Raw genomic sequence first — 57,671 nt, forward strand, 5'->3', positions numbered from 1 at the left:
GCTTATCAAATCATTTGATGAAGATGGCAATTTAATTGGTCAAATTATCATGAATCCAAGTGATGAATTTGCGATTATGAATGCTAAAGTCAATCAGATCAATGATTCATTGCAAGTTGTGGTGGGTACCTATGGTCATAAAAATACGATAGGCTCATCCAAAGGCCCAAGTTCACAAGGGATGTATTTCAATTCGTTTATGGACGGAGAGTTGATTAACTCGAAATTTTACAGTTTTACCAAATTCAATAACTTTTTCAATTTCCTTTCTCAAAAACAAAAAGAGAGACAAGAAAAGAAGATTAAAGATAAAGAGCAAAAAGGGGAGGATTTACGTTTAGATTACCGCTTATTAATGCATGAAATCATTAAAAACGGGAAAAACTACATTGTGGTTGCGGAAGCTTTTTATCCAGATTATAAATATAACAGCTTTAATCCCTATGGTGGAATGTATGGGGGTTTTAGCCCTTTAAATAGTGGGTTTTATTCACCATGGAGTTCCATTTACAATCCATATCGATGGGGTTATGGAAATTATGGACTTTATTCTCCTTTTTCTAATTATTATAGTCCTTGGGGATACAGAGGCTATAACTATTATGGCAATCAACAACAATTTGATGGTTGGATATATACCCATGCCATTGTGGCTGAATTTGATCACAGTGGCAATTTGATGTGGGATCATTGCATTGATTTGAATGATATCAAAGAGGGAAAATTGACCCAAAAGATCAAAACCTCTGTGAATAATGATCAAATTATTTTATCCTATGCTAAAAATAATCAGATCATTTCAAAAACTATCAGAGAAAAAGGCCTTGTAGAAAGTGAACAAGTGCAAGATATAGAGACCGAAAATGAAGGGGATAAAATCAGAAGATCAGCTAAAAATGATCTAAATTTTTGGTACGATAATTTCTTCTTAGCTCATGGTTATCAGAGCATTAGCAATGAACAAGAAGGAAAAAGGTCCGTTTATTATTTAAATAAAATTCAGTTAAAACCGTAGTTTGGAAAAGCATCAATCAATCGCAATCGAGAGTCCTCAATATTGGAAAAATAATTATCAATTAATTGATACAGGAGGATTTGAAAAACTAGAGAAGTTTGGAGATTTTGTCGTAAGAAGACCTGAACCTCAAGCAGTTTGGTCAAAGTCCTTGTCTGAGGATGAATGGGTCAAACGATTGGATGCGTATTTTAGAAAAGAAAAAGGCAGTTCTGAAAAAGGTATTTGGGAAGTAAAATCAAATGTTCCAGAAAAATGGTTTATGCCATATACATCGGAGCAGTTAAACTTATTGTTCAAAATTTCCTTATCATCTTTCAAGCATGTTGGAATATTTCCTGAACAAGCTGCTAATTGGGAATTTTTGGCTCAAAAAATCCCATTATTTAAAAAACCTAAGCCAAAATTTTTGAATTTATTTGCCTATACAGGAGGAGCAAGTTTAGCTTGTAAACAAATGGGAGCGGAGGTTACGCATGTCGACTCGATTAAACCCGTTCTTTCATGGGCCAGGGAAAACATGGAGGTTTCTAAGTTAGATGGCATACGTTGGATGGCAGAAGATGCCTTAAAATTTGTCAAAAGAGAAGCCCGTAGAGGAAATTTCTACCAAGGTATTTTATTAGATCCTCCGGCTTATGGCAGAGGTCCAGAAGGCGAAAAATGGATTTTAGAAGAACAAATTGATGATTTATTAAAATCCGTCAAAGAAATATTAGATCCAGAAGAACATTTAATCCTATCCAATTTATATTCCATGGGATTCTCAACTCTAGTGATAGAAAATCTGATGAATAGTATTTTTGATGTACCCAACGATGCGGAATCCGGCGAATTATATTTAGAAGATTTAAAAGGGCGAAAGTTGCCATTGGGTGTATTTCATCGGTATTTTAGAACCATATGAATTAAGAAGTAGTATTTCCCGGATAAAACCTCTTACATCTTAAGTTATACACTTACCTCATTAATAGATTTTCCCTTTCGCTGACAACAAAGTATTCTTCATCAAAGAAACAATCGTCATGGGCCCAACTCCCTTAGGCACAGGAGTAATGTAAGAACATTTATCGATAACATCGTTGAAGTCTACATCACCTTTTAAGGCAAAACCAGATTTTTTAGATGGGTCTTCTACTCGGGTTAAACCAACATCAATAATAACAGCTCCTTCTTTAATATGGGAAGCTTTGATGAATTCAGGTTTACCTAAGGCAGCAATGATAATATCCGCTTGTTGACAAATTTCTTCCAGATTTTTTGTCTTCGAATGTGTTAAAGTTACCGTGCAATTTCCTACAGGATGATTTCGTTGCATCAAAATAGACATGGGTAAACCTACAATTTGACTTCTACCTACTACCACACAATGTTTTCCTGAGGTTTCAATTTGATAATAAGCTAATAAATCCAAGACACCTTGAGGAGTTGCCGAAATAAACGCAGGTAAACCTTTAGCCATTCGGCCTATATTGATTGGATGAAATCCATCGACATCCTTGGAAGGAAGAATGGTTTCCATCACTTTATCTGGGTTAATGTGCGCAGGTAATGGCAATTGGACAATTAGACCATCCATTTCTGGATTTTGATTGACCTCTTGAACAGCCTGTAAAAGTTCTTCTTCAGTTATCGAAGGTGGAAAACGCAAAAGGGTAGAAGCAAAACCTAATTCTTCACAAGATTTTACTTTATTGGCCACATAAGTTTCAGAAGCGCCATTATTACCAACTAATATGGCCACCAAATGAGGTGCTCTTTTCCCTGCTTCCAATAATTCTTTTACTTCTCCTGCAATAGCTGATTTCATTGATTCAGCCACCATTTTTCCGTCGATAATTTGACCCATTTGTTTTAATCTTTATTTTTTTCGTGTTTTTTTTGTCGCTGGAGCTTGTTCACCAAGTTCCAAACATTGTTCCAACGTTAATGCTGCTGGATCTTTATCCTTCGGTATTTTAACATTCCTTTTTCCAATCTGAATATACGGACCATACATTCCATTAACCACTTTAACTTGCTCATTTTCAGCAAATTCCTTGATGAATTTATTAGCTTCTAAATTTCGCTTGGCTAATATTATTTCAACTGCACGTTCTTGTGTGATAGAGGTTAAACTATCGGTTTTACCCAATGAATAATATTTCCCATAATGTTTAACATAAGGCCCAAATCTTCCTTTTCCTGTTGAAATCAATTCATCTTCAAAATATCCCAGGCCTTCTGCTTCTGCTGCCACATGTGCTGCCTTTAAAACTGCAATTGCAGCATCCATTTCAATCGTAAAAGGATCTTCTGATTCAGGTAAACTCGTAAATTTACCATTATGCTTGATGTAAGGGCCTAATTTACCAGCACCGATTACCAAGGCAGAATCTTCATAAATACCTATTTCTCTTGGCAATTTTGGCCTTTCTAATAATAATATAGCTTGCTCAAAAGTTAAACTACTAATCGATTGATCTTTGGATAAATTAGCAAAAACCGGTTTTTCTTCTTCTCCAGACTCACCCAACTGGACAAATGGACCAAATTTCCCAAGACGGACAGAAATTTTCTTCCCAGTCTTCGGATCTATACCCAATTCTCTTCCTCCGCCGACACTACTTCTATTGATGGATTTACTATCTACGATGGTTTGATGAAAATTACCGTAAAAACTCTTCATCATTTGAGTCCATGATAATTTACCTTTCGCAATATTATCAAACTCATCTTCCATATCGGCTGTGAATTTATAATCAACAACTTCTTCAAAATTGTCAACCAAGAAATCTGTCACTAAAGTACCAATATGTGTAGGAAATAATTTTGCCTTTTCGGTACCAACTATTTCCGTATTTTTTTCACCAACTATTTCATTGTTTTTCAGCAACCAAGTTTGAAATTCACGATCTTTTCCTGCACGATCCTCTTTAACCACATAAGCACGTTTAATGATCGTCGAGATAGTAGGCGCATAGGTAGAAGGACGACCAATTCCTTTCTCTTCCAATGCTTTTACTAAACTAGCTTCAGTATACCTAGGAGCTGCTCTTGAAAAACGCTCTTGCGCTTTTAATTCTTGTAAATCCAATGCTTGACCGATCGCCAATGGTGGCAACATATCTTTATTCTCCTCATCATCCTCATCATCTTTACTTTCTAAATATGCCTTTAAAAAACCCTCAAAAGTGACTACTTCACCTTGCGCGATCAATAATTCAGATGTACTAGAAATACCAATTTGTGCAACGGTTCTTTCTATCTGAGCATCCGCCATTTGAGAAGCAATCGCTCTTTTCCAAATCAATTCATACAAACGTCTTTCACGCGCATCTCCTGATAGGGTACTAACCTCAAAATCAGTCGGACGAATGGCTTCGTGAGCTTCTTGAGCATTTTCACTTTTGGTTTTGAATTGTCGAGAATGATGAAACTTAGCCCCATAAGCGCTTTCTATAGCACTTTTTGCCTTATCTCTTGCTTCTTGTGATAAGCTCGTAGAATCCGTTCTCATATAGGATATACGACCTGATTCATATAATTTTTGAGCAATTGACATAGTCGTTGCGACAGCAAAACCTAGTTTACGAGAAGCCTCTTGTTGTAAAGTTGATGTGGTAAAGGGTGGGGCTGGTGTTTTTTTAGCAGGCTTTGTTTCCAAATTTTTGATAAAAAAATCAGCAGAAACACATTTTTTCAAAAATTCCAAAGCATCATTTTCTGTCGTAAAATTTTTGGGCAATTCAGCCTTTAAAACCTTTTTACCAGGTAAATCAAATAATGCAACAATTTTATAAGTTCCAACACTATCAAATTTTTCAATTTCTTTTTCCCTTTCTACAATAAGACGAACTGCTACAGATTGTACACGACCAGCAGATAGACCTTTTTGAACTTTGGACCAAAGAACAGGTGAAAGCTCAAAACCGATCAAACGATCCATGATTCTTCGTGCCTGCTGCGCATTCACCAAATCCATATCGATGGTTCGTGGATTAGTAATCGCATTTTGTATGGCTGATTTCGTGATCTCTCTGAAAACAATACGTTTGGTATTGTCTTTTAATCCCAAAGCCTCTTTTAAGTGCCAAGAAATCGATTCTCCCTCACGGTCGTCGTCCGTCGCTAACCATACTTCTTCAGATGACTTTGCTAATGATTTTAGCTCCGAAATTACCTTTGTTTTATCTGGAGAAATGACATAAGTAGGAGTGAAGTCATTGTCAATGTCGATAACTTTATCACCTTTAGTCGGTAAATCCCTAACGTGTCCAAATGAAGACTTCACTACAAAATCCTTTCCCAAATAACCTTCAATTGTTTTTGCTTTTGCAGGTGACTCAACGATGACTAAATTTTTTGCCATTCTTATGTATAAATTTTAAATTTCAAAAACTGACCCCAAATATACTTGCTTAAAAACAATTTGTACAAAAAAGCTTTAAAAGCTTTAAAAAAAATCAATTAACAGATATTATTCTGGGACATTTCCAACTCTAATTCGTGAATTAATATTCAATCGCAAGCCGATGTAACTAAATTGAGCATTGTTAAAACTAGCAATAGCTTCTAAACGCAAGACCTTAAATATACCATCCAAGCCATATCCTATTTCGCGGTACAATAACTTTTGATTTTGAACCCAAACCACATTGGCGATTAATACTTCTTTGATAAAGGATTGTTTGATACCCAAAGCTGGTTTCAACCATAAATTGGTGAATTGCAAAAACGATAAGGCCTCTAAATAATTTCCAGCCGTACTATTGGCATAATGATTCACATTTAAGCGTTGGTTGGAGCCCAAAGTGAAATTTTGATAATATCCAACCAAACGATGGGATGCTAGCATATCACTGGCTTGAATCAAATTCACATTTCCATTAAAATGTTTGTAATCGATAAAATATTTCGGATTTTTCCCCCAAAATGTACCTGTATTCACTACTAATCCTAATTTTACCCAAGGAGAAACCGACACATTTTGTATATATGATAATTCAACATGATTAAAATCCGTCGTTGACCCAAATATTTCAGGCCATCCTGCTCGATATTTCAATAAAATCAAGGGAGAACTTCCCCAATTGTTAATTCTTTCATTGTCCTCATAGGCATGATCTAAAAAAGGACGAAAACCCAATGTAAATTGCGTAGTAAATGCCCGATGATTGTCAAATCCTTCTGTGGAATACTCTGCATTGGTTGGATTGTTAGAGGTAAATTTTCTACCTAAATAATTAATCCAATAATAATCAGAAATATTATCCATCTGACTGCGATCCGCCAATTCTGCATTTCCCTTGAAAAACCAACTAGACGAAATCCGATTAATCCAGTACAATGACCAATAATCCTTGCGATAAATTTTCATTTGATTATTTTTCAATAACAAAGTCGATAAGGAATTCATTTCAGGAGAAATGGTATTATCTGAATTGTATTGAGCCACAAAATCACCTTTGGTTAATTGTATGTCAAATTTTTCTGTTTTATATCTCAATTTGATATATCCTGTATTTCGATTGAGTAAATAGGAGCGACGCCCTAAAACCTCCGTTTCAATAAAATGGTATCGAGCCCATCTTTTTCTAAACACTAAGGCAGTATTGGAGACGAATCCCTCGACCGTATTAAAGTTCGTATCGAATATAGGAGCCTTGTAATAAATTTCATACGGATAAAAATCCTTTTTCATTTGTCCAAAATAAAAGGATCTACTGAATAAAATATCTTGCCAAGCCAATGGAGCCTTTCTAACAGGTTCATAATAGGCTATTGGTAGATTTTGAGAAGAATAGCCTGGAGATAAATCAAAGAATTCTAAATTTTGTTGAATGCTATTTTCCATCCGAAAATCATTTGTTTTCCGAACAGAATCAATTGTTGTGAATCCGGTTTGGGGGCGATCTTTCCATTTCAAAATCATGGAATTATGTAGATTTCCTAATAATTGAGATACATATACTTCATCAAAGGCCCTTTCAGCAATATTTAATTTTTCTTTCGTTTCAATGCCCAATAAATTGGATTCTTGATTTTTCCATTCTTCGGGTTGACCAATCACTTTTTCATGAAGAACAAATTCACCATTATTACCAAGTAATCCACCTGAAACCTGAATTTTGCCTTCCAAAGGTAACCATTGATTCATTGAAAATTGGTGTTTAAATTCCAATTGATAATTTAAAGCATCCGCAAAAACCGACAAATTAGCATAAATCAACGATCCATCAGAACTTACAATAATTTGTCCACTGAATAATCGATCTAATTTCTTTTGGGGCAAAACCTCATAAGAATAACCTTTTTGTCCTTGAATGAGGGTATCTTTTTGAAAATGATAATCGTAATAAAGTTGTGCTTGATAATTGAGTGGTGAAATGCAGTTAGGACCGACAATATCTTGGTAAAAATCGGGCCAAAAGAACAAGGTTGGATTCGCTGACTTTTTATTCAATAATTCGATTTTCTGAATTTCATGAATACTTTGATTTAGCTCTTTGGCATAAACTTCTGAAATAGTATTATGTCCATACCATTGATTTTCCCGAACACCTTCAATTCTTTCCAATCGTTTTTCCCCAACTCCTAAAATATCCGTTAAACGTGATTTTTCAGAAACAATCACTTTAAATTTAAAATTTTTGAGTAAAGTAGAGTGTTCAGATGATTTTAATAGAGATTTGGAAATAATCGAATCTAATTTCGACTTTTGTGCCGATGAAATTTGAACGAAAGTCAAATTGAATAACAAGAAAAATAGTAAACGAAGTCGGTACAAATTATTTCAAGATCAACTATTAGTAAAATAATCCATAAAAAAAGTTAAATATTTCTATTTGACACATGTAATTTATGAAATATGAATACAAAGGAAAGGATATTTACAAAAAGTGACAAAAAGTAATTACGAATCTATTAATTTTGCATACATTTTTACCAATAACACAATTTAATATGGCCTTTGACATAGAAATGATTAAAGCTGTTTATGACCGGATGCCCGCTCGCATTGCTGCGGCAAGAGCATTAACTGGCAAACCGCTTACATTGACAGAAAAAATTCTTTACAGTCATTTGTGGGAAGGAACTCCTTCTTCCACTTTTACCCGTGGTGCTTCTTATGTAGACTTTGCTCCTGATCGCGTTGCCATGCAGGATGCAACAGCTCAAATGGCCTTGTTGCAATTTATGCAAGCGGGTCGTCCTCAGGTTGCTGTTCCATCAACTGTACATTGTGACCATTTAATTGAAGCGAAAGTTTCTTCAACGACAGATTTACAAGTAGCTGTTGATAAAAATAAAGAAGTTTATGATTTCTTATCTTCGGTATCCGACAAGTACGGAATTGGATTTTGGAAACCAGGTGCTGGAATTATCCACCAAGTAGTTTTAGAAAACTACGCATTTCCAGGTGGAATGATGATTGGTACTGATTCACATACGGTAAATGCTGGTGGTTTAGGAATGATTGCTATTGGTGTAGGTGGAGCAGATGCATGTGATGTAATGGCAGGACTTGCTTGGGAATTGAAATTTCCAAAATTGATTGGTATTAAATTAAAAGGTAAATTAAACGGTTGGACATCTCCTAAAGATGTTATTTTAACGGTAGCTGGAATTTTAACGGTGAAAGGTGGAACTGGCTGTGTGGTGGAATATTTTGGTGAAGGAGCCACATCGATGTCTTGTACAGGTAAAGGTACGATTTGCAACATGGGTGCAGAAATTGGTGCTACTACCTCAACATTCGGTTACGATGATTCAATGTCAAGATATTTACAATCTACAGGACGTGCGGATGTAGCTGCCATGGCAGATCAAGTTCGTGAGCACTTAACAGCCGATCCTGAGGTTTATGCAAATCCAGAAGCTTATTTTGATCAAGTAATCGAAATCGATTTAGATACATTAGAACCACATTTGAATGGTCCATTCACTCCAGATTTGGCTACGCCAATTTCTAAAATGAAGGAATTAGCCGAAAAGAATGGTTGGCCAACGAAAGTAGAAGTTGGATTAATTGGTTCTTGCACCAACTCTTCTTATGAAGATATTGCACGTGCAGCCTCTTTGGCTAAACAAGTGGCAGCAAAAGGTTTAAAAACGAAAGCACAATTCACCATTACACCAGGTTCTGAATTGGTAAGATATACCATCGAAAGAGATGGATTTATTGATACATTCAATACTATCGGTGCAACCGTATTCTCTAATGCATGTGGACCATGTATCGGACAATGGGCAAGACCAGGTGCAGAAAAAGCAGAGAAAAACACCATTGTACACTCATTCAATAGAAACTTTGCAAAACGCGCAGATGGTAACCCAAATACATTTGCGTTTGTAGCCTCACCAGAAATGGTAACCGCTCTAGCCATTGCCGGGGATTTAACATTCAACCCTTTAACGGACACTCTTACCAACGAAAAAGGTGAGCAAGTTAAATTGGATGCTCCAACAGGAGATGAATTACCACAAAAAGGTTTTGCTGCAGAAGATGCAGGATACCAAGCACCAGCGGAAGATGGTTCAGGCGTTCAAGTAAAAGTATCAACAACTTCAGATCGTTTGCAATTATTAGACCCATTTGCAGCTTGGGAAGGCACTGACTTATCTGGATTAAAATTATTAATCAAGGCTAAAGGAAAATGTACAACTGATCATATTTCCATGGCAGGACCTTGGTTAAAATACAGAGGTCACTTGGATAACATCTCCAATAACATGTTAATCGGTGCTGTCAATTTCTTCAATGACAAAACGGATAATGTAAAGAATCAATTAACTGGAGAATATGGTGCTGTTCCAGCAACTCAAAGAGCCTACAAGGCAGCTGGAATTGGAACCATCGTAGTAGGAGATACCAATTATGGTGAAGGTTCATCACGTGAACACGCAGCTATGGAGCCACGCCATTTAGGTGTTCGTGCAGTATTAGTAAAATCTTTTGCACGTATTCACGAAACCAATTTGAAAAAACAAGGTATGTTGGCCTTAACATTTACCAACGATGCTGATTATGATAAAATTCAAGAAAATGATTCGATTAGTATTCTTGGATTAGGATCATTTGCACCTGAAAAACCATTAACCATTGAATTGTTACATGCTGATGGTTCAAAAGATAGCTTTCTTGTTAACCATACCTACAACGCTCAACAAATCGAATGGTTTAAGGCAGGTGGTGCATTAAATATCATTAGAGCATCAGTAAAATAAGTTCAAAATTGTTTTAAGGTGCAAAATTGATTAGTTTTGCACCTTAATTTTTAAAAATTAATCATTTCTAAAATTTATCATGGCAGCCATCAATGCAGTAAAAATTTTTTCAGGTTCAGCTTCGAATTATTTAGCGAAAGAAATTGCTAAGTATTACGGAAAAGATTTAGGTGCTGCTACCACATTAAGATTCTCCGATGGAGAAATGTCACCAAGCTTTGATGAGTCGGTTCGTGGATGTGATGTATTTATTATTCAATCAACATTTCCGACTTCAGACAATTTAATGGAATTGTTATTGATGATTGATGCGGCAAGACGTGCATCTGCTCATTATGTAACAGCTGTCATGCCTTATTTTGGATATTCTCGTCAAGATAGAAAAGATCGTCCAAGAGTTGGTATTGGAGCCAAATTAATCGCAAATTTGTTAACCGCTGCTGGTGCAGATCGTTTAATGACGATTGATTTACACGCAGGTCAAATCCAGGGTTTTATGGATTTCCCAGTAGACCACTTGGAAGGAAATGCGATTTTTGTACCTTATTTAAAATCATTGAATTTAGAAAAAATCATTTTTGCATCTCCAGATGTAGGAGGAGTAGTTCGTACAAGAAATATGGCGAAATTCTTCAATGCAGAAATGGTTATTTGCGATAAACACCGTAAACGCGCCAATGAAATTGCCTCTATGCAATTAATTGGAAATGTAGAAGGTGCTGACGTCATCTTAGTAGATGATTTAATTGATACAGGTGGTACTTTATGCAAAGCCGCTCAATTAATCATGGAAAAAGGAGCGAAGTCAGTAAGGGCAGTAGTTACACACCCCGTTTTATCAGGTAATGCGTATGAAAACATTTCTAATTCTGTTTTAACTGAATTATTAGTAACTGATACCATTCCTCAAAAACAAGCGTGTGACAAAATTAAAGTTCTTTCTGTGGCTGAATTATTTGCCAAAGCAATTGGAAGAATTAGAGATCACGAATCTATCAGTTCATTATTTATTAAATATTAATTTCAACCGTTTTTAGGGGATAACCTTTGTTGAGTGAAAGACTAGAAACATTAACAAAAACAAAATGAAAAAATTAGAGATTGTAGGGTATAAAAGAGCGAATCTCGGAACTAAAGGCGCAAAAGACTTGCGTACTGAAGCTTTAGCTCCTTGCGTATTATATGGTGGAAAAGAGCAAGTACACTTTGCTGTACCAATGATTCTTTTCCGTGAATTATTATACTCAGCAGACGTTTATGAAGTTGAATTGAACATTGAAGGTGACAAATACCGTGCTATCTTACAAGATGCGCAATTTCACCCAGTAAATGAAATGATTCTTCATGTGGATTTCTTGGAAATCCAAGCAAACAAACCAATCAAAATTGCCGTACCTATTAAAATAATTGGAAATTCTCCAGGTGTAATTAAAGGGGGTAAAATGGTTCAAAAATTACGTAAAGTAACTTTGAAAGGTTTAGCTGAAAATATTCCTGATTATGTAACTGCTGATATTTCTGGATTAGATCTAGGTCAAACAGTTAAAGTAAATAAATTATCTGTTGAAGGATGTGAGATTTTAAATCCAATGTCAAATCCAGTAGCAACAATCGATATTCCAAGAGCATTAAGAGGTAAATTAGCTTAATTAATCTTCAAGGATTATCTTTTCTGATAGACAACAAAAAAACCACCAATTGGTGGTTTTTTTGTTGCTCAATAATATTAGGGAAATTTAACGAATTAAATTCCCCTAAGAATCAATTATTTTTTAGCAATTACTTTAACAATTGGAGCTTTCACCATTTTCGCAGAAGTATGTGTACCAGAATTTACTGCGATATAAGGAGCAATAACCAAAGAAACAATCGACATCAATTTGATCAAGATGTTCATAGATGGACCTGAAGTATCTTTAAATGGATCTCCAACTGTATCACCAGTTACAGCAGCCTTGTGAGGCTCTGAACCTTTTTTATACGTTTCACCATCAATGATTACGCCTTTTTCAAAAGACTTCTTCGCATTATCCCAAGCTCCACCAGCATTCGATTGGAAAATTCCCATCAAAACACCTGAAACTGTTACACCTGCCAATAAACCTCCTAAAACCTCTGGCCCCATAATAAAACCAACAATTACTGGAACAGATAAAGCAATTGCACCTGGTAAAATCATTTGTTTAATGGATGCTTCTGTAGAAATAGCAACACATTTCTCATATTCTGGTTTTGCTTTGTATTCCATAATACCTGGAATTTCACGGAATTGACGACGAACTTCGTTTACCATTTCCATGGCAGCTTTACCAACCGCTGAAATACACAATGCTGAAAAAATGAAAGGAATCATACCTCCAACAAATAAACCTGCTAAAACGTCTGCTTTATAAATGTCAATTTGTGTAATACCAGAAATACCAACAAACGCTGCAAATAAAGCTAATGAAGTCAAGGCTGCAGATGCAATCGCAAATCCTTTTCCAGTCGCAGCAGTTGTATTTCCTACAGCATCTAAATTATCTGTACGTTCACGAACCTCACTTGGTAATTGAGACATCTCTGCAATACCACCTGCATTATCCGCGATAGGACCAAAGGCATCAATGGCTAATTGCATGGCCGTAGTAGCCATCATACCTGCTGCAGCGATTGACACACCATAAATACCAGCAAAAAAGTAAGAGAAATAAATACCAGCAGCTAATACCAAAATTGGTAATACTGTTGATTCCATTCCTACCGCTAAACCTCCAATAATATTGGTGGCATGACCTGTACCTGATTTTTGAACGATTGAATCTACAGGACGTTTGCCCATTGCAGTATAATATTCAGTGATGATGGACATCAATGTTCCAACGATTAAACCAACTATAATGGAATAAAATACATCCATCGATGAAAATTCAAATCCACGTAAAACCAACGTTTCAGGTAAAATATTCTTCACTAAAAAGTAAGAAGTAACAAACGTAATTAAAATAGATGCATAATTACCTAAGTTCAAAGCGTTTTGAACAGAAGCTGTTTCACTATTAATACGAACAAAGAATGTGGAAACCAATGAAGCTAATAAACCAACACCAGCGATTAACATCGGTAATAATACCGGAGAAAATCCACCATAATTATCAGTTACTGAGATTTCTTGACCCAGTACCATGGTAGCCAAAATCGTAGCCACATAAGATCCAAACAAATCGGCACCCATACCAGCTACATCACCTACGTTATCTCCGACGTTATCAGCGATAGTTGCCGGGTTACGAACATCGTCCTCTGGAATACCAGCTTCTACTTTACCAACTAAATCAGCACCTACGTCAGCCGCTTTGGTATAAATACCTCCACCAACACGTGCAAATAAAGCAATCGATTCTGCACCTAAAGAGAAACCAGCTAATACTTCAATTGCCGTCTTCATTTCATCAGAAGTTAATGCTTTTCCTGCCGCAAAAATTTGATAGAATGTAATAAACAAACCACCTAAACCTAAAATAGCTAAACCTGCAACTCCCATTCCCATTACTGAACCTCCAGTAAATGAAACATTTAATGCCTTCGCTAAGGAAGTTCTAGCCGCTTCCGCAGTACGAACATTCGCTTTTGTTGCGACAATCATTCCAATATAACCAGCAGTTGCTGAAAATAATGCACCAATTAAAAATGCAACAGCAATAAGAGGAGATGAGTGAAAATTAGGACCTTCTTGACTACCTAACCAAGCTAATAATATAGCTGTTGGTATAGCAAAATAGGCTAAAATTTTCCATTCTGCCTTTAAAAATGCAATAGCTCCATCAGCAATATATCCTGATAACTCTTTCATTGTGTCATTTCCAGCATCTTGCTTCGACACCCAGCTAAACTTCCATGCTGTGTACAACAAACCCACTATACCAAAAGCAGGAACTAAGTAAACAATTGAATCCATAAATGTAATTTTTTAAAAGGGTATTTAAGTATGATAATATATCAAAAAAATTTAGCACGAAAATAAGATATTTTTGCCGAAAAACAATTAAAAAGGAACCCTAATAAGTAGTTTAAACTTTTCAGGAACCCAATTTCCCATGGGATAGACTAGATCAAGTCCTAATATGCCACCAATACCATCTAATCCATAAGATATTTCATGGTAATATTTATTTCCAACCACATTTTTGGAATAAAGCGCATTATACGTAAATGACTCCCTTAAGCCATACATATACAAAGCATCCAACTGTGTTAATGCAAATTTTCTAGGTTCCCAAGTAAAATGACCCCGTACTGAAGTCCCTGAAGTACTGTATAAGTAATAAGGAAGGGCTTTAAAACCAAAATCAAAACGGGAGGTAAAGATGATTTCATTACCCTTAAAATGTGTATAGTCTAGAAAACTATTGGGTTTTTCAATAAATTGAGTAGCGGAAAGCTGATACCTGAAATCACCTAATCTATTCAAATTCAAACGATTCGTAACAGACAATTCAACTGATTTAAAGGGATTATCCAGTAGGGCCTGAGCATAACTCAGACGGAAAATTAAACCTCTAGAATTATTCAAATAGACATTTTTATTGTATCGACGAAACGTAGCATTGGGTTGCCATTGAATCATTCCTTTCAAATAAACTTGTTGATCATTCGAAAAAGTGGTGTTCTGATTTTCTAAATTTATGGCAACATTCGGAGTGAATTTGTCGTAATTCTTAAATACACCTTGTTCCACAGAATTACTTACAGCGCTACGATTTCTAAATTCCCCTTCAAAAAACAATAAAAAATTAGAGCTGATCCGATTTCGATATTCGACATTGACGAATTCCTTTTGGTAATATTTGGCAAAATTTTGATTCAAAAAGAACGAATAAAAACTATTTAGGCGATCCGAAATAGGGAAAGTACTATTGATTTGCTTCAAACTATTTCCCAATTTTGCTGAAATAAATTGCCGACCATTTTGAAAAGTCCTTTCCATCCCAAATTCTCCATTCAAAACCTCTCTTTGAGCTGCCCATTTAAGATCGCCGAAGAATTTTAAAGAATTTTGTTCTTTAAATTGATTCAAATATTCAAATCCGTACTTCCATGTATTGCCATTCACTGCATTGAAATCATAGGATATGCCCGTAATACTAATTCGTTTACCAATGTCTTTCTTACGAAAATCATATACCTTTCCGGTAATTATTTGAGACCATTTAAAGATCGGTAATCGATTTAATGAATCCTCTGTTCTTTTTTTTGCTCCAGCGATATATAAACTGTCGGCCTTCTTATAAGCCAATTTTTCTTCATTTGTAAGAGGGACCTGACGTTCCTGAGTCCAAAAATCTTCCGATTTCAAATTAGCCAACGAATCTACTTCAAAATCATATTCAGATTCAAATACAGTTCCTTCTTTTTCTTCAATTTCTTTCTCTTCCGCTTTTTCAATAGTTTTTAAAGCTTTTTTCAATTTCTTTCTGGTTATATCACCAGAAATAGCTGTTTTTGCATCTTTGAAGGATTTTATTTTTTCCTTGTCAATTTCCTTTGCCAACGATTTTTCTAATCTTTCTTCAATAATTTGAGGCTTAACTACAAAAGCAGGATCTACTTTAATGTTGTATTCTTTAATTTGAGTTACATAACTAAAATTAGCCTCAATACCCATTACATTAAAATTGGTCCGAACATCATAATTAATCGGCATCCAAACCCCATAAAATTGAGCATTCTGCTGCTGAAAGTTGATCTGGGCATTGGAAGACTTAAAATTCAAATTAAACGAATAAATAGACCATGTATCTTCCACGACATTAATGGTTCCGTCAAATAAATCATCCGATAAAGCTTTTGGCATTACTCGAATTTTACTGATCGTCAAATCATTCAATTTAAAACTACCTAAATAAGAAAATTGATAGAAACTAAATGCATTGGGAGCTACAGGAGAAATGATTCCACTCCAAACTCTCGGTTTATAAAAATTTGTTTGGGCCACGCGCAGATTCAAGGCCCCATCTCTCAATTGAGCAGGTAAATTATTTCGATTGGAAATAACCTTCTCTTGAATTTTATTCGGTTTTTGAAAATTAATTTGATTGACCCCTTCCAGCATGTAAGTGGTACCCACTTTTATGCCAGCATCTTTTTCCATTTGCTTCCCGACAGCCCATTTGATAATTTTTGACATAGAATTAATTTTTCCAACGCCCTTTACATAGGCTCGTGCTGAATAACTTGAAACTTCTTTCAAATGAAAAGGTGCCATAGAAATCATTCTACGCATGATACCAATGGCTGGATCTTCTTTAAGTCCACCAACTTTGACATCCTGTAAAGTAACGGCTTGTTCCACCAAGACAATATTCAACTCCTTATCTTCATCACCTTTATTGAAATGAATGGACACCGTTTTGGGAGCGAATCCCAAAAATCGAAAAACAACTTGATGGTCTCCAGGGCCTAAAACAAATTGATATTGCCCGTTTTCATTAGCAATCGTACCTTTATTTAGATTTTGAATCCAAATTGTGGCAAAAGGTAAAATTTCACCTTTGGAATCTTTTACCAGTCCTTTAATACTTTGAGAATAAACACTAAGTGAAATCAAATTGATCAGTAGGCCGGCGATTAGATATTTTCTCATATTTAAAATTAAGAATTTTTAAAGTTAGCAAAGAAAGTAAATTCCAGTCTTTGACAAAAGGTCAAAAATAAGTATTGAAGGCTTTTTAACTTTATTTAAGGAATATTAATAAATTTGTGTTCAATGAATATATCACATCGTCAACTTTTTTTAAATCACATAGCTCAAACTTCAGATGCACCCCTTGCGCTTGAAATAGTCAAAGCGGAACATATCTATCTATACGACCATGCAGGAAAATCGTATATCGATCTCATTTCTGGAATAGCGGTTTCAAATGTGGGTCACAGGCATCCAAAAGTTGTTCAAGCCATCAAAGATCAAGTAGATTCTTATATGCACCTGATGGTCTACGGTGAATATATTCAAGGTCCTCAAGTTCAATTGGCTAAAGCTTTAATTAAATCAACCAAAAGTGAAATCCTAAATCAAGTCTATTTTACCAATTCCGGTACTGAAGCGGTGGAAGGAGCAATGAAATTGGCCAAACGATATACGGGAAAAACCGAAATCATTTCTTGCTTGAATGCCTATCATGGTGCCACTCAAGGTGCTTTATCATTGGCCGGCGATGAGAATTTTAAAAATAGCTTTCGACCTTTAATTCCCGGTATTAAACATATTCGACATGGAAATAACCAAGATTTAAGTGAAATAACGACTCAAACAGCAGCTGTTGTCATTGAAATTGTCGCCGGAGAAGCAGGAGTGAGGTTGGCAGAAAAATCCTATTTTCAAGCTTTAAGAGACAAATGTACCGAAACAGGTACTTTGTTAATCATTGATGAAATCCAAACAGGCTTCGGGCGAACAGGTACCTTTTGGGCGTATCAAGCAACCGATATTGAACCTGATATTTTATTGACTGCCAAAGGAATGGGCGGAGGAATGCCTTTGGGGGCCTTTATATCCTCAGAAAAAATAATGCACACACTTACTCACCAACCTGTTTTAGGTCATATAACTACCTTTGGCGGGCATCCGGTTAGTTGTGCAGCCTCCTTGGCTACACTAGAAATTCTAATGGAGAATAAATATATCGAAGATGCGAATCAGAAAGGAAATCTCTTTAAGGACTATTTAAAACATCCAATGATTAGAGAAATTCGGGGTATTGGATTGATGATAGCGGTAGAATTCGATGATTTCAAAACTGTTAAATCCATCATCGATGAATGTATTCAGATGGGTTTAATTACAGATTGGTTTTTATTTTGCGATAATTCTTTAAGAATTGCACCACCTTTGGTCATAACAGAAGAGGAAATAAAAATAGCTTGCAACATTTTGTTACAAGCTATTGATAAAATTGAAAAATCAACTATTTAAGCGTGTTTCAATAAAGTTTCCGCCAAAACTGATTTCGGAATATTTCCACCTACCAATCTTTCTTTCATTTCTCCATTTTTGAAAACCATCAAAGTTGGGATTGAACGAATACCTAAAGATGCAGGAACTGCTGAATTTAAATCTACATTCATTTTTGCAACTATCGCTTGACCTTCAACTTCTCCCGCCAATTCTTCAACGATTGGTCCAATCATTTTACAAGGTCCACACCATTCAGCCCAAAAATCAACTAAAACTGGTGTATCAGAGCCGATAAGCTCTTGAAAATTGGCATCTGTTGCCTCTACGTATTTTCCCATGATTATTAATATTTTAAAAAAACAAAATTAAGATATAAATTACAATTTATAATAAATTAAAACTCAAATATTTAAGAGATCAACTTTACCTGAACAGCCTCCATTTCTCCAAGTTCTGAAATCAATTTTTTGCCAATATTTACTTGCGTCTTTCTTGACAAAAATTCCAATTGAATTTTCTCCTCCTCATCAAAAACCTCTATTGTTAATTTCTTATTCCCTTTGTGGTTATCCAATGTTTTTGATAATTGTCCTAAAAGTTCTTGATCTAAACGTCTTAAACTAAAAGAAAGTTTCAACTCTTTGGTTCTTTCTGTTAAAATTTCAGATAACAATTCAATGGACTGGATTTTAAATGCCATTTGATCGGAATAGGAATTCTTTAATTTGTAGACTCCCTGAATAAATAATAACCTATCTACCGCAATAAATCGCTCAAATTCAATGTAATCCTTTGCAAACAAAGCAAACTCATGATTACCCGTATAATCTTCCAATACAAAAATCATAAATTGATTTCCGTTTCCGGCGGTTCGTACAGTTACCTTGGTAACGATTCCGGCTATGGACTGTACACTATTCGGTCTTGAATCCAATTGTGCGATAGAGGAATTACAAAAGTTTTTAATTTCCAATTCATATTCATCCAATGGATGCCCGGAAATATAGACTCCTACTACCTCTTTTTCATTCTTCAATTGCTCCATAACAGACCATTGCTCGATTGTAGGGGTTTTAGGTTTTGCGATATCATTACCTGTTCCAGCGCCTAACTCGCCAAAAAGGGATTGACTAGCAGAAGCTTTCAATTCTGCCATTTTTGCCGCATAACGAGCAATTTTCTCAATAAAACTTGTTCCCTCTTGATCTATGTGAAAATAATGCGATCTTGGAATATCGGTAAAACAATCAAAAGCACCAGCATAGGCCAATGATTCCATACTTTTTTTATTTACTTGTCGGATATTTACTCGGGAAACAAAATCAAAAATATCCTTATACTCGCCATTTTTATTTCTTTCTTCTACAATCGCCTCAACAGCTGCTTCACCAACACCTTTTATAGCCCCCATTCCAAATCGAATTTGGCCTTTTTTATTCACCTCAAAAGAACGAGAAGATTCATTTACATCGGGTACCAACAAATCCAAACCCATTCGTTTGCACTCGTCCATAAAAAAGGTAATCTTTTCAATGTTGCCCAATGAATTAGAAAGTACCGCCGACATGTATTCGGGTGGGTAATTGGCTTTTAAATAACCTGTTTGATAAGCTACTAAGCCATAACAGGTTGAGTGTGATTTATTAAAAGCATACTGCGCAAACGCTTCCCAGTCGGTCCAAATTTTTTCCAATCGATCGGCAGGGTGATTGTTTGCTTGACCACCATCCATGAATTTTCCTTTCATTTTATCGATGGTTGCCTTATCTTTTTTACCCATGGCTTTTCTCAAAACATCCGCATCACCTTTGGTGAAATTGGCCAATTTTTGAGATAAAAGCATTACCTGTTCTTGATAAACGGTAATTCCATAGGTATCACTTAAATATTCTTCCATGGCAGGAACATCGTATTCGATTTTTTCACGGCCATGTTTACGAGCAATGTAATTCGGAATATAAACCATTGGCCCTGGTCTAAACAGGGCATTCATGGCAATTAAATCCGAAAACTGATCAGGTTTTAAATCTCGTAAATGTTTTTGCATTCCCGGAGATTCAAACTGAAATGTTCCATTGGTCTCAGCTTTTTGATATAATTCAAAGGTTTTTGCATCGTCCAAAGGCAAATCATCAAGGATAATGACTTCATTATGATTTTGCTTAATTAACCGAACAGCCTCCTTTAAAATAGACAAGGTTTTTAAGCCCAAAAAGTCCATTTTGATAACTCCAGCACTTTCAATGACCGAGCCATCAAATTGTGTAATCAATAAATTAACATCTTTGGAGGTGGCGACTGGTAAAATTTCCGTTAAGTCATTGGGTGCAATAATGATTCCGGCCGCGTGAATTCCCGTGCCACGAACGGAGCCTTCCAAAATCAATGCCGACTCAATCACACGAGAAGCAAGACCACCTTGAGCATTGATTTCTCGTAATTGCTTCACCTGCTCTAATTCATCTGAGCTTAAATTCTCCTTATCAGATAAACTTCCTTCACCCGTTAAAGGGGCATTCACCACTCTTTCCAAGGAAATTTTGGGTTTATCTGGTACTAATTTTGCCAAAGCATTCGACTCAGAAAGGGGTAAATCCAACACCCTAGCAACGTCTTTTAAGGACATTTTAGCCGCCATGGTTCCATAGGTTGCAATATGAGCAACCTGATTTCGACCATATTTATCAACTACATAATCAATCACCTTTTGTCGACCTTCATCATCAAAATCCGTATCAATATCGGGCAATGATTTTCGATCAGGATTTAAAAAACGCTCAAAAAGTAAATTATATTTAATCGGATCAATATTTGTGATGCCTAGACAATAAGCTACCACTGAACCTGCGGCAGAACCACGACCTGGTCCTACATAAACACCTAATTCTTTACCTGCATTGATAAAATCAGCCACAATTAAGAAATAGCCGGCAAAACCCATAGTTCGAATGGTATGCAATTCGAACTTAATTCTTTCTTCAACAATTTGATCGATATCCACATAACGTTTTTTGGCTCCTTCCCAGGTAAGATGTTCCAAAAAATCATCTTGAGTCAAAAAAGTCTTTGGTATTTGAAAATTGGGGAGTAAAACATCTTTCTTCAATTCCAATGTATCTACTTTGCCAACAATTTCATTGGTATTGTCGATCGATTCCGGGATATGTGACCAAAGCTGAGTCATTTCAGCCGTAGTTTTAAAGTAAAATTGATCATTATAAAAAGCAAAACGTTTGCCTTTCATATCAAAATCGCCTTCAATATCTTTATAAGTAGGAGTGGCCTGTTTTTCGCCCGTATTGATACATAATAAAATATCATGCGCATTGGCATCTTTTTGGTCCAAATAATGGCTGTCATTAGAAGCAATGATCTTGACATTGTATTTTTTGGCAAACCTCACTAATACTTCATTAACCGTCTGCTGTTCAGGAATATGGTGGTTTTGAACTTCAATGTAATAATCTTCCCCAAACAAATCCAACCACCATTTAAACTCTTTTTCAGCTTCATCTTCACCCGAACGAAGAATGGCTTGAGGAACACTTGCTCCTAAACAACAGGTCGTCGCAATTAAACCTTTATGGTATTTTAAAACAAGTTCCTTATCGATTCGAGGATATTTAGAATACATCCCTTCCATAAATCCCAAAGAACATAACTTGACCAAGTTTTGATATCCTTCAGCATTTTTTGCTAAAAACAACTGATGGTACCTTTTATCTTTTTGTTCTTTGGTAAATGCTTGTTTATGCCTGTTTTCAACCAAATAAAACTCGCAACCCACAATGGGTTTTACACCATGTTTCCCAGCCTCTGCCACAAATTGAAATGCGCCAAACATATTACCATGATCAGTAATAGCAACCGCTGGCATATGATCAGCTTTTGCTTTTTTGAACATAGAAGATATTTTAGACGCACCATCCAACAATGAAAATTGTGAATGGTTGTGCAAATGAGAAAACTGCATATTTGTTATTTATTAAAATTCTTTGTCAAAAAAAGCCGCATTTAAATAATCCAAAAATGGCTTTAATAACTTAGCCGATTCCATTAAACGGGGTATAAATTCAGAACTAGTCACTTCATTATCAGTAAATTTATGCCAAAAAAACAATTGCTTTTTTTTCAATAAATAAACATCTTCATGATCTTTTTCAAATCCTTTGGGTGCATTTTTTAAAGATTCACCTTCCTCTTCTCCAAAACACAATTTAAATGCAGGAGAATAAATGATATCCTTCAACACTTTGGCATTGTAATCAATTTCTTGTCGGAATTTCAATAATTGTTCCGGAGTAGGGGCATACATTCCTCCTCCGATAAAGGATTTATTTCCAGGTTCAATGTGTAAATAATAATCCATTAAACCAGATTTCCTTCCTCCCTCAGAGAAACTTGCTGAAAACCAGGTCTTATAAGGTAATTTATCTTTGGAAAACCGGACGTCCTTGTAAATACGATAGGAGCAATCCTTCAATTGCACTCCATCCATATTTTCAAAATCTTTGAATTCATGAATTAAATCAATAATCAAAGCATCAAAAGTTTTTTTTTCAATATCGTATCTCGACTTATTCTGTGCAAACCATTCTCGTGTATTATTCGACTTTAGATCAATTAAAAAAGTTAATAAACTAGGGGAAATGGACATGAAAATTAAAAAAGAAATTGAAAAAACGAATTTATAGAAATTCTAGCAATTAGTTTTGGGAGTTGTCAACGAATTTCGTGATTTTTGCAAAATTTTTATTTTATCTCATGCGAATTTTAACAGGCATACAATCTTCAGGCAAACCTCACTTAGGAAATATCTTGGGCGCCATTTTACCTGCGGTTGAACTTTCGAAAAAACCAGGCAATGATTCTTTTCTTTTCATTGCTGATTTACATACATTGACCAGCTTAAAAGATGGAAATACGATTCGAAATAACACATTATCGATTGCGGCGGCTTGGTTAGCATTTGGATTTGATACAGAAAAAAATTATTTCTACCGTCAATCGAAATTAGCTCCTTATCACACCGAATTAATGTGGTATTTAAACTGCTTTACGCCATTCCCTATGCTTGCGAACGCGCATAGTTTCAAAGATAAATCCAGTAAACTAGCAGATGTAAATGCGGGTTTGTTTACGTACCCTGTTTTACAAGCTGCGGACATCTTATTATACGATGCAGAACTTATCCCAGTAGGAAAAGACCAAAGACAACACATTGAAATGACAAGAGATATGGCATCTACTGTTAATCGCTTAGCAGGAAAAGATGTTTTTGTTATTCCAGAAGCTCAAATCAATGAAAGTGTGATGACCATTCCAGGAATTGATGGCCAAAAAATGAGCAAGTCATTGAACAACTACATTGACATATTCCTACCTGAAAAAGATCTGTTAAAACAAATTAAAAAAATCGTCACAGATGCAACGCCATTAGAAGATCCAAAGAATCCAGATGATGACATAACATTCAAATTATACAATCTTATGGCAAATGATGCTCAAATCAAGGAAATGAGAGAGAATTATTTAAAAGGAGGTTATGGGTATGGGCATGCCAAACAAGCATTGCATGAATTAATGTTGGACTATTTTAAAGATGCCAGAGAAAAATTTGATTACTACATGTCAAATCCATCCATCATAGAAGAAAAATTAGAAGAAGGAGAGAAGAAGGTAAAACCGATAGCCGAAAAAACAATCGCACGGGTTAGAGATTTATTTAAATTCTAAAAAAAATGTGGCCAAATTGGGACAAAGAGTTATTTAAATGGATTAATCAACATCATTCGGAGTTAATAGATCCCATGATGATTGTATTATCGAATAAATACGTCTGGATTCCATTTTATCTATTTCTTATTTATCAATTATTCCGAAAAAATAAATTACCCATTTTCAAATCGGTCCTTTACTTAATCAGTGTCATTGTTGCTGCAGATCAACTATCTTCTTCCGTTTTAAAACCACTTTTTCAACGGTTAAGACCCTGCCATGTGGAAGAATTCCAATCTTGGATACATTTAGCCGACGGTTGTGGCGGGCAATTTGGTTTCTGCTCATCACATGCAGCCAATTCATTTGGACTTGCGTTTGCTTATTATTTTCTAACACAAAACCGAAAGATGTATTGGATCATGCTTGTCTGGGCAACGCTCGTTTCTTATAGTAGAATTTATTTAGGAGCACATTATCCACTTGATGTGCTAACAGGAGCATTGATTGGTTTAATTGCCGCCTTTGGTTTACAATTTATATTCCGACTAAAAAATCATATGAATTAATTCCATCTGCAAAGTCTGTTAAGGCAGGGTGTTGACTTTGACCAAAATCTACTACACCATCTATGCTTAACGATCTAGTGACAATGCATTGAATTTTTTCCTCTTGAGAAACCAAAAAATCCTTTACTTCATCTATATGTTGATAACGATGAACGTACAATACACCTACAGGTGATACTAAATCGGCGTTTTCCAAAACCAATAAATTACCTAAATCAAAATGCTTTATTTGATTTAAAAGCATGAGCGTTCGTTGGTACTGGTAGTTATTGGAGTACTTATTATGATCAAGCACCCAACTTTCTAAGGTTAGAACATCAAATAAAGGGATTAAATCAAAATCATGTGGGACAAAAATACTTGAAACATTTCGACAGCCTAAACCATAATAATTGAAAATATCATTCGCTAAGGATTTAAAATCAGAAAAGGATTCATTTCCATCCAATACCGCCAATGAAGTCCGATTTTTTCGAATGATATGAGGAATATTTTTAAAATATTGAGAGAAATAATTGGCAGAAAAATCGCTTCCAGTAGCGATAATACAATCTAAACCAAAAACCTTTTCTACTTCTTGAACAGGAATTTCAGGATCAAAATCCCTCATTGCGGCCATAAACATCCGCATGATGGATTTATCTTGAGAACTCAATTTTACAAAACACCGATGTCCACTGGCCAAAGTCATCAATACATCATGTAAACCAACAGCTGGCAAATTACCCGCTAAAATCAAGCCAACAGATTTTGGGAGAGAAGAAGGATCTTTTTGAGAATTAAAAAAATATTCCCAAGAATCAGTATTAAAAAATTGAACTTGAATGGCATTCAATGCATTTCGAATTAAATGATCTGAAAACCAAGGATTTTCATTCTTTGCATTATCTATAAATAATTCAATTTTTTCCACATTAGATGAAGAAGTGAAATAAGTTGATAAAAACTGAATCAATTGAATAAAAGAATCTTTTTTCATGAAAGCGGATAAAATCGATAAATAAAATGAACACAAAGTTCTGAAAATTTTGCAATAGTCTGTTAAAAATATATACTATTCAAAATTATGTATGTAAATTGCACAAAAAATCAGAAAATAGGATAGAATTCCTGTCTTAAATTATAGATTATGGCGATTATTATCACAGAAGAATGTATTAATTGTGGGGCTTGTGAACCTGAATGCCCAAACACAGCAATTTATGAAGGTGGAGTAGAATGGACATGGGCTGGAGGAACTTCTTTAACTGAGGTAGAATTAGAAGATGGTTCCAGTATGGATGCCAAAACCCCCATTGAACCTGTATCTGAGGAATTTTATTACATCGTTCCCGATAAATGTACAGAATGCACAGGTTTCCATGAAGAGCCTCAATGTGCGGCAGTTTGTCCGGTCGACTGCTGTGTTCCTGATCCTGATCATGAAGAAGATGGCGAAACTTTGTTAGCTAAAAAATCGTGGTTACACGCTGAATAAAATTAAAAAAAATATTTTTATTAAAAAAAGACTGCTTAGGCAGTCTTTTTTTTGTCCAAATTCCATCATATATAAATCAATTTCTCCATTAATGTAAAAATTTAACTTTTTCAATATTTTAAAAATTAAGTATTATTTTTAATCTATTTTTAATCAAAAATTGCAAAAACTATAATTTTAGGTTTGAATTTGAACTAATTTTTGGTTAAAAAATGATTTTTTTAAAATAATTAGTTAAAATTTAAACTAAAATGTTTGCATAATAAAAAAAAGTGGTGCACCTTTGTTTCAGTAATCAAGCATTTATAACATCAAAACAATCCCGCTTATGAAAAAGACAATCCTTACCCTCGCTTTAAGCTCTTTTTGCTTTCTAGGATTTTCCCAAGAAAAAGAAACAGAATCAAGTAAGTTCACATTTTCAGGCTACATTGATTCGTACTATTTTTTAAACTTCAACAGTCCTTCCAATAGAAGTAACTTAGGAGCCTCCGGATACGAGAGAGCATTCGATCAAAAATCAAGTCAATTTTCTTTGGGATTAGTTCAAACGAAATTCGGATACAGCACTAAAAGTTCAGACGTCGTAGTCGATTTAACTTTTGGACCCAATGCTGACCTAGGACAATACGGTAACGTAGTTGGTCCATTAGGAGTAGGTAAAGCAAGTACAGCTTTGGCCATCAAACAAGCTTATTTCAATTGGAAAGCTTCTGACAAATTGACATTTACAGCTGGACAATTTGGAACACATATTGGATATGAGGTAATTGATGCTCCAGTCAACTATAATTATTCTTTATCAAATCTTTTCAATAACGGACCATTCTACCACATTGGAGCAAAAGCAAATTATGCATTCTCTGATAAAGCTGCTTTAATGTTAGGTTTGGTAAATAACGTAGACAACCTAAATGACAACAATTCCTCTAAAGGTTTAATTGGACAGTTATTTGTGTCACCAACTGCTGGATGGAATTTATACGTTAATGGAATTACTTCAGATGAATCCAACGACAACGATGGAAGTTCTTACACTTTATTAGATTTAACAACTTCATACCAAATTACTCCTAAATATTTATTAGGTTTAAATGCAGCATATGGAACTCAATCTGGAGATTATCAAGGTGGTGGCAATATCGGAAAATCAAAAGAGTGGGGTGGGGTTGCGCTATATTCTAACTATGCATTTACAGATAAATTTAGTTTAGGTGGCAGATATGAAGTATTTGACAACACTTCAGGAGCTAGAGGATTAAGAAATTCAGATGGTGGTGGCACAGATGTGACATCGGTTACTATCACAGCAACTTTCACCGCTGCAGAAGGACATTTATTAATCAAACCTGAGCTTAGAACAGATGCTTACAAAACAGCTCAATTTGTTGATGGTGACGGAAAATCTCAAAAATCACAAACAACATTAGGTGCCGTATTTATTTATAAATTTTAATTATCAATCTTTTAATCCATTACGAACATGACAACACAAAAACCAACATGGATACCGCTACTTGTTTTAGTAGCCATCTCCGCACTCGCATTATTCACTAATCTACCAGGCACAATGCCAACAGAAGGTATAGATACTGGTGACACCGCTTGGATGATTGTAGCATCAGGCTTAGTATTATTAATGACACCAGGATTAGCGTATTTCTATGGTGGAATGGTTAATCACAAGAACGTAATTTCAACCATGTTGCAATCATTTATTGCCATGGGGGTAATTAGTGTTATTTGGGTAGTTTTCGGTTTTAGTCTTGCATTCGGAGATTCTATTGGCGGATGGATTGGTGATCCAAGAACATTTTTCATGTTCAATAATGTTTTTGATCACAAATTATCATTAGGTTCTGGCGATCAATTAAAGTTTACCATTCCTTTTGCTCTTTTTGCATTTTTTCAAATGAAATTTGCTGTAATCACTCCAGCGTTAATCTCAGGAGCTTTGGCAGAAAGAATTAATTTTAGAGCTTTTGTTTTGTTCATGGTGTTGTTTTGTGTGGCAGTTTATGCTCCATTGGCACACTGGACTTGGCATCCAGATGGATTCTTATTTAATCTAGGTGTTTTGGATTTTGCTGGTGGTACGGTGGTACATATGTCAGCAGGTTGGGCAGCATTAGCTGGAGCATTATATTTAAGAAGAAGAAAATCTCATATTGAATCAAATATTACACCACCAGCAAACATTCCTTATGTTTTATTAGGTACAGGTTTATTATGGTTTGGATGGTTTGGTTTTAATGCAGGCTCTGCGGTAGGTGCTAATTCATTAGCCGTTTCAGCGTTTGCAACAACTCACGTAGCAGCAGCTGCTGCAGGTTTATCTTGGATTTTATTTGATGTAACTCGTGGTAAAAAGGTTTCTGCTTTAGGATTCTGTATCGGAGCAGTAGTTGGTTTAGTAGCAATTACCCCAGCTTCAGGATTTGTAACTGTACCTGTTGCCATTTTCATTGGAGTTATTTCAGCTATAGTTTCTAACATTATTGCTCATTGGAGAGCAACTTCTAATTTAGATGATACTTTAGATGTTTTCCCTTGCCATGGTGTAGGTGGAATGATGGGTATGTTGATGACAGGTATTTTCGCAACAAGTGCTGTAAACGCTGCAGTAGCAGAAAACGGATTATTTTACGGCGAAACAAGTCTATTTGTTAAACACATTTTAGCTTTAGCTATTGTTTCAGCTTTTGCTTTCTCAGTATCGTATATCTTATTAATTATTACAGATAAAATTATTCCTTTACGTGTTACTGAAGAAGAAGAAAGATTAGGATTGGATATTTCTCAACATGATGAATCATTAGCAGAATAATCCATTATAAACAAAGCCGCAAGTAATGGTTCTTGTGGTTTTGTTTCAATCAAAAAGTCGGAAACTTTTAGCTTCCGACTTTTTTGTTTGTTAAAAAAGATTCAATTATAATTTCCCCCTTAACATCTCCATTTGGATGAATGGATTTATACCGAATCGGCTGGATTGTATTGATTAGCAAAGGATCATAAGGAGTAATTACTTTTACATAATTTTCAGAAAACCCTTGCATATATCCATCGTTGGCAGCATCTTCAAACAAAACCATTCCTTTTAAACCAATTTGGCTTTCGTAAAACGATCTTCTTTTTTTATCCGATAGAATGTGTAGCATTTTAGATCTTTCATTTCTTGATCTACCATCTACTTTCGGCAAAATATCAACCGCATAAGTATTGGGTCTTTCAGAGTACGAAAAAACATGCAAATAAGAAATATCTAAATCATTCAAAAACTGATAGGTATCTAAAAACAATTCATTTGTTTCACCAGGGTGCCCAACAATAACATCAACACCAATACAAGCAGAAGGCATTAATGCTTTAATTTGAGCAACTTTAGATTCATACAATTCCCTTTGATAACGCCTTTTCATCAAGCGAAGAACTGCATTAGATCCAGATTGAAGCGGTATATGAAAATGGGGTACAAATTTCTTGGATACCGCCAAAAATTCAATCATTTCATTGGTTAATAAATTGGGCTCAATCGAAGAAATACGGAATCGTTCAATCTCTGACTCTAACTCGATTCTTTGAATCAATTGAAAAAAGGTTTCAATTCTTTTACCATTTTGAATACCAAAATCTCCAATATTGACACCGGTTAAGACAATTTCTTTAACTCCATTTTGTGCAATTTCAGCAATCAAACCTAAAATCTTTTCAACTGAATCTGACCTACTTTGTCCTCTGGCCAAAGGAATGGTACAATAAGAACATGGATAATCGCAACCGTCTTGTACTTTCAAAAAGGTTCTAGTCCGATCATTAACGGAATAGGAGGCATGGTAATCCAAATCATACCGAATTTCGGAAGAAATCAATTTGGGTAAATTTACCTTTTCTTTATTTAAATAATCCGGCAAAAACTCCGGTAATTGAAATTTTTCATTGGCTCCCAAAACTAAATCCACACCAGGAATTTCAGAAATTTCTTCGGGTTTTAATTGAGCATAGCAACCGATAATTACTACAATAGAATTGGGATTAATTTTTTTTGCTTCTCGAACTACTTTCTTGCATTTTTTGTCGGCATGTTCCGTTACACTGCAGGTATTGATAACAAATAAGTCGGGATTATCTTGAAATTCAGCACGTGTAAAACCCAATGGCTCCAATGAACGAGCAATTGAACTTGATTCTGCAAAATTGAGTTTACAACCTAAGGTGTAAAAAGCGACTTTCTTCATGCGTGAAAATTAGCATACAAAGGTAAGAAAAATGATGCTAAGGCACGAATTTGAATTTAAAATACTGTTAAAGAATTCATTATTTGATTTTAAATCAAATAAAAATGGCGAGTTTTCTCGCCATTTTTACATAAAATATATAAATGCAAAATTAAATCTTAGCTGTTTTAACTGTTTTGATAATTCTAGCAGCCACTTTATATGGATCTGCAGCAGAATTTGGACGACGATCTTCTAACCAACCTTTCCATCCTTTTTGAACAGTTACGATAGGAATACGGATTGAAGCACCACGGTCAGAAACTCCATAAGAGAATTGATCGATCGATTGTGTTTCATGTTTACCAGTTAATCGTAAATGATTATCTGCTCCGTAAACTTCAATGTGCTCTTTAACTACTGGAGCAAAAGCACTACAGATTGCATCGTAAGTTGCTTTATCTCCACAAGTACGTAAAGCAGTGTTAGAGAAGTTAGCATGCATACCAGAACCATTCCAATCTAAATCACCAAGTGGTTTACAATGCCAGTTAATTGATACACCATATTTCTCACCTAGACGCTCTAATAAATAACGAGCTACCCAAATTTGGTCACCCGCTTCTTTAGCACCTTTAGCAAAAATTTGGAATTCCCACTGACCAGCAGCAACCTCTGCATTAATACCTTCTACATTAAGACCAGCTTCTAAACAAATGTCTAAATGCTCTTCAATAATATCTCTTCCGTAAGCGTTTTTTGCTCCTACTGAACAATAGTATGGGCCTTGTGGTGCTGGAAATCCATTTGCTGGAAATCCTAAAGGTTTGTTAGTTTCTGGATCCCAAAGGAAATATTCTTGCTCGAAACCGAACCAAAAATCATTGTCATCATCTTCAATTGTTGCACGACCATTCGAAACGTGAGGAGTTGTATCTGCGTTTAACACTTCACACATTACTAAATAAGCATTTTTACGAGCTGGATCTGGACAAATAAATACTGGCTTTAAAAGACAATCAGAAGAACCTCCTAATGCTTGTTCTGTTGAAGAACCATCAAAACTCCACATATCACAATCTTCCAATTTACCACTAAAATTATTTTCAATTTTAGTTTTAGAACGTAAACTCTGTGTAGGCTTGTAACCATCTAGCCAAATATACTCTAATTTAGATTTTGCCATGATTTTTAACTTGATTTAAATGAAAAAATACTTTTTGGGCGATATTTGACACAAAATTAAACCACTTTTTGTAAAAAACAACAATTTTCAAAAGAAATATCTGAAAAATCAAACACGATTTAACAAAAGACTCGATTCTTATAATTAATTGAAATGATTTGAAAATAATCAAAATAACGTTAGAGAGAATTTCTTAATTCCGAGCAATTTGTCTATTTTTACAAGTAATATATTCGATAAAAAAAATGGCAATAGCACGTTTTAAAGCATTAGATATCGCACAAAATCGATCCAATGCAATTGTAAAAATTCCAACTGAAAAGGTTTCTGATTATTATGGAAGTATGACATTTAGTGATGAGGTAATGAGATCCTTATTATCACCCGAAGCATATTTAAAAATAAACACCGCCATTCAGACTGGTTCCAAAATTGATCGAGATGCGGCGGATGAAGTAGCAGCTGCGATGAAATCTTGGGCTATATCTAAAGGTGCAACTCATTACACACACTGGTTTCAGCCTTTAACGGGAACTACTGCGGAAAAACATGACTCCTTTTTTGATTTAGATTTAGGCTCTGGAAAAGCCGTAGAAAAATTCAAAGGGTCAGCATTGGTTCAGCAGGAGCCAGATGCTTCTTCATTTCCAAATGGCGGAATACGTTCAACGTTTGAAGCAAGAGGTTATACAGGCTGGGATCCTTCATCACCAGCATTTATTATGGAAAACGCTGCAGGAACAGCTACCTTGTGTATCCCATCTGTGTTTGTATCCTATACAGGAGAGGCCTTGGATTATAAAACTCCTTTATTAAAATCAATAGAATTAATTGATAAAGCAGCTACTGCAGTTATAAAAGATTATTTTAATCGCGACGTTAATAAAGTTATACCAACAGTTGGTATCGAACAAGAATATTTTATAGTTGACGAAGCATTACATAATGCCCGTCCAGATTTAATGATGGCTGGCAGATCAGTGTTTGGGCATGCTCCAGCTAAAGGTCAACAATTAGAAGATCATTATTTTGGATCGATTCCTAATCGTGTAAATGCCTTTATGGTTGATTTCGAAATTGAAGCTTTGAAATTGGGAATGCCGGTTAGAACTCGACATAATGAAGTAGCACCCGCTCAATTTGAAGTAGCACCAACCTTTGAAGAAGCTAATTTAGCCTGTGACCACAATGCCTTATTAATGGACTTAATGTCTAAGGTAGCTTCTAAGCACAAATTGAAAGTTTTATTCCATGAAAAGCCTTTTGCAGGAATCAATGGTTCAGGAAAACACAATAACTGGGCTTTAGCTACTGACACAGGTATCAATTTATTAGGACCTTCTTCTAAACCCAAAGAAAATTTACGATTCTTAACTTTTTTCGTGAATGTATTAAAGGCTGTTCATGATAATGCTGATTTATTGAGAGCCTCGATCGCATCAGCAGGAAATGAACATCGTTTAGGAGCTAATGAGGCTCCGCCTGCCATTGTTTCTGCCTTTTTAGGTTCGACAATGAATCAAGTATTGGATGATTTAGAAAATATGCAAGACATCGAAGAATTCCAATTGGAAAAAGGTGATAATGTGTATTTAAAATTGGGTATCAATAAAATTCCATCATTAATTTTAGACAATACTGATCGTAACAGAACATCACCATTTGCGTTTACTGGTAATAAGTTTGAATTCCGCGCCGTTGGTTCTTCTGCCAATTCAGCCGCACCAATGACCGTTTTAAATACCATTGTTGCTAATCAATTGATCATTTTCCGAAAAGAAGTTGATGCTATTTTGGAAAAAGGTGTTAAGAAAGAATTGGCCATCATGGATGTATTAAAAAAATATGTCAAAGAATCGAAAAAAATTAGATTTGAAGGCAATGGCTACTCGGAAGAATGGGTGCAAGAAGCTGCCAATAGGGGATTATCAAATTTAAAATCTACACCTGAGGCACTTGCAGTTTACACAAGACCAGAATCGATTGAATTATTTACCAAGCATGGCATTTATTCCAAGGAAGAAATGCATGCTAGATATGAAATCGAATTGGAGAATTACATCAAAAAAATTCAAATAGAATCTCGCGTTATTGGCGATATGGCCATCAATCATGTCGTTTCAACTTCCTTAAAATATCAAACTCAATTGGTCGAAAATGTAAAGGGACAAAAAGAAATTGGTATAGATCCCCAATATTTTGCACCGACAGTAGACATGATCAAGAAAATTTCAGTCTATACCTCTCGAATAGTTCGTTTGCAAGATGAAATGACAGAAGCTAGAAAAGAAGCGAATAATGTAGAAGATTTAGCGGAAAGAGCCATATTATATGGATCTAAGGTCAAAAATTATTTTGAAGAAATTCGTTATTCAGTTGATAAATTGGAATTGATCATCGATGATGATGAGTGGCCATTATTAAAATACAGAGAATTATTATTGATTAAATAAAACAACATGAGCCAAAACTCCAATCCAGGATATTCATTAACAGAAATCCAACTTTTAAAAGACGTATGTCAAGCTGAAAATAGATCTTTCGCTTACATAGAAGATGAAGACTTTCCCGAAACTGAAGAAAAAGAAATGGTGCACATTCAATTTGTGGGCCAATTTAATAATCAAGAAGTAATTTATGATGCCATTTTAAGTACACTTCAATTGCATTATTCGAGTCAAGTTTACGAAGCCGCTGAAAAGGAGGTTATGGAACAATTTCCCCAATACGTTCCCTTAGAAAACAGAGATGAAAATCATGTTGCTAATCCTGAACTTGACGAAGAAGTAGAAATGATTATTTTGGAGGTTATCGAAGAATTAGAGGAGAATGAAGAGATAAAAGTGGCCGAATTTATTGAATTAGATGAAAATTTCGAATTTGGTATTGGTTTGGAAGCCGCTTTAATGGTACCCGCTTTGGAAGAAGATATTATTACTTCCTTCATCAACGACTTCAATGCAGGGAAATTAAGTTTAGATCCATCCTTATATTCATTCAATTCAGAAGGCGAGGAGGACGAAGATTAGATGAGTATTGTCGTATTTTTTCATTCAAATCCAGAAATAGATTCAACTTTGACAGCCGAAGAATCATTTCATGCGGCCAAGGTTTTGCGTTTAAAACCGACACAAGAAATATTTCTATTAGATGGGAAAGGAAAAAAATACTCGGCTAAATTGGTGAATGTGGATTCGAGAAAATCTACATTCGCCCATTTAACCTTAGTTGAGTTTCAGGAAAATCCATCGTTCAAGGTTCATTTACTAATTGCTCCAACCAAACAAATGGAACGAATGGAGTGGATGGTGGAAAAATGCACAGAGTTTGGAATTCATTCTTTTACTTTTTTTAATTCTAGATATTCCGAAAGAAAAGAAATCAAACTCAATCGTTTAGAGAAAGTTGCCATTTCAGCTTTGAAACAATCCAAAAATCTCTATTTACCTGAATTTAAAGACATTCAATCCTTTAAAGAGGTATTGAAACTCGACTTAGAGGGCTCAAACTCACAAAAATTATTTGCTTATTTATCTCCAGAACCTATTCCATCATTGATGAATTCATTGTTAGAAAACAAGGAATATTTTATCATGATTGGCCCTGAAGGAGATTTTTCAGAGGAAGAAAGCCAACAACTTTTGAAAAATAACTGGCAACCTTTTCATTTAGGAAAATCAATTCTAAGAACTGAAACGGCGGGAATTGCATCGACATTAGCGGTACATTTGTTTCATGAAACTCGGATTTAAGCTGCTTTTTGCTATTTTAGCGCTTCTAACCTCATTTAATGAGATTAGAGCTCAACTAAAAATTGGGAAAGTTAAATACCAAGGAGGAGGAGATTGGTATGCTAATAAAACCTCCCTACCCAATTTAATTCGATTCTGTAATCAAGAGCTTAAAACGAAAATAGATGAGAATCCAGAAATCATAGATTTGAACAGTAATCAGATTTTCAGAATACCATTTATTCATTTAACAGGACACGGAAACGTTATTTTCAATGATTCAGAGATTAAACAATTAAGAAAATATTTAATTGCTGGTGGATTTTTACACATTGATGATAATTATGGATTAGACGTTCCGATTAGAAGGGAAATGAAAAAGGTATTTCCAGAATTGGAATTTATTGAATTACCTTATTCACATCCTATTTTTCATCAAAAATATGATTTCCCAAAAGGTTTACCTAAAATTCATGAGCACGACAATAAACCATCTCAAGGATTTGGTTTAATCTATCAAGGCAGATTAATTTGTTTTTATTCGTATGAATGTGATTTGGGGAACGGTTGGGAAGACGAAGAAATATACCATGATTCTGCGGAAAAAAGAGAAAAAGCCTTACAAATGGGTACGAATATTATTCAGTATGCGTTTTTAAATCAATAATTCTGATTAAAATCATAAATTAAAATGATTCCTTCATCAATTCTAGAAAATTTATAGCTTAAATTTGTGTCATTAATTTAAAATAGAAATATGCAATTAGTTCTTCCTGCGTTCATCATTCATTGGTACGTATCTTTATTTAGTCAAACCTTCTTTTTACATCGATATTCTGCTCATAAAATGTTCATAATGAACAAATTCTGGGAAAAATTCTTTTATTTTTTAACATATTTGTCTCAAGGTTCCTCTTTCTTAAGTCCAAGAGCATATGCTATTTTGCATAGAATGCATCATGCATTTTCGGATACACCTAAAGATCCACATTCTCCTATGTTTTCGAGTAATGTTTTTACGATGATGTGGAAAACGAAAAACATTTACAATGCTGTTTTAAATAGAAAACAAAATGTAGATGAGCGATTTGAACATAATTATCCGGTTTCCAAAACCATCGAGAGAATTGGTGATTCATGGATTTCTAGACTAGGTTGGGGAGTTGCATATGCTTCATTTTACATTGTTGCTTACAAGTATTTTGATATGCATTGGGCATTTTTCTTTTTATTACCAGTACATTTTTTAATGGGGCCTGTACATGGTGCTATTGTGAATTGGTCAGGTCATAAATATGGTTACCAAAATTTTGACAATCATGATCAATCAAAAAATTCTTTGGTAGTTGATGTATTAATGATGGGGGAATTATTTCAGAACAACCATCATAAATTGCCCAATCGTGTTAATTTCGCTACAAAATGGTTTGAAATTGACCCTACCTATCCAATGGTAAAGCTTTTAACCTGGTTAAAAATCATCAAACCGAATATTAAACCAGACGACACAAAATTTTAATTTATAGCATACAAAAAAAGGGATGAAATTGATTTCATCCCTTTTTTTGTATGTATTTAGCTCATTTTAAATTTCATCCATTTCAAATTTCTCTAAATAGTCCGAAACTCTTTTGAGAAATCCTCCACCTAATGATCCGTCTACTACGCGATGGTCATAGGAATGAGATACAAACATTTTTTGTCTAATTTGAATTGAATCACCATCAGCGTTTGTAATCACAGCAGGTTTCTTTTCGATAACACCAAAAGCTAATATACCCACCTGAGGTTGAACGATAATTGGGGTGCCCATTAAATTACCAAATGATCCAATATTGGAAATGGTATAAGTTCCACCTTCCAAGTCAGCTGGCTTCAGTTTATTATTTCTTGCTCTATTGGATAAATCATTCACCTTTTGAGTCAATTCAATCATCGATAATTTATCTACCTCATGGATAACAGGTACAATTAAATTCCCATTGGGTAAGGCAACGGCCATACCTATGTTTATTTGTTTGTGTTGAACAATGTAATTTCCTTCTACCGAAATATTCATACCTGGGAAATCAACTAAGGCCTTAGCAGTTGCCATAATCAATAGTGGGGTATAAGTGATGGGTTCGTTGTATTTGGCCAAAAAAGTTTTCTTGACACTTTCACGCCAAGCAACCAAATTGGTCATATCAGCCTCTAAAAAAGAAGTAACATGCGGAGCAACACGTTTTGAATCAAGCATACGCTCTGATATCATTTTCCGCATCCGATCCATTTCAACAACTTCATCCCCTGGTAAACGTAATCCTGGACCTTGACTCAAGGTTCCTGATGAAATACTATGTTTTGAATTACGAATTGCAATGTAAGTAAGCACATCTTTTTTGGTAATTCGATTATCTAGGCCTGTACCTTTAATTCCATTTAATTCACGCTGAGAAACATTTTCTTGTAAACAAATTTGTTTGATTAAAGGTGAGATCCAAGGGTTTGAATTTTCATCTGTATCCATTGAATTACCCAAACTTAAATCAGTAAGCCTGCTTAAATCATCTTGCAAAGGAAATAAATCTTGAACGATGGTATTTGTTGGAGTTTGATTATTCCCTTCAATAGCTTCCACTGTACATATAGCTTTTCCTATGGTGGCTACTTCACCCACAGCAATAAATATTTCTTTTAAAATACCAGAAACTGGACTTGGCACCTCCGTATCGATTTTATCTGTAGCAACTTCTAAAATAAATTCATCAGCTTCCACATAATCTCCAGGCTGTTTTAACCAATTTAAAACAGTGGCTTCCATGATACTTTCACCCATTTTGGGCATTAAAATTTCTACAACTGCCATGCAATTTTAGATTATGCGTTTAAAATATTTTTCCTTAAAAGGTTCATACAAGTGATGGTACTCATATGAATAATTTGTAGCCTAGTACCTCCCAATGTAAGTTTTTTGACAATCGTTTTTTCCGCACTCGAAAATGCAATATAAACGGTGCCTACGGGTTTTTCTATACTTCCACCATCTGGACCAGCAATTCCTGATGTGGCTAATCCATATGTAGTATTCAATTTTTCTCGAACGCCTTTCGCCATTTCAACAATACATTCTTCACTCACGGCACCAAAATTACTTAAAGTTTCTTCTTTTACGCTCAAAAAGTTCATTTTTACTTCATTGGCATAGGCTAAAATACCCCCTTTAAAATAGTTTGAACTTCCAGCGATGGAAGTGAATTTATGGGCTAAATAACCACCTGTACAACTTTCTGCAACTGAAATAGTTGCATTTTGATCTTTTAATAATTGACCAATAACCGACTCTAATTCATCACTTTCAAAACCGAAAATATATTCTCCTGCGATGGGTATTAATTTTTGATATTCATTTTCAATATCAATTTTGATTTTAGCTTCGTCGTCACCAAATCCAGTAAGTCGTAATTTAACAATTCCTAAACTTGGCAAATAGGCTAATTTGATATGTTGGGGTAAAGCTAATTCCCAATCTTGAATTAAATCTGACAAATAGGATTCACCTATTCCGACTGTTTTGATTACTTTATGAACTATTTTCGGGGTTTTGAAATGATTAGTGACTTTAGGAAGAATACTTTTTTCCATCATGGCTTTCATCTCGAAAGGCACTCCAGGCATAGAAACCCAAATAATGCCCATTTCATTGAACCACATTCCAGGAGCTGTGCCTTGTTCGTTGGGAATAAACTCAGCCTTAATTGGCATTAATGCTTGATCTTTATTTAAATCGGATAATTCACGTCCACGTTGTTGAAAGAAAATTGTCACATCCTCAAGGGCTTGTGGATGCATTTCAAGTGAGGTATCAAAAAATTCACATAATAAATGTTTCGTTAAATCATCCTTGGTAGGACCTAATCCACCCGTCAAAAAAACGAGATCAGCTCGATTTTTGGCTTCATGTAAAATACCTAAAATAGCTTGTTTAGAATCGCCAACAGAAGATTTTCTGACAGTTTGAATTCCTAATTTATCCAACTCTTGACTAATCCACTGAGTGTTGGTATCTAAAATTTGACCATAAAGAATCTCATCACCAATTGTAATTATTTCTGCTCGAACCATTTAGTTTTCTTACTTTTGTACGAAAATACGATTTATTATCCATAGCACGAAAATTGCTAAATTGAAAACAGAATAAAATTCCATGAAACAATCAGAAATAAATTTTAAAATTACTTTAGACGATCAAAATATTCCTGAGCAAATATCATGGTCTGCTACAGATAATCCGAATGAAGGGATTGAAGAAACAAAAGCCATTTTAGTTGCCACTTGGGATCCCTATCACAAAGGTACTTTAACCTTGCCATTGTGGACAAAAGATATGGAAGTGTTGGATATGAAGCGATTTTTCATTGAAGTACTTGGTACCGTTGCTGACGCATCTATTCAGGCTACTGGAGATCAAATATTCTCACAAGAAATTGAAAATGTTTGTAGAACGCTTTCAGCTAATTTGAAAAAAGAAATTATTGAAGCAGAGAAAGAAGGTAAGAGGTAATAGGTAATAGGTAATAGGTAATAGGTAATAGGTAATAGGTAATAGGTAATAGGTAATAGGTAATAGGTAATAGGTAATAGGTAATAGGTAATAGGTAATAGGTAATATAAATTTTGTCATTTAAATAACATAATCATGAGTCGATTTAAAGAGCAATTTAAACTAGGAGAGGTCTTCACTTATTTCATCCGCGTTTTTCAAAAACCGAAACCGGGTGCTGCAACGAATTTCAATATTCGTACCATGCACTTTATCAACAAAATATCAATTTTGATGTTTTTATTTTGCGTAGGGGTAATGATATATCGTGCGTGGTTTAGATAAATTATTCCAAACCAAACTTGCACCATTGATTTTTGGAATATTGCAAGGACTTTTTATCCTTGGTTCTTGCTTTGACGAAATTGCATAAAAATTGGTATTCTTTGGGGCCAGGGGCACTTGGCAATACTTGAATTAATTGATTAATAACCTGAATCGCTTGAGCATTTTTCTTTTGCTTGAACAAAATACTTGCCTCCAACATCCATGTCCTACGTGGGATAGAATTCTTTTCCACACCCGCTTTTAGCATTTGGTCCTTTATTTTTTGAATTCCTTTATTATCTAACTTTTGAGCATGGGATGACATCAATACAATTTGGAAAATGTTTTCATAGGTCATTTTAACCAAGCCAGGATCATAAAATTTATCATAGACAGATATGTGAGAAACGAAATAATCAAACAAAGGATTTTCATTGTTCATCAAATCTTTTTGGATAACATTAAAGGTACTTTTACTCGTGTATTGACTAAGTGGCAACTGTTTAATGTACTCGTTCATCGCCTTTACATTTGCTAATGTATCTCCAAGCAATCGAGCAACTTCAGCATAATTCAATAAAAATGGGGGATTTTTGTCGCCAGATTTTAATCGAGATGCAAATGTGGAATAGTTTTCATTAGGAGTAATGGCTTTTTGAGCAATTGCATTAACATTGATGATGGAATTCTCATTTTCACCAAAAATTTTTGCCTGAATAATTTTTGAAGTTTTAGGGTCAATAAAAATGAAGGTTGGCGTTGCATTGATGTTAATTTTCATTTTTTGCAACAATTGATAGTTTTCTTGTTTGCGTATATCTAGTTGAAAATTAACGAATTTAGCATTATATAAAGCTCCAACCTGAGGTTGCGCAAATGTGCCTTTGAAGGAATTGCAAATATGACAATCAGGTGCATAAACCTCCATGAATAACAATTTATTCTGTTGCTTTGCTAAATTTAAGGCTACATTAAAATTACCTGTTTTTACAAAATTGATTCCTTTTTGTGCATTACTAGCAAATCCTACTATCAAGCTTACACTTATCAAAAATACCCTAATTAAATGCCCCATAATACCTATTACCTTTTACCTATTACCTTTTACCTATTACCTTTTACCTATTACCTTTTACCTATATCCTAAACCTCCCGCCAATTACCATCATCTTTGATTAACTGAATCAGTTCATCTACTGCAAATTCGGCCTGAACCGATTTCTTGATCACTTCTTGACCACGGTACAAAGCAATTTTATCTTTTCCTATTCCAACATAACCATAATCTGCATCAGCCATTTCCCCAGGTCCGTTGACAATACAACCCATAATTCCAATTTTAATACCCTTCAAATGGTCAGTCACTTTTCTAATTTTAGCAGTTGTTTCTTGTAAATCAAATAAAGTTCTGCCACAAGATGGACAAGATATATATTCTGTTTTTGAAATTCGTAAACGACTAGCCTGCAAAGTGCCAAAAGCAGTAGAATTTGCTAAGCTGTAAGCATTTTTCAATTTGGCAGGTACACTTAACATTAATCCATCGCCAAAACCATCTATGAATAAAGCTCCTGCATCTGTTGGTGCAAATAGCTGTAATTGATCTTCATTCACATCGTCACAGCTTAAATGTAGAATGACTGGAATGGTCAGATTGAGTTGAATCAGCTCAAAAAATGCTCTTCTTATATCAGCCATACGATGCTGATTTTGAGAATACAAAACTAAAACTATGTTTTTTGATTCTGCTATTTTTTTAAGAATATCTTTATCGGATGATATACGATCCGCATTCACACGGATAAAATTCAATTGATTATGCGGTTTAGATTCCATTAACCAAGAATCGTAGGTATACAAAGGATAACTTTTCTCGTCACGTTGCAACTGCCACAATTCGGCGTTTTGAATTTGACGTAGTCCATTGGGTAACATGAAATCAATGGTTTGGTTGCCGGTATATAAATAATCGGCACCTAAATCATTCATTGCCCATTTATCTGGCTCTGGTAAATAAAAATGACCAATGGATTTTAGATCATTCATTTGAATATTTTTCAAATTTGAAAAATCAGCAATGACTCTAGGCAATTGATTTCCTCCAATATTCTGAATTTCATGAGTGCTTCTTTTTTGATGCACAAAAGGATTAATGGGTGAATCAAAATTCGAACCTAATTTAGATTCAAACTTTTCAATGGGTGATGCTAATGAAGCTCTCTCTTGATAACGCCTAACTAATTGCTGTGCTACCGGAACTTCAAATTCAGGATCTTCGGTTAATGAAACTCGAACGGTATCCCCAAGACCGTCTTCCAATAAGGTACCAATTCCGACAGCGGATTTAATCCTACCATCTTCACCATCCCCAGCTTCGGTTACACCCAAATGGAGTGGATAAGCTTTGAACTTCTCATCCTCTAAGCGTTTGCAAAGTAATCGATATGCCTCAACCATGACTTGGGTATTGGACGCTTTCATGGAAATGACAATATTGTAATAATTTTCATCCTCACAAATACGTAAAAATTCCAATGCTGATTCAACCATTCCAAGAGGAGTGTCACCATATCTACTCAAAATTCGATCGGATAAAGAACCGTGATTGGTTCCGATACGCATCGCCGTTCCATATTCCTTACAAATATTGACCAAAGGCAAGAACTTTGCTCGAATTCGGTCTAATTCGGCTTCATAGGAGGCATCGGTATAATCGATTATGTCAAATCGTTTTTTATCTGCATAATTTCCAGGATTGATACGTACCTTTTCGACGATTCGTGCAGCTAATTCGGCGGCATTGGGAGTAAAGTGAATATCTGCCACAAGGGGAGTGGTATAACCTCTTTCCCGTAATCCTTTGCGTATATTTTCTAAATTTTGAGCTTCTTTGACAGAAGGAGCGGTAATTCTAACTAATTCACAACCTGCGTCAATCATCCGAATGGATTGTTCAATGGAACCTTGAGTATCCATGGTATCCACTGTAGTCATTGATTGTATTCGAATAGGAAAATCTGAACCCATCATGAGAGATCCAATTTGAACAGGTATGGTTACCCTTCTCTGATAAGAAATTAGAGAAGGTGCATATATATTGCCTGATTCAATTAAATTGGAAAATGAAGAATTCGTAAGATCTGACATGTTGAAATTTTAATTACAACAAAGATAAGTCTAAAATTGTTAAGTCATTTTAGATTTTTGATAGGGTATTCTGGTAAAAATGAAATTTCACACAGAACACCCCTAAAGTAATTTTACCATGATTTTCTTTTATGACCAATTTTGGCATAATAAAAAATGAATAGATAACAAGGTAGCATGAGAACATAGGCTAATTGAGAATTACCTATTTCATCCACCATACTGCCATACAACAAGGGAACCAAAGCTCCACCTGAAATCATCATAATGATCAAAGCCGAACCCAATTTGGTGTATTTCCCAAGGCCATCAATCGCCAAAGGCCATAATGCAGGCCACATTAAAGCATTTGCTACTCCTAAAAGCGCTAAACATAGAACAGAAGTAAAGGGATCTTGAACTAAAACTGTACCTAAAGACAACAATATTCCTAGTATAGCAGAATAATTAAGTGCCGTTTGTTGAGAAATATATTTTGGAATGAATAGAATACCAATGATGTAACCTAAAAGCATTCCATATAACGTATAAGTTGTAAATATTTTAGCTTCGTCCATCGCAAATCCCATTGAAACACCATAATTAATAATGGTATCACCTGCCATTACTTCTACACCAACGTACAAGAAAAAAGCGACTAAGCCTAAAACCAAATTGGGAAATGCCCAAACACTAGATTTTTCGGTAGTTGATTCATCTTGAATTTCTTCAGCTTCTACTTCAGGTAAGGTTGAAAAACGAACCAATAAAGCCAAAGCGACTAAAATGGCCGTCATTATCATATATGGAGTTACCACAATGTTTAAATCAACATTGGCAGCTGTTGCGCTTGAAAGCAAAAGTCCACCAAAGATAAATTGACTCAAAATTCCTGCCACTTTATTACAAATACCCATTACCGATATGCGTTTAGCAGCACTCTCACTTGGTCCCAAAATAGTCACATAAGGATTAGAAGCTGTTTGCAACAATGCTAAACCCGTACCTATGACAAATAAACCCAACAAAAACATCGGATAATTGGCCATTTTTGCCGCTGGAATAAATAATAATGTTCCAATTCCCATTGTTAATAATCCGACAGACATACCATTTTTAAAACCCGTTTTGGCTAAAACCCATGAGGATGGGATCGACATAACAAAATAGGAAATGAAAAAGGCTGAGGTTACGAGTAATGATTGGAAGTTATTTAAATCAAACGCATCTTTAAAAAATGCGATTAAAACTGAATTTACCCAGGTGACAAATCCAAAAACGAAAAATAATATTCCGATAATGATCAATGGGCCAGTGGAACTGTTGGTTTCTTTGTTCGTAGTCATGTTTTTAGTTATTATTTAATGCAAATATAGGTTGATTGGTTTTCCATTTTCCACGAGTGAAATCTGGTATTTGAATAGGAGCAGAGCCTTTAGCAATGGATTCCTCTGATAATGGTGAAATGGCAGACCATGCGGCGGCATCGTAAACATCCATTGGTGGAGCCACTTTATTTTTGACTGCTTCGATAAATCCACGAAGAACAAAGTAATCAATACCGCCGTGACCAGCGTTTTCGGCATCTGCAGCATGTTCTTTCCACAAAGGATGGTCGTATTTTTCCTGATAAGATTTAAAATCCTCCCAACGGTGTGGTTTTGCAGAAACTCCTTGAAGGTAAATAGATCGATTATCATCCATCCAAAGCCCTTTAGTTCCTTGAACTCTAAATCCTAAAGAATAAGGTCTTGGTAAATTGGTGTCATGAGAAATCATAATAGTTTCACCATTGGCACACTTAATGAGTGTGGTAACGACATCTCCGCATTGGAAATTTACTTTGGCATTTGGATGATCTTTTCCACCATTATCAACTATATATTCATGCAAACCTAGTGCTGGAGAAGCCATAGAAGTCAAATACAAAAATTGATTTCCACGATTGATATTTAACATTTCGGCTACAGGTCCTAAGCCATGAGTGGGATATAAATCACCGTTTCGTTCAATTGAATGTTGCGTTCTCCATTTAGATTCTGAAAAACCATTTTTCCCAAATTCAACACCATGGCCATAAGCCGATTTTCCATCATTGAATTTAACTTCACGTAAATCGTGTTGATATCCGCATTGTACGTGGGATAAAGTACCAAACATCCCTTGTCGAACCATATTAAGTACAGCTAAAACATCTCTGCGGTAGCAAACATTTTCCAATATCATGCAATGAGAGCCTGTTTTTTCATACATATTGACCAAATCCCAAGATTCTTGCAAAGTAACAGTAGCTGAAACCTCAACTCCCGCATATTTACCTTCCTTCATAGTGGCTAAGGCCATGGGTACATGCCATTCCCACGGAGTAGCAATGACAACCCCATCGATATCAGATCGTTTAACTAAATTTTCAAAGTCTTTTTCTCCTTTTTGGTAAACAGCAGCTGCAGGTCTACCTTTATCAGCTATCATTTTTTGTGAAATTGCAATGGCATTTGGATCCACATCACAAATGGCAACGATATCCACATCGGATCTAAACATGGCCATTTCTAAATGATTTCTACCTCTTAATCCAACACCTATGAAACCTAATCGCACTTTTCGTTGTTCTATAGTGGCACCAGTTAAAATTTTTGGAAATAATGCGGCTGAAGAGGTGTAAAGGAGGGATTTGGAAATAAAATTCCGTCTTTTCATGAGTTAAAAATTAGGTTATTGATAAATTAAATTGAAATTTAATTAAAAAACTGAAGTATTTTTGTAGTAATAAATAAAAAATGATAGAAAGTCCCAAAGTAAGTGTCTTCCGAAAAGAACATTTCAATGCCGCTCATCGGTTATATAATCCCGATTGGACAAACGAAAAAAACAATGAGGTTTTTGGTTTGTGCAACAATCCAAACTATCATGGACATAATTATGAATTAATTATTCAAATTTCTGGAACAATTAATCCAGAAACTGGTTATGTTATCGATATGAAATATGTATCTGAATTAGTTCAGAGAGAAGTAATCAAAAAATTTGATCACAAAAATCTGAATTTGGATGTGCCCGAGTTTGCTCATTTAAATCCAACAGCTGAAAACATTGCTGTTGTCATTTATCAAAAGCTCAGAAAAGTTGTAGAACCTGAATTAGATTTAAAAATTAGATTATATGAAACAGAAAGAAATTTTGTTGAATTCCCTGTTAATTGATTCGGAAAATTTTATTTTTTCGGATGATGAAATAGGCGATAATCACATTGCTACTTCGATTGAAACACCCATGAGAGAAGATGCTTTTAATCTTTCTGATGAAGAAAAAATCACTAAAATAGAAGCGCATTTTAGGGAGATCATGGTCACGCTTGGTCTGGATTTAACGGATGATTCTCTTCGTGGAACTCCGAAAAGAGTTGCTAAAATGTACATTGAAGAAATTTTCAGTGGATTGAATCCCAAAAATGAACCCAAAGTTGCTTTATTTGAAAATAAATTCGGTTATAATGAAATGCTGATTGAAAAAAATATCAGTTTTTATTCGAATTGTGAGCATCATTTTGTGCCCATCATGGGTAAAACGCATATCGCCTATGTTTCCTCTGGTAAGGTCATTGGCTTATCCAAATTGAACCGAATTGTTCAATACTATGCCAAAAGACCTCAGGTTCAAGAGCGTTTAACCATACAAATTGCAAAACATTTACAAAAAGTTTTGGATACAGACCATGTGGCTGTTTACATCGATGCGAAGCATTTATGTGTATCATCAAGAGGTGTAAAAGATGATGCTACGTCTACCATTACTTCTTATTACGGCGGTAAATTTCAAGAAGAAAATACCAAAAGGGAATTTTTTAATTCTCTAAATTCTTAAATCATGGGAAAATATGTCATAATTGGAGGAAGTAAAGGAATTGGACATTCCATTATAAAATTACTTTTATCTCAAGGTCACGAAGTAGCTAACTTTTCAAGAGATGCTTGTGATTTAAGTGGAGTAAGCAATTTTACTTGGGATGCAAACTCTGACTCCACAGAAATATTTTCTCAGATTTCAGGCCCTTTAGATGGAATGGTGTATTGTCCTGGAAGTATTAATTTAAAACCCTTTCATCGATTGACTGTTAAAGATTTCGAATCTGATTTCTCAATTAATGTTTTAGGGGCAATAAAATCCATTCAAGCTGTTCTACCCTTTTTGAAGCAATCTGAAACATCTTCGATTGTTTTATTTTCCACAGTAGCTGTGCAAACGGGGATGGGTTTTCATGCTTCCATCGCTAGCTCTAAGGGTGCAATCGAGGGATTAACTAAATCCATTGCGGCAGAATTAAGTCCAAATAAAATCAGAGTCAATGCGATAGCACCATCTTTAACACAAACTCCATTAGCTCAAAATTTATTAAGTTCTCCTGAAAAAATCGAAGCGGGAGGGAAAAGACATCCTTTAGGAAGAGTAGGTAATGCAGAGGACATTGCCAATTTAGCAAGCTTTTTATTGCAAAAAGAAAATTCTTGGATTACAGGTCAAATTATTGGTGTTGATGGAGGTATTGGATCGTTAAGAACGGTTTAAGACTTGATTAAAGTGCTTTTGATTCAATGCTAGATTCATTTTATTCCATTCCACTTTGTTCGTAAAAGGAGTTTTCCGAATGAGACATTCGGTTACTCCACAATGTGAACAACATTCGTCTAAACAAGGATCTGTGTGGACAAATATTTCAATATTGGTAGGTAATACCTCCGCTACAATTGTTTCAAAGTGATGAACCTCATCATGTACCCGATTTAAATCCCAAAACCTAGGTAGCGTTAAATGGCAATCGATGTGCAAATCGCCACCGTATTGTTGAACCCTTAAATTGTGTAAATCAATCCAATCACTTTTTTGGTGGCTTGTTATACATTCAATTACTTCTTGAAAAACCTCCGGATTCGTTTCATCCATTAAGGCAGCCACAGAACTTCGAATTAATTTGACCCCTTGCCAACACATGATACTAGCAAAAATGATCGAAGCAATTGAATCAATCCACATCCAACCTGTTAATAAGGTAATTAATAAAGACAAAGCGATAAAAAAACCATTATAGGCATCTAATTTCAAATGTTTACCATCTGCCATCAAAGCTGGTGAATGTTCTTTTTGTCCAGCGGAAACAAGCAAATAGCCTACAAATCCATTTAATAAGGCAGAGCCTAAGGAAATGATTAAACCAACATCCAATTTTTCTAAAGGAGGATGAACCCATAAGTGCTGGGAAGCATGTAAGAATATATAAGCAGATGCTAAAAGAATTAAAACACCTTCTAATCCGGAAGCAAAAAATTCAATTTTTCCATGCCCATAGGGATGATTTAAATCCTTTGGTAAAGAAGCAAGATAAATGGAATAATAGGCAAATGCCCCTGCAACTACATTGACGATGGATTCCAAAGCATCTGTTAACAAGGTTGTTGAACCACTTAAATAATAGGCATAAAATTTTACTCCCATAATGAGCATACTCAGGATAAAAGAAAAAAGTATAAGCCTTTGCTTCATTTGAAAATAAATTATGAATTAAAATCCCAATGTGACATATTTTCCAATGCGCTATAATCTGTTAAATCGTATTTAACAGGTACGATGGTTGCATAATTTTCTGCCAAGAAATCCAAATCAGTACTATTATTTAAATCATTGTTTTCTAATTCTCCATCCATCCAATAATAGGGTTGACCATATGGATCTTTTCTTTGTTCAAATGATTCACGGTAAACCGCATTGGCTTGCCTAGCCACTCGGATTCCTTTTATTCCTTCTTCTGTTTTCGCCGGAAAATTAACATTTAACGTTAATCCAGAGGGCAGGCCATGCATTAAAACTTGTTGCGCAATTTTTATGACAAAATCATGGCAATGACTAAAATCAGCATCATGGGCATAATCGCATAAGGAAAAACCGATGGCTGGAATTCCCTCCATAGCAGCTTCTATCGCAGCCGACATCGTTCCTGAATATAAAACAGAAATGGATGCATTGGATCCATGATTGATGCCGCTAACAACTAAGTCAATTTTTCGACCTTTGAGAAGATAATGTTTACCAAATTTAACACAATCTGCAGGAGTACCTGAACATTTGTAAGATTCGATATTAGGCCCAAATTCTTGGGATTTAGTAACACGTAAAGGGCTACCTAAAGTTATAGCATGTCCCATTCCCGACTGATGTGAATCTGGTGCGACCACAACGACTTCACCCATTTCGGACATTATTTCCGTTAATACTCTAATTCCTTTCGAATGAATTGAATCATCATTGGCAATTAAAATAAGAGGTTTTTCTTTTACCATGTCTTTTTATTTAAGCTACAAAAGTACAAATTTGCAAGGAGAATTTTAGATTTATGAAAACAAGAAAAGCGAATATCACTGATATCCCACTTATTCAGGCAATTGCAGAAGTAGCATGGAGACCTACCTACGGGCATATACTTTCTGAAGAGCAATGTGTTTACATGCTTGAGTGGATGTATAATACCACAAAATTGGAAGATCAAATCAAGGGAAATATTCAATTTCTAATGCTTGAAAACGAAAAATCTGAGGCGGTAGGTTATGCCTCTTTTGAAAAAACAGATGGGGGAAAAGGCAAACTTCATAAAATTTATACTCATCCAAATTACAAACAAAAAGGTGGGGGAAGCCTTTTACTCGATGCCATTATTCAAATAGCCAAATCAGTCCATGTTCATACCATTGAGCTAAATGTGAATCGGTATAACTCTGCGGTAGAATTTTACCTTAAAAAAGGATTCAAAATTAAAGAAGAAATGGATTTGGCTGTCGGAAATGGATTTTTCATGAATGACTATGTTATGTTTTATGAATTATAAGCCATAATTCTTCAATACTTCCATCGTCATTCTAATTAATGTATCTACTTGTTTTTCTGGATTTATCGAAAACTCTTTGGTTTTCCGATTCGCTAAAATAGCATTTAGCGAAATCATATGATGTCCCAATAATTTAGCAAATGCATAATAAGCAGCTGTTTCCATCTCCATATTAGAACAAGTTTGACCAGCCAATTGAATGGATGATAAATCATTTAAAAATTGAGGGAAAGGTAAATCAATCCGCATTTGTCTTCCTTGTGGAGCATAAAACCCAGGAGTCGTTAAGGTCATTCCAGCAATAACTTGTTGGAATTCGGGATGATTCAAAAATACTTGGGCAAGATATTCAGAACATTTTGCGGCATAAAATCCCATCCCGATTGGTAAATTTTGCTCAAATACTTTTAAATCATCTTCATCAAAATCTTGTATTCGTTGTCGAAATCCATAGAAAAACCCCAAATTATCTAAACCAATGGCTGAATTGGATAATAAAAATGAATCGACAGGTATATCCTCTTGAATAGAACCCGAGGTTCCAATTCGTATTAAATTCAATATTCGTTTATTTTCCTTTTCCTTCCTCGAGTTAAAATCAATGTTAACCAATGCATCTAATTCCGTCATGACAATTTCCACATTATCAGGACCAATACCGCTGGAAATAACGGCAATTTCTTTGTTGTTTAATAGACCAAAATGACTAACAAATTCTCGCTTCTGTACTTTATCCGTAATTTCATCGAAATACCTCGATACCAATGGAACTCTTTCAGGATCACCCACTAAAATAATGGTATCGGGAATTTGTTCAGGACGAATATTTAAATGATAGGAAGAACCATCTGCATTGATAATAAGATCTGTATCAGAGAAGTGTAATGGCATTTTCAAAAGGAATTTGTAGCTTTATTAAAATTTTATTCATGCAAAGTAAAGAGCTCAAAGGTAAATTAATCGATCTGATAAAAGAAGATTTGAAGAAAAAAATCGAAGAAATGAAAAGAGATTTCCAATTAGCTAGGGAATCCAGAAATAGTGATACCAAAAGTAGTGCTGGAGATAAATTTGAGACAGGGCGTGAAATGATGCAGAAGGAGATGGACAAATGTGCGATGATGATTGATATGCATCAATTGCAATTGAATACGATGGATCAAATTAAAGAATTAAAGACATCCACAAAAATTGAAAAAGGAAGCTTAATTCAAACCAATCAAGGCAATTATTTATTAAGTATTGGCTTAGGTAAATTAGAGTTGGAAGGAAAACCTTATTTTGTCATTTCGACGGATTCTCCAATTGGATCATTGTTAAAAGGGAAAAAAACAGGCGATAAAATCGTATTTAGAGGGAATACAATTGAAATCTTGCAAATAATTTAGTCAAAAATGAAAGAACAATTAGCAAAAACCATTGATGAATATATTTTAAATGAAGGTCCAGAATTGGTAGAACGCTTAATGAGCTTAAAAATTCTCATTACAACAATTTGTCCAGAGGCAGAAGAATCCATTTCGTACGGGATGCCAGCTTTCAAATTTCGAAAAAAACCACTTTGTTACTTTGGTGTATTCGCTTCACACGTTGGATTTTTCCCTACTGCAGGCGGTATAGCACATTTTGTCAAAGAATTGAAAGGATATAAATTCTCGAAAGGTGGAGTGCAATTCCCTTTTAACAAAGAAATGCCTTGGGAGTTAATTGAAAAAATCGTGGAATTTAGAATGAGTGAGATTGAGGGAATAGGTTAGAGGTAAGAGGTAAAGAAAATACCTCTTACTTACCTATTACCTATTTTTTGCTTCAATTTTGGCGTTACGGCCGAATGATTTAAATCCTAAAACAGGGGAGTAGCCTACAGAATTTTTAGAATAATATCCTTTTTCATTGTAAGGACGCTTTCTGGGATGTTCCTTGCATTCCTTTGAACATGCACCATCCATTTCTTTTAAACAAGCAGGACAAATTGGCAAATGCTCATTGCATTCAGGGTTTGCGCAATTGACCATGTGATCAGATGCTGTGTTGCAAACAAAACAGCTAGAAATAACTTCAGGATTCACTGAGTTAACTTGCGTAGCTACACGATTATCAAAAACATAGCATGTACCATCAAAATCTTCACCACCTTCTTCTAAGCCATATTTGATAATTCCACCGTGTAATTGATAAACGTTTTCAAAACCTTTTTCCAACAAATAGGCACTTGCTTTTTCACACTTAATACCTCCTGTACAATAAGTAATCACCTTTTTGTTTTTCAAATGTTCAATTTCTTGGACATGTTGAGGCAAATCACGTAAATTTTCCATATCAAAGGTGTATGCACCTTTGAAACGACCTAATTCGTGTTCATAATTGGATCGCATATCAACCAAAACAACATCGGGATCATTTTTCAACATCTCCTTGAATTCCTTGGGTTTTAAATGTTTACCGGTACGAACCAATGGATTAACAGGTAAATCGGAATGCACAATTTCGTTTTTAACACGAACGTGTAATTTATTAAACGTATGATTTTCAGAGCCATCCACCTTGAAATCAAAATCTGTTCCCTCAAAAATCGGATCCGACTCCAACCATTTCATGTAGGCATCGCAATCTTCCTTTAAACCCGAAACAGTACCATTTAAACCCTCCGATGCGACAATAATTCGGCCTAACAAGTTATGATTTAAACAATAAAGGTGGTGTATTTCTCGATACGCCTCAGGGTCTGGAATTGGCGTATAGTTATAGTAAAGAATTACACTGTAAGGATTCATCTTCAACATGATTTACAGAATTTAAATAAAAAAACAATAAGTGACGATGGGGAGATTCGAACTCCCACACCTAAAGCGGCACTACCACCTCAAAGTAGCGTGTCTACCAATTCCACCACATCGCCGAAAGGTTAGCAAAATTACCAAATATTTACTTACTTGCCAATAAATACAATTTCTAAAATTATCAATTTACTATAATGGCTTTAGAACTAAGCGGAAAATTAATTAAGAAGTTACCAGAGGTTACAGGAACTGGTAAAACAGGTACAAATTGGATCAAACAAGATTTCGTGATCGAAACACAAGATCAATATCCTAAAAAAGTTTGCATGAATGTATGGGGCGATAAAACCCAGGATTTAGCAGCTGTAAGTGAAGGAGAAATGGTTAAGATTCAATTCAATGTAGAATCAAGAGAATATAATGAACGTTGGTATACGGATATACGTGCATATCGCATTGACCGTATGGGGGCTCCAGCAGCAGACGGATCCGTTCCTGATAATGTAATCGTTAATCAAAGTGGCACGGTTACTTTCCCTCCAATGGAGGCAGAATCGGGAGATGATTTACCGTTCTAGAAGAAAGAAGAAAGAAGAGAGAAGAGAGAAGATTTAAGAAAATTTTCTCTTCTCTCTTTTATTCTCTCAAATATTTATTGTACTACCTAACTCATGAAGTAAGGTATATAATCCAAAATAAGTCCTATTAATATACAATCCGTGCTGAGATCCTCTAGCATGTTTGGAATAACGTAATTTATCATTGTTCTTTAACTCATCTGCCATTTGATAAATTTCATCTACATAAGAGGCATCCGCAAAATCAAATGTAGACTTTTGAAATGGACGAGCTAAAAGTTCAATCATAGAAGTAAACAAATCAAAATATTCCTCTTTTTCTTTTTGGCTATCCAATGGATTGATAAATTCCAACTCCTCAAAAATTTCCATCGTTTTTGATTTTTCTTTTAATACACTTGTGTCTAAAAGAGAAAAATAAGGTTCATAAAAACTCGCTGGAATAGTTTTAACACATCCAAAATCCAAAATGCCCAACTTACCGTCAGAATGCATTAAAAAATTCCCTGGATGAGGATCTGCATGCACCATTTTCAATTGATGAATCTGAAATTCATAAAAATCCCATAATCTTTGTCCAATCAAATTTCTAATTTCTTGACTAGGATTGGTGGCTAAAAATTCTTTCAAATGCATACCCTCTAACCAATCCATGCACAAAATTTTACTAGACGAATATTCTGGGTAATATTTGGGAAATAGAACCCCATCTAAATCTTTGCATGCCTCAGTTATATCTTGGGCATACTTCATTTCTTGAATATAATTCGTTTCTTCAATTAATTTATCTTGCACCTCAGCCATATATCGGTCCACATCTTTCTCATTTAGAGAAAACATAGCCAATGCAATGGGTTTAATCATTTTTAAATCCGCATGAATACTATTGGCAACACCCGGATATTGGACTTTAACAGCTAACTTTTTGCCATCTTTCTCAGCTCGATGGACTTGACCTATAGAAGCTGCAAAACTGGCTTTTAAATCAAATTGATCAAAAAGCAATCCGGGAGATTTTCCTAATTCTGATTGAAATGTTTTGACAACTAAGGGTCCAGAAAGGGGAGGTGCCGAATATTGTGCCATGGCAAAAGCCTCTCTGTAGGCACGTGGTAACATGCCACGATCCATACTCAACATTTGGGTAACTTTTAGAGCAGAACCTTTCAAAACACTTAAAGAAGAATAAATATCCTTTGCATTATCTTCATGAAGTTGCTCTTTGTCCAAACTTGGATTAGCCATTTTTTGGATAGAATATTTCAAATAATTTCCACCCACTTTTAATCCTGTCCCAACAAATTTAGAAGCTCTAGCCACTTTGGAGACAGGTATATACGAATTTTCTTTCATCATTTTTGGAAATTCATCCCTGTTTTATTTTGAATTAAAAACTTACCTAAATCAATCAAAGAATCGAAAGCTGTTACTCCCAGTAATTCAAAGGAGGCTTGCGTCGATTTCTCGATAAATTCGTCAGTTTTTTCAAAATTTGGAGAAGAATCTTTTACCCAAAATTGAATGATCATAATAAATTGGAACCACAGTCCATCCGCATATTTTTTATCCAAGTATTTTCTTGCTTTTACTTCATTGTTTTCAATCGCTTCATCCATTAAAGCCTGAACATATGTCAAATAAATGGCATTTGCAGATTTTAAAGCATCAGGAATTCCGAAAGTTGGTTTTGCAATTTTTTTCCAATTTTGAACATAAAATGATCTTTCAGTTAAAATCTCTTGAAAAAAAGAAAAAACAAATGATAAATATTTTTCACGAACAGAATAAGAAGCATAAATAGGGTCTAATTGACAATTCTGAATAGTTGTTTGGATTTTATTGGACCAAATAATATTCTCTAATCCTTCAAAAGTGCTGAAATAAGCATATAAATCTTTTTCTTCAAGTTCAAGGGATTTTGCAAATGCGTACAAACTTTTTGGACTTTGTCCTTCTTCGCGAATGTGATTGATGTAGGCGGAAATTATTTTATCGATCATAATTTTTGATTTATGAAGGATAAACACCAAATAAGTAAAAAAAGTTTTAAATAATCCTTTCCATGGCTTGGTGAATTATATCTGCTTCGATAAATGTTTCACCAAACGTAGAAAAACCCAAAGATGCATACAGTGGAATGACGGTTTGTTGCGAATGTAAATAGAAATAATGTGTATCTGGATATTGTAGTTTTGCTTGTTGGATGATATATTGAATTAAATTACTTGCCAAACCTTGTCCTCTAAACGCAGCCAATGTCGCAATTCGTTCTATTTTAATACCTTTTTCCGTTTTTCTAAATCGCCCCGTTGCCACGGCTTGATCATCTTTGAATAATAAAAAATGACGTGCTTGTGCATCTAAATCATCAAATTCCTCCGAAGGAAGACATTTTTGTTCTTTGACAAATACTTCAATCCGTATTTGAAATACCTGGTTGATTTCTTCTAAACTTTTGGCTTCTATGATCGAATAATTCATTTTGGAAATTTTAAAATAGGAGGAAGAGAGAAGAGAGAAGAGAGGAGATAGAAGAGAGAAGAGAGAAGAGAGAAGAGAGAAGAGAGAAGAGGAAGAATAATTCCTATTACCTTTCACCTTTTACCTATTATCTTTTACCTAAAACACCATTCTACGCTTTTTTATCATATGCTTCAATGATTTCACGCACTAAACGGTGACGAACAACATCACTTCCATCTAATTCAACAAAAGCAATTCCTTTGATGCCTTGTAAAATATTTACTGCATCTCCTAAACCTGAAACTTGGTTTTTGGGTAAATCCACTTGTGATTTATCACCCGTAATGATGGTTTTCGACTGGATACCCATCCTTGTCAAAAACATTTTCATTTGCATGGATGTTGTATTTTGAGCTTCATCCAACAAAATAAAAGCCTTATTCAAAGTTCGGCCACGCATATAGGCCAAAGGTGCAATTTCAATGGTTCTGTTTTCGATGTAAAATTTCAATTTTTCAGCTGGAATCATATCATCCAATGCGTCGTAAATAGGTCGCAAATACGGATCAATTTTTTCTTTTAAATCGCCCGGCAAGAAACCTAAATTTTCACCTGCTTCAACAGCTGGTCGAGTGATGATGATCTTTTTTACTTCTTTATTTTTCAAGGCCTTTACGGCCAAAGCAACAGCCGTATAGGTCTTACCGGTTCCGGCAGGTCCTAAGGCAAAAACAATGTCGTTTTTAGAAGCTGCTTCAACTAATTTACGTTGATTGGGCGTTTTTACTTTGATAACAATTCCCTTATTTCCAAACAATAAAACATCTTTATCTTCTACCCAAGGAGTTTCTACTTCTTCACCTGTTGGATTTAGAACTGCTTCAATATAAGCTTTGGTATGTGATCCTGATAAGGTATGATGTTTTTCAAGATGTTTGATGCATTGATTAACGATGGCTTCCACCAAAGAAATTTGATCGTCAGAACCTCTCACTGTTAATTGATCACCTCTAGCAATGATTTTGGTTTGAGGGAAAGCATCGGTGATCAGACTTAGATTCGTATTGGAAGGACCGAAAAAATCGATTAAGGAAATATCGGCAAGGGAAATAATTTTTTCTAACAAGTACAAAAAAGTTAAGATGTGAATTGAAAGCACTAATGTAGAAAATTATTGAAATTTTATCGCGCAAAAAAGATGATATTTTTGATAAAAAGTGGTAAAATTGTATTCTATGGAATCGAATACTCCCGCATCAATTTTTAAAAAAGGTAATACATCAGGAAACACTAATTCCCGAACTTCCGCACCTGCGCGTTTGAGCGATTTGGGCTTGGGTAAATTACCTCCACAAGCGCTTGATTTAGAAGAAGCCTTATTAGGTGCATTAATGCTTGAAAAAGAGCCTTTGGCCAATGTCATTGAATTATTAAAACCAGAAAGTTTTTACAAAGAAGCACATCAAAAAATCTTTCAAGCCATTCAAGGTTTATTTCAGGCTTCACAACCTGTTGATTTATTGACAGTTAATAATTTTTTAAAATCAAATGGGGAGCTAGAGAGAGCAGGTGGAACGAGCTATTTGGCTCAATTGACTTCTCGAGTTAGTTCGACTTCCAATGTAGAATATCATGCTCGTATTATCATTGAGCAATATTTAAAGCGACAATTAATTCAAATTTCTTCTGAAATCCAGCGTCAATCTTACGAAGATACGACTGACGTATTCCAAATTTTGGATAAAATGGAGCAGGAATTATTTACCATTGCAGAATCCAATATTCGGAAGAATTACGAAAGTATGTCGGATATTTTGAAAAAAGCGGTAGATGAACTAGAGAAAAAGCAATTACAAAAAAGTGGTTTAACGGGTATTCCTTCTGGATTTACTGAATTAGATCGTTTGACTTCTGGTTGGCAAAAGCAAGAATTAATCATCATTGC

51 protein-coding genes and 1 tRNA gene (2 of these 52 running past the window's edge) are annotated in these 57,671 nt (G+C 35.0%); 26 read left to right on the forward strand and 26 right to left on the reverse strand.

Annotation, left to right across the window (positions count from 1 at the left end):
• Both V7S76_RS06535 and V7S76_RS06540 read left to right on the forward strand, forming a co-directional pair.
• On the forward strand, positions 1 to 1,015 hold the 3' portion of the coding sequence (locus V7S76_RS06535; protein WP_459509258.1) for a hypothetical protein. Its footprint begins 602 nt before the window's first position; only the last 1,015 of its 1,617 coding nucleotides appear in the window; its start codon lies off the left edge, out of view; its stop codon occupies positions 1,013 to 1,015.
• Between the two features lies 1 nt (position 1,016).
• Positions 1,017 to 1,922 (forward strand): class I SAM-dependent methyltransferase, encoded by a 906-nt coding sequence (locus tag V7S76_RS06540; protein WP_459509259.1) that lies wholly within the window; start codon positions 1,017 to 1,019, stop codon positions 1,920 to 1,922.
• Between the two features lie 60 nt (positions 1,923 to 1,982).
• Here V7S76_RS06540 and V7S76_RS06545 read toward each other — a convergent pair whose 3' ends face one another.
• The 3 genes from V7S76_RS06545 to V7S76_RS06555 all read right to left on the reverse strand — a co-directional run bounded on the left by V7S76_RS06545 (position 1,983) and on the right by V7S76_RS06555 (position 7,745).
• On the reverse strand, positions 1,983 to 2,864 hold the full coding sequence (locus V7S76_RS06545; protein ID WP_459509260.1) for a bifunctional 5,10-methylenetetrahydrofolate dehydrogenase/5,10-methenyltetrahydrofolate cyclohydrolase: 882 nt from the start codon (positions 2,862 to 2,864) through the stop codon (positions 1,983 to 1,985).
• Between the two features lie 12 nt (positions 2,865 to 2,876).
• Positions 2,877 to 5,366, reverse strand: coding sequence for a type I DNA topoisomerase (topA, locus tag V7S76_RS06550; RefSeq protein WP_459509261.1), 2,490 nt, complete (start codon positions 5,364 to 5,366; stop codon positions 2,877 to 2,879).
• A 108-nt stretch (positions 5,367 to 5,474) separates the two neighbouring features.
• Positions 5,475 to 7,745 (reverse strand): DUF5686 family protein, encoded by a 2,271-nt coding sequence (locus tag V7S76_RS06555; protein WP_459509262.1) that lies wholly within the window; start codon positions 7,743 to 7,745, stop codon positions 5,475 to 5,477.
• Between the two features lie 215 nt (positions 7,746 to 7,960).
• On the opposite strand from V7S76_RS06555, the gene V7S76_RS06560 reads away from it, so the two are divergent.
• The 3 genes from V7S76_RS06560 (at position 7,961) to V7S76_RS06570 (ending at position 11,874) form a co-directional block, all read left to right on the forward strand.
• A complete protein-coding gene (locus V7S76_RS06560) occupies positions 7,961 to 10,225 on the forward strand; it encodes an aconitate hydratase (RefSeq protein ID WP_459509263.1) in 2,265 nt (754 codons plus the stop codon).
• A 79-nt stretch (positions 10,226 to 10,304) separates the two neighbouring features.
• Entirely contained in the window at positions 10,305 to 11,246 is a 942-nt protein-coding gene (locus tag V7S76_RS06565) for a ribose-phosphate pyrophosphokinase (protein ID WP_459488831.1), read from the forward strand.
• A 64-nt stretch (positions 11,247 to 11,310) separates the two neighbouring features.
• Positions 11,311 to 11,874 carry a 50S ribosomal protein L25/general stress protein Ctc gene (locus V7S76_RS06570; RefSeq protein WP_459509264.1) on the forward strand — a complete coding sequence of 188 codons (564 nt, stop codon included), beginning with the start codon at positions 11,311 to 11,313 and terminating at the stop codon, positions 11,872 to 11,874.
• 116 nt (positions 11,875 to 11,990) lie between these two features.
• Here the strand turns inward: V7S76_RS06570 and V7S76_RS06575 are convergent, their stop codons facing one another.
• The gene (locus V7S76_RS06575) at positions 11,991 to 14,162 is read right to left on the reverse strand and encodes a sodium-translocating pyrophosphatase (protein WP_459509265.1); all 2,172 of its coding nucleotides are present in this window, start codon (positions 14,160 to 14,162) and stop codon (positions 11,991 to 11,993) included.
• A gap of 87 nt (positions 14,163 to 14,249) precedes the next feature.
• On the reverse strand, positions 14,250 to 16,847 hold the full coding sequence (locus V7S76_RS06580) for a DUF5686 and carboxypeptidase regulatory-like domain-containing protein (RefSeq protein WP_459509266.1): 2,598 nt from the start codon (positions 16,845 to 16,847) through the stop codon (positions 14,250 to 14,252).
• Positions 16,848 to 16,970: 123 nt separating this feature from the next.
• On the opposite strand from V7S76_RS06580, the gene V7S76_RS06585 reads away from it, so the two are divergent.
• Positions 16,971 to 18,176: an aspartate aminotransferase family protein gene (locus V7S76_RS06585; protein ID WP_459509267.1), complete on the forward strand. Its 1,206-nt coding sequence runs from the start codon at positions 16,971 to 16,973 to the stop codon at positions 18,174 to 18,176.
• Here V7S76_RS06585 and trxA read toward each other — a convergent pair.
• From trxA to V7S76_RS06600, 3 genes are all read right to left on the reverse strand, one after another.
• Positions 18,173 to 18,496 (reverse strand): thioredoxin, encoded by a 324-nt coding sequence (trxA, locus tag V7S76_RS06590; RefSeq protein WP_459488826.1) that lies wholly within the window; start codon positions 18,494 to 18,496, stop codon positions 18,173 to 18,175. The two genes, V7S76_RS06585 and trxA, sit on opposite strands and share 4 nt — an antisense overlap.
• A 71-nt stretch (positions 18,497 to 18,567) precedes the next feature.
• Positions 18,568 to 22,131: a DNA polymerase III subunit alpha gene (gene dnaE, locus V7S76_RS06595; RefSeq protein WP_459509268.1), complete on the reverse strand. Its 3,564-nt coding sequence runs from the start codon at positions 22,129 to 22,131 to the stop codon at positions 18,568 to 18,570.
• A 12-nt stretch (positions 22,132 to 22,143) separates the two neighbouring features.
• Positions 22,144 to 22,815, reverse strand: a complete 672-nt coding sequence (locus V7S76_RS06600) for a DUF2461 domain-containing protein (RefSeq protein ID WP_459509269.1) — start codon at positions 22,813 to 22,815, stop codon at positions 22,144 to 22,146.
• A 107-nt stretch (positions 22,816 to 22,922) separates the two neighbouring features.
• Here V7S76_RS06600 and trpS point away from each other — a divergent pair, with 107 nt between their 5' ends.
• Positions 22,923 to 23,894 (forward strand): tryptophan--tRNA ligase, encoded by a 972-nt coding sequence (gene trpS / locus V7S76_RS06605; RefSeq protein WP_459509270.1) that lies wholly within the window; start codon positions 22,923 to 22,925, stop codon positions 23,892 to 23,894.
• A gap of 5 nt (positions 23,895 to 23,899) precedes the next feature.
• A complete protein-coding gene (locus V7S76_RS06610; protein ID WP_459509271.1) occupies positions 23,900 to 24,445 on the forward strand; it encodes a phosphatase PAP2 family protein in 546 nt (181 codons plus the stop codon).
• Here the strand turns inward: V7S76_RS06610 and V7S76_RS06615 are convergent.
• Entirely contained in the window at positions 24,414 to 25,424 is a 1,011-nt protein-coding gene (locus V7S76_RS06615) for an acyl-CoA reductase (protein WP_459509272.1), read from the reverse strand. The genes V7S76_RS06610 and V7S76_RS06615 overlap by 32 nt on opposite strands.
• Before the next feature lie 150 nt (positions 25,425 to 25,574).
• Between V7S76_RS06615 and V7S76_RS06620 the strand changes: the two genes are divergently transcribed.
• The 3 genes from V7S76_RS06620 to V7S76_RS06630 all read left to right on the forward strand — a co-directional run bounded on the left by V7S76_RS06620 (position 25,575) and on the right by V7S76_RS06630 (position 28,749).
• Positions 25,575 to 25,922 (forward strand): 4Fe-4S dicluster domain-containing protein, encoded by a 348-nt coding sequence (locus V7S76_RS06620; protein WP_459509273.1) that lies wholly within the window; start codon positions 25,575 to 25,577, stop codon positions 25,920 to 25,922.
• 328 nt (positions 25,923 to 26,250) lie between these two features.
• Entirely contained in the window at positions 26,251 to 27,378 is a 1,128-nt protein-coding gene (locus tag V7S76_RS06625; protein WP_459509274.1) for a porin, read from the forward strand.
• Positions 27,379 to 27,405: 27 nt separating this feature from the next.
• A complete protein-coding gene (locus V7S76_RS06630) occupies positions 27,406 to 28,749 on the forward strand; it encodes an ammonium transporter (protein WP_459509275.1) in 1,344 nt (447 codons plus the stop codon).
• 67 nt (positions 28,750 to 28,816) lie between these two features.
• On the opposite strand, the gene mtaB is transcribed toward V7S76_RS06630, so the two are convergent.
• Complete coding sequence (mtaB, locus tag V7S76_RS06635) at positions 28,817 to 30,160, reverse strand: tRNA (N(6)-L-threonylcarbamoyladenosine(37)-C(2))-methylthiotransferase MtaB (RefSeq protein WP_459509276.1); 1,344 nt, start codon at positions 30,158 to 30,160, stop codon at positions 28,817 to 28,819.
• A 151-nt stretch (positions 30,161 to 30,311) separates the two neighbouring features.
• Positions 30,312 to 31,325 (reverse strand): glutamine synthetase beta-grasp domain-containing protein, encoded by a 1,014-nt coding sequence (locus V7S76_RS06640; RefSeq protein ID WP_459509277.1) that lies wholly within the window; start codon positions 31,323 to 31,325, stop codon positions 30,312 to 30,314.
• A gap of 245 nt (positions 31,326 to 31,570) precedes the next feature.
• On the opposite strand from V7S76_RS06640, the gene V7S76_RS06645 reads away from it, so the two are divergent.
• The 5 genes from V7S76_RS06645 (at position 31,571) to V7S76_RS06665 (ending at position 36,575) form a co-directional block, all read left to right on the forward strand.
• Positions 31,571 to 33,778, forward strand: a complete 2,208-nt coding sequence (locus V7S76_RS06645) for a glutamine synthetase III family protein (RefSeq protein WP_459509278.1) — start codon at positions 31,571 to 31,573, stop codon at positions 33,776 to 33,778.
• 6 nt (positions 33,779 to 33,784) lie between these two features.
• Entirely contained in the window at positions 33,785 to 34,354 is a 570-nt protein-coding gene (locus V7S76_RS06650; protein ID WP_459509279.1) for a hypothetical protein, read from the forward strand.
• Positions 34,355 to 35,077 (forward strand): RsmE family RNA methyltransferase, encoded by a 723-nt coding sequence (locus tag V7S76_RS06655; protein WP_459509280.1) that lies wholly within the window; start codon positions 34,355 to 34,357, stop codon positions 35,075 to 35,077. It begins immediately after the preceding gene.
• Entirely contained in the window at positions 35,061 to 35,723 is a 663-nt protein-coding gene (locus V7S76_RS06660; protein WP_459509281.1) for a DUF4159 domain-containing protein, read from the forward strand. The genes V7S76_RS06655 and V7S76_RS06660 overlap by 17 nt, the downstream gene beginning before the upstream one ends.
• A 90-nt stretch (positions 35,724 to 35,813) precedes the next feature.
• The gene (locus tag V7S76_RS06665; RefSeq protein ID WP_459509282.1) at positions 35,814 to 36,575 is read left to right on the forward strand and encodes an acyl-CoA desaturase; all 762 of its coding nucleotides are present in this window, start codon (positions 35,814 to 35,816) and stop codon (positions 36,573 to 36,575) included.
• A 66-nt stretch (positions 36,576 to 36,641) separates the two neighbouring features.
• Here V7S76_RS06665 and V7S76_RS06670 read toward each other — a convergent pair whose 3' ends face one another.
• The gene (locus V7S76_RS06670) at positions 36,642 to 37,904 is read right to left on the reverse strand and encodes a dihydrolipoamide acetyltransferase family protein (RefSeq protein WP_459509283.1); all 1,263 of its coding nucleotides are present in this window, start codon (positions 37,902 to 37,904) and stop codon (positions 36,642 to 36,644) included.
• An 11-nt stretch (positions 37,905 to 37,915) separates the two neighbouring features.
• Positions 37,916 to 39,160, reverse strand: coding sequence for a competence/damage-inducible protein A (locus V7S76_RS06675; protein WP_459509284.1), 1,245 nt, complete (start codon positions 39,158 to 39,160; stop codon positions 37,916 to 37,918).
• An 82-nt stretch (positions 39,161 to 39,242) separates the two neighbouring features.
• On the opposite strand from V7S76_RS06675, the gene gldC reads away from it, so the two are divergent.
• A complete protein-coding gene (gene gldC, locus V7S76_RS06680) occupies positions 39,243 to 39,599 on the forward strand; it encodes a gliding motility protein GldC (protein WP_459509285.1) in 357 nt (118 codons plus the stop codon).
• 135 nt (positions 39,600 to 39,734) lie between these two features.
• The gene (locus V7S76_RS06685) at positions 39,735 to 39,923 is read left to right on the forward strand and encodes a DUF6728 family protein (protein WP_459509286.1); all 189 of its coding nucleotides are present in this window, start codon (positions 39,735 to 39,737) and stop codon (positions 39,921 to 39,923) included.
• A gap of 1 nt (position 39,924) precedes the next feature.
• On the opposite strand, the gene V7S76_RS06690 is transcribed toward V7S76_RS06685, so the two are convergent.
• From V7S76_RS06690 to V7S76_RS06705, 4 genes are all read right to left on the reverse strand, one after another.
• Complete coding sequence (locus tag V7S76_RS06690) at positions 39,925 to 40,956, reverse strand: thioredoxin family protein (RefSeq protein ID WP_459509287.1); 1,032 nt, start codon at positions 40,954 to 40,956, stop codon at positions 39,925 to 39,927.
• A gap of 92 nt (positions 40,957 to 41,048) precedes the next feature.
• Complete coding sequence (gene ispG, locus V7S76_RS06695; protein WP_459509288.1) at positions 41,049 to 43,052, reverse strand: (E)-4-hydroxy-3-methylbut-2-enyl-diphosphate synthase; 2,004 nt, start codon at positions 43,050 to 43,052, stop codon at positions 41,049 to 41,051.
• Positions 43,053 to 43,165: 113 nt separating this feature from the next.
• Positions 43,166 to 44,377, reverse strand: coding sequence for a sugar MFS transporter (locus tag V7S76_RS06700; RefSeq protein ID WP_459509289.1), 1,212 nt, complete (start codon positions 44,375 to 44,377; stop codon positions 43,166 to 43,168).
• A gap of 4 nt (positions 44,378 to 44,381) precedes the next feature.
• Positions 44,382 to 45,731 (reverse strand): Gfo/Idh/MocA family protein, encoded by a 1,350-nt coding sequence (locus tag V7S76_RS06705; RefSeq protein ID WP_459509290.1) that lies wholly within the window; start codon positions 45,729 to 45,731, stop codon positions 44,382 to 44,384.
• A gap of 80 nt (positions 45,732 to 45,811) precedes the next feature.
• Between V7S76_RS06705 and V7S76_RS06710 the strand changes: the two genes are divergently transcribed.
• From V7S76_RS06710 to V7S76_RS06720, 3 genes are read left to right on the forward strand one after another with little or no spacing between them, the layout of a single operon-like run.
• Positions 45,812 to 46,234 carry a 6-pyruvoyl trahydropterin synthase family protein gene (locus V7S76_RS06710; protein WP_459509291.1) on the forward strand — a complete coding sequence of 141 codons (423 nt, stop codon included), beginning with the start codon at positions 45,812 to 45,814 and terminating at the stop codon, positions 46,232 to 46,234.
• Positions 46,194 to 46,895: a GTP cyclohydrolase I FolE gene (folE, locus tag V7S76_RS06715; protein ID WP_459509292.1), complete on the forward strand. Its 702-nt coding sequence runs from the start codon at positions 46,194 to 46,196 to the stop codon at positions 46,893 to 46,895. The genes V7S76_RS06710 and folE overlap by 41 nt, the downstream gene beginning before the upstream one ends.
• Positions 46,896 to 46,898: 3 nt before the next feature.
• Positions 46,899 to 47,597, forward strand: a complete 699-nt coding sequence (locus V7S76_RS06720) for an SDR family NAD(P)-dependent oxidoreductase (RefSeq protein ID WP_459509293.1) — start codon at positions 46,899 to 46,901, stop codon at positions 47,595 to 47,597.
• On the opposite strand, the gene V7S76_RS06725 is transcribed toward V7S76_RS06720, so the two are convergent.
• Positions 47,583 to 48,569 carry a cation diffusion facilitator family transporter gene (locus V7S76_RS06725; RefSeq protein ID WP_459509294.1) on the reverse strand — a complete coding sequence of 329 codons (987 nt, stop codon included), beginning with the start codon at positions 48,567 to 48,569 and terminating at the stop codon, positions 47,583 to 47,585. The genes V7S76_RS06720 and V7S76_RS06725 overlap by 15 nt on opposite strands.
• A gap of 11 nt (positions 48,570 to 48,580) precedes the next feature.
• Positions 48,581 to 49,363, reverse strand: a complete 783-nt coding sequence (surE, locus tag V7S76_RS06730; RefSeq protein ID WP_459509295.1) for a 5'/3'-nucleotidase SurE — start codon at positions 49,361 to 49,363, stop codon at positions 48,581 to 48,583.
• A gap of 53 nt (positions 49,364 to 49,416) precedes the next feature.
• Here surE and V7S76_RS06735 point away from each other — a divergent pair, with 53 nt between their 5' ends.
• A complete protein-coding gene (locus V7S76_RS06735) occupies positions 49,417 to 49,905 on the forward strand; it encodes a GNAT family N-acetyltransferase (protein ID WP_459509296.1) in 489 nt (162 codons plus the stop codon).
• On the opposite strand, the gene V7S76_RS06740 is transcribed toward V7S76_RS06735, so the two are convergent.
• Entirely contained in the window at positions 49,900 to 50,796 is an 897-nt protein-coding gene (locus V7S76_RS06740) for a nucleoside phosphorylase (protein WP_459509297.1), read from the reverse strand. The two genes, V7S76_RS06735 and V7S76_RS06740, sit on opposite strands and share 6 nt — an antisense overlap.
• Before the next feature lie 38 nt (positions 50,797 to 50,834).
• On the opposite strand from V7S76_RS06740, the gene V7S76_RS06745 reads away from it, so the two are divergent.
• Complete coding sequence (locus V7S76_RS06745; protein ID WP_459509298.1) at positions 50,835 to 51,293, forward strand: 3-oxoacyl-ACP synthase; 459 nt, start codon at positions 50,835 to 50,837, stop codon at positions 51,291 to 51,293.
• A 6-nt stretch (positions 51,294 to 51,299) separates the two neighbouring features.
• The gene (locus V7S76_RS06750) at positions 51,300 to 51,662 is read left to right on the forward strand and encodes an iron chaperone (RefSeq protein WP_459509299.1); all 363 of its coding nucleotides are present in this window, start codon (positions 51,300 to 51,302) and stop codon (positions 51,660 to 51,662) included.
• A gap of 36 nt (positions 51,663 to 51,698) precedes the next feature.
• Here V7S76_RS06750 and trhO read toward each other — a convergent pair whose 3' ends face one another.
• Positions 51,699 to 52,679 (reverse strand): oxygen-dependent tRNA uridine(34) hydroxylase TrhO, encoded by a 981-nt coding sequence (trhO, locus tag V7S76_RS06755; RefSeq protein ID WP_459509434.1) that lies wholly within the window; start codon positions 52,677 to 52,679, stop codon positions 51,699 to 51,701.
• A 41-nt stretch (positions 52,680 to 52,720) separates the two neighbouring features.
• Positions 52,721 to 52,804, reverse strand: a tRNA-Leu gene (locus V7S76_RS06760).
• Positions 52,805 to 52,879: 75 nt separating this feature from the next.
• On the opposite strand from V7S76_RS06760, the gene V7S76_RS06765 reads away from it, so the two are divergent.
• On the forward strand, positions 52,880 to 53,263 hold the full coding sequence (locus V7S76_RS06765) for a DUF3127 domain-containing protein (RefSeq protein ID WP_459509300.1): 384 nt from the start codon (positions 52,880 to 52,882) through the stop codon (positions 53,261 to 53,263).
• Positions 53,264 to 53,329: 66 nt separating this feature from the next.
• Here the strand turns inward: V7S76_RS06765 and V7S76_RS06770 are convergent, their stop codons facing one another.
• The 4 genes from V7S76_RS06770 to V7S76_RS06785 all read right to left on the reverse strand — a co-directional run bounded on the left by V7S76_RS06770 (position 53,330) and on the right by V7S76_RS06785 (position 56,852).
• Entirely contained in the window at positions 53,330 to 54,619 is a 1,290-nt protein-coding gene (locus V7S76_RS06770) for an ABC1 kinase family protein (protein ID WP_459509301.1), read from the reverse strand.
• A complete protein-coding gene (locus tag V7S76_RS06775; protein ID WP_459509302.1) occupies positions 54,616 to 55,263 on the reverse strand; it encodes a TetR family transcriptional regulator C-terminal domain-containing protein in 648 nt (215 codons plus the stop codon). The genes V7S76_RS06770 and V7S76_RS06775 overlap by 4 nt, the downstream gene beginning before the upstream one ends.
• A 46-nt stretch (positions 55,264 to 55,309) precedes the next feature.
• Positions 55,310 to 55,744: a GNAT family N-acetyltransferase gene (locus V7S76_RS06780; RefSeq protein WP_459509303.1), complete on the reverse strand. Its 435-nt coding sequence runs from the start codon at positions 55,742 to 55,744 to the stop codon at positions 55,310 to 55,312.
• Positions 55,745 to 55,895: 151 nt separating this feature from the next.
• Positions 55,896 to 56,852: a PhoH family protein gene (locus tag V7S76_RS06785; RefSeq protein WP_459509304.1), complete on the reverse strand. Its 957-nt coding sequence runs from the start codon at positions 56,850 to 56,852 to the stop codon at positions 55,896 to 55,898.
• A 109-nt stretch (positions 56,853 to 56,961) separates the two neighbouring features.
• Between V7S76_RS06785 and dnaB the strand changes: the two genes are divergently transcribed.
• Positions 56,962 to 57,671 carry the start of a replicative DNA helicase gene (gene dnaB, locus V7S76_RS06790; RefSeq protein ID WP_459509305.1) on the forward strand. It continues 880 nt past the right edge of the window, so 710 of the gene's 1,590 nt are visible here — the first part of the coding sequence; it begins with the start codon at positions 56,962 to 56,964; its stop codon lies off the right edge, out of view.

Source organism: Aquirufa sp. ROCK2-A2 (genome assembly GCF_054558485.1).

Bases quoted from the DNA above. Each gene is read 5' to 3' on its own strand.
- V7S76_RS06545 (WP_459509260.1), bottom strand. From the start codon at position 2,864: ATGGGTCAAATTATCGACGGAAAAATGGTGGCTGAATCAATGAAATCA.
- topA (WP_459509261.1), bottom strand. From the start codon at position 5,366: ATGGCAAAAAATTTAGTCATCGTTGAGTCACCTGCAAAAGCAAAAACA.
- V7S76_RS06560 (WP_459509263.1), top strand. From the start codon at position 7,961: ATGGCCTTTGACATAGAAATGATTAAAGCTGTTTATGACCGGATGCCC.
- V7S76_RS06565 (WP_459488831.1), top strand. From the start codon at position 10,305: ATGGCAGCCATCAATGCAGTAAAAATTTTTTCAGGTTCAGCTTCGAAT.
- V7S76_RS06570 (WP_459509264.1), top strand. From the start codon at position 11,311: ATGAAAAAATTAGAGATTGTAGGGTATAAAAGAGCGAATCTCGGAACT.
- V7S76_RS06575 (WP_459509265.1), bottom strand. From the start codon at position 14,162: ATGGATTCAATTGTTTACTTAGTTCCTGCTTTTGGTATAGTGGGTTTG.
- V7S76_RS06580 (WP_459509266.1), bottom strand. From the start codon at position 16,847: ATGAGAAAATATCTAATCGCCGGCCTACTGATCAATTTGATTTCACTT.
- V7S76_RS06585 (WP_459509267.1), top strand. From the start codon at position 16,971: ATGAATATATCACATCGTCAACTTTTTTTAAATCACATAGCTCAAACT.
- trxA (WP_459488826.1), bottom strand. From the start codon at position 18,496: ATGGGAAAATACGTAGAGGCAACAGATGCCAATTTTCAAGAGCTTATC.
- dnaE (WP_459509268.1), bottom strand. From the start codon at position 22,131: ATGCAGTTTTCTCATTTGCACAACCATTCACAATTTTCATTGTTGGAT.
- V7S76_RS06600 (WP_459509269.1), bottom strand. From the start codon at position 22,815: ATGTCCATTTCCCCTAGTTTATTAACTTTTTTAATTGATCTAAAGTCG.
- trpS (WP_459509270.1), top strand. From the start codon at position 22,923: ATGCGAATTTTAACAGGCATACAATCTTCAGGCAAACCTCACTTAGGA.
- V7S76_RS06610 (WP_459509271.1), top strand. From the start codon at position 23,900: ATGTGGCCAAATTGGGACAAAGAGTTATTTAAATGGATTAATCAACAT.
- V7S76_RS06615 (WP_459509272.1), bottom strand. From the start codon at position 25,424: ATGAAAAAAGATTCTTTTATTCAATTGATTCAGTTTTTATCAACTTAT.
- V7S76_RS06620 (WP_459509273.1), top strand. From the start codon at position 25,575: ATGGCGATTATTATCACAGAAGAATGTATTAATTGTGGGGCTTGTGAA.
- V7S76_RS06625 (WP_459509274.1), top strand. From the start codon at position 26,251: ATGAAAAAGACAATCCTTACCCTCGCTTTAAGCTCTTTTTGCTTTCTA.
- V7S76_RS06630 (WP_459509275.1), top strand. From the start codon at position 27,406: ATGACAACACAAAAACCAACATGGATACCGCTACTTGTTTTAGTAGCC.
- mtaB (WP_459509276.1), bottom strand. From the start codon at position 30,160: ATGAAGAAAGTCGCTTTTTACACCTTAGGTTGTAAACTCAATTTTGCA.
- V7S76_RS06640 (WP_459509277.1), bottom strand. From the start codon at position 31,325: ATGGCAAAATCTAAATTAGAGTATATTTGGCTAGATGGTTACAAGCCT.
- V7S76_RS06645 (WP_459509278.1), top strand. From the start codon at position 31,571: ATGGCAATAGCACGTTTTAAAGCATTAGATATCGCACAAAATCGATCC.
- V7S76_RS06650 (WP_459509279.1), top strand. From the start codon at position 33,785: ATGAGCCAAAACTCCAATCCAGGATATTCATTAACAGAAATCCAACTT.
- V7S76_RS06655 (WP_459509280.1), top strand. From the start codon at position 34,355: ATGAGTATTGTCGTATTTTTTCATTCAAATCCAGAAATAGATTCAACT.
- V7S76_RS06660 (WP_459509281.1), top strand. From the start codon at position 35,061: ATGAAACTCGGATTTAAGCTGCTTTTTGCTATTTTAGCGCTTCTAACC.
- V7S76_RS06665 (WP_459509282.1), top strand. From the start codon at position 35,814: ATGCAATTAGTTCTTCCTGCGTTCATCATTCATTGGTACGTATCTTTA.
- V7S76_RS06670 (WP_459509283.1), bottom strand. From the start codon at position 37,904: ATGGCAGTTGTAGAAATTTTAATGCCCAAAATGGGTGAAAGTATCATG.
- V7S76_RS06675 (WP_459509284.1), bottom strand. From the start codon at position 39,160: ATGGTTCGAGCAGAAATAATTACAATTGGTGATGAGATTCTTTATGGT.
- gldC (WP_459509285.1), top strand. From the start codon at position 39,243: ATGAAACAATCAGAAATAAATTTTAAAATTACTTTAGACGATCAAAAT.
- V7S76_RS06685 (WP_459509286.1), top strand. From the start codon at position 39,735: ATGAGTCGATTTAAAGAGCAATTTAAACTAGGAGAGGTCTTCACTTAT.
- ispG (WP_459509288.1), bottom strand. From the start codon at position 43,052: ATGTCAGATCTTACGAATTCTTCATTTTCCAATTTAATTGAATCAGGC.
- V7S76_RS06700 (WP_459509289.1), bottom strand. From the start codon at position 44,377: ATGACTACGAACAAAGAAACCAACAGTTCCACTGGCCCATTGATCATT.
- V7S76_RS06705 (WP_459509290.1), bottom strand. From the start codon at position 45,731: ATGAAAAGACGGAATTTTATTTCCAAATCCCTCCTTTACACCTCTTCA.
- V7S76_RS06710 (WP_459509291.1), top strand. From the start codon at position 45,812: ATGATAGAAAGTCCCAAAGTAAGTGTCTTCCGAAAAGAACATTTCAAT.
- folE (WP_459509292.1), top strand. From the start codon at position 46,194: ATGAAACAGAAAGAAATTTTGTTGAATTCCCTGTTAATTGATTCGGAA.
- V7S76_RS06720 (WP_459509293.1), top strand. From the start codon at position 46,899: ATGGGAAAATATGTCATAATTGGAGGAAGTAAAGGAATTGGACATTCC.
- V7S76_RS06725 (WP_459509294.1), bottom strand. From the start codon at position 48,569: ATGAAGCAAAGGCTTATACTTTTTTCTTTTATCCTGAGTATGCTCATT.
- surE (WP_459509295.1), bottom strand. From the start codon at position 49,363: ATGGTAAAAGAAAAACCTCTTATTTTAATTGCCAATGATGATTCAATT.
- V7S76_RS06735 (WP_459509296.1), top strand. From the start codon at position 49,417: ATGAAAACAAGAAAAGCGAATATCACTGATATCCCACTTATTCAGGCA.
- V7S76_RS06740 (WP_459509297.1), bottom strand. From the start codon at position 50,796: ATGCCATTACACTTCTCTGATACAGATCTTATTATCAATGCAGATGGT.
- V7S76_RS06745 (WP_459509298.1), top strand. From the start codon at position 50,835: ATGCAAAGTAAAGAGCTCAAAGGTAAATTAATCGATCTGATAAAAGAA.
- V7S76_RS06750 (WP_459509299.1), top strand. From the start codon at position 51,300: ATGAAAGAACAATTAGCAAAAACCATTGATGAATATATTTTAAATGAA.
- trhO (WP_459509434.1), bottom strand. From the start codon at position 52,679: ATGAATCCTTACAGTGTAATTCTTTACTATAACTATACGCCAATTCCA.
- V7S76_RS06765 (WP_459509300.1), top strand. From the start codon at position 52,880: ATGGCTTTAGAACTAAGCGGAAAATTAATTAAGAAGTTACCAGAGGTT.
- V7S76_RS06770 (WP_459509301.1), bottom strand. From the start codon at position 54,619: ATGATGAAAGAAAATTCGTATATACCTGTCTCCAAAGTGGCTAGAGCT.
- V7S76_RS06775 (WP_459509302.1), bottom strand. From the start codon at position 55,263: ATGATCGATAAAATAATTTCCGCCTACATCAATCACATTCGCGAAGAA.
- V7S76_RS06780 (WP_459509303.1), bottom strand. From the start codon at position 55,744: ATGAATTATTCGATCATAGAAGCCAAAAGTTTAGAAGAAATCAACCAG.